This window comes from Pelagibius sp. (genome assembly GCF_028281305.1).
GTDB lineage: Bacteria > Pseudomonadota > Alphaproteobacteria > Kiloniellales > Kiloniellaceae > Pelagibius.
This window is the reverse complement of sequence record NZ_JANQKD010000016.1, coordinates 56,791-112,447: the sequence shown is the minus strand read 5'-3', so window position 1 is coordinate 112,447 and position 55,657 is coordinate 56,791. Positions and strand designations below refer to the sequence as shown.

The following is a 55,657-nucleotide window of genomic DNA, read 5'->3' as shown; positions in this document are numbered from 1 at the left end:
GCGCCGGCCATGATCTGCTGGGCTTCGTGGACGACGGCGCCTTCGATGCAGCCGCCGGAAACGGAGCCTTGCAGCCGCAGCTTGTCGTCAACGATCAACTGGCTCCCGACGGGCCGCGGCGAGGAACCCCAGGTCGAGACGACGGTGGCCAGCGCCACCGTGTGACCCTCGTTGCGCCAGCGCAGGGCCTCGGCAAGAAGGTCTTCGCCGCGCGGTGTCAGGCTTGCTTGCTCTGCCATGAGGTCAATCCTTCTTCGCGGCGCTGGGGCGCATGGCTCAACACCGCGGAGAGCTCGCTGAGGCTCTCGAGGTTGTGGATAGTGCGGAAATCGTCGACGTGATCGATCATTGCCTTGGCTCCCATAGATCTTGGCTCATAGGCCTCGTATCGCAAGAGCGGATTGAGCCAAATAAGGCGGCGGCAGGACTTGTGCAGGCGCTCGATCTCGCCGGAAAGCCCCTCCGCATTGTCGCGGTCCAGACCGTCGGAGATCAGCAGCACCACGGCCCCCTGACCGAGGACGCGCCGGGCCCAGGTGACGTTGAAGTCGTGCAGGCAGGCGCCGATGCGGGTGCCGCCCGACCAGTCGACCACGGATTCCGATACCTTCTCGACCGCGACATCCACGTCCTTGTGGCGAAGGTGGCGGGTGATGTTGGTCAGCCGCGTGCCGAAGACGAAGCTGTGGACGCGGTCGCGGTCGCTGGTGACGGCGTGCATGAAGTGCAGCAGCATGCGCGAATAGCGGCTCATGGACCCGGAGATGTCGCAGAGCACCACCAGCGGCGGGTGGCGCCGGCGCTCCCGCTTCCAGCGCAGCGGGATGGTATCGCCGCCGCTGCGCAGGCCCGCGCGCATGGTGGCACGCAGGTCGGCGCGCTGTCCCTGGCGTGCCGCTTGGTAGCGGCGGGTCGGCACCTCCATGATCGGCAGGCGCATGGCCTGGATCGCGCGCTTGGCCTCGGCCAGTTCCTCGGCGGACATCTTCTCGAAGTCGATCTCCTGCAATACCTCCTTGTTGGAGAAGGTCATCACCGCGTCGATTTCCGTCTGCTCTTCTTCCTCGTGCGGCAGGCCGTCGTCCCGGTCTTTCGGCCGCAGTACATCGGTCAGGCGTCTGCTGAGCTCATCGGCGTTGTCCGGCTGCTGACCGGCCATGGGGGTGATGTCCGGCAGCAGCAGGCTCATGACCCGCTCCAGGATCTGCGGGTTGCGCCAGAACACGTGAAAGGCCTGGTCGAAGAGTTCCTGCTGATCGCGGCGGTTTACGAAGACCGCGTGGAGCGTCCAGTAAAAGTCCTCCCGCCGGGCGAAGCCAACGGTGGTCGCCGCTTCGATGGCGTCCAGGACCTTGCCCGGGCCCACCGGCAGGCCGGCGGCCCGCAGCGTGCGGGCGAAGTAGAGGATGTTGTCGGCCAGACGGCCGCTCTCCCGGTCCGGCTGAGGCTCCAATGTCTCCATGGCCGCAGACTAGCCGATCGGGCAGAGGCCGCCTAGCGGCACATTGGTCCTGGCGAATTAGCGGAACTAATCCCAGAGATAAGAAGAAGTCGTTTGTCGGCAAGGCCTTAAGGCCGCACATGAGGGTCAAGAGGTGAGTAAGGGGATTGGGAATGCAGGTCCCGCGGCTTTGCTGCGGCTCCGGTCCCCGCAGCAGCTTGGAGACAGCCCATGTCCAGTATTCAGCAACAGTTTCAACCCCATCCCCTGGGGCACCGGGGAAGTTTCGAAGGCGCCCTCCCGGGGGCGGGCGACCTCCTGCGCAAGCTGCGCTGGATCGTCGGCAGCATCGCGGTTTTCGCCCTCGTCTTCCTGTTCGTCTTCAGTCTCAGCACGGCGGACCAGGACGGCAACGAGGAGGTCCTGGAGGCGCCGGCGGCGTCCGCCGCGGTCGATTATGACGGGCGCGGAAAGTGGATCGGCTATGCGCCGTAACGCCGAGGCTAGCTCGTGGCGCAAGGGAACCGGCAGCCTGATGGCTGCCGGTTCTTCGCTTTCAGGGCCCTCGGTCGGTCAGGTACCGGTGCCGGCTTCGCCCGGAACGTACTTCCTGATTTCGCCGGACTTCAGGCGCGACCAGTAGGAGGAAAGCTCTTCTTTCACCACCGGGAAGAGAATGTAGAGCCCGATGATGTTGGCGATCGACATGGCGAAGATCGCGGAATCGGAGAAGTCGATCACAGGGCCCAGGTTCATGGAGGCGCCGATGACGACGAAGATGCAGAAGATCACCTTGAAGAGCAGATCCATCGAGCGGCTTTCGCCGAACAGATAGGTCCAGCATTTCACGCCGTAGTAGGACCACGACAGCATGGTCGAGAAGGCGAAGAGGATCACCGCCAGCGCCAGCACATAGGGGAACCAGGAAAAGGCGCTCTCAAAAGCCAGCGAGGTCAGCTCGACGCCGCTCATGCCGCCGCCGGCCGTGTAAGTGCCGGTGATGACAATCACCAATGCCGTCATGGTGCAGATCACGACGGTGTCGATGAAGGGTTCGTGCAAGGCGACCAAGCCCTCGGTCACTGGTTCCTTGGTGCGCACCGCCGAGTGGGCGATGGAGGCCGAACCGATGCCCGCCTCGTTGGAAAAGGCGGCGCGGCGGAAGCCCTGGATCAGCGCGCCGATAGCACCGCCGGCCACGCCTTCGGGGTTGAAGGCGCCGGTGATGATGGCGCCGAAGGCGGCGGGTACCTTGTCGATGTTCATGACGATGATGATGACCGCGGCCGTGCAGTAGATGACGGCCATGAAGGGCACCACCTTCTCCGTCACCTTGGCGATGGACTGGATGCCGCCGATGATGACCACGCCGACGAGCGCCGCGATGATGAGGCCGAAGAGCCAGCCCTTGTCGGCCATGAAACTCGCCTCGCCGCCGGTGACATTGACGAACTGCTGGAACGACTGGTTGGCCTGGAACATGTTGCCGCCGCCCAGCGACCCGGCGATACAGCAGATAGCGAAGAAGACCGCCAGCACCTTACCGAGTCCGCCCATGCCTTTTTCGCCAAGGCCCTTGCTGAGGTAGTACATCGGTCCGCCGGAGACCGTGCCGTCCGGGTACTCGTTGCGGTATTTCACGCCCAGTGTGCACTCCGCGAACTTCAGCGACATGCCGAGAAAACCGGCGAGGATCATCCAGAAGGTGGCTCCCGGACCGCCGATCGAAACGGCGATCGCGACGCCGGCGATGTTGCCGAGGCCGACCGTACCCGACAGCGCCGTCGCCAGGGCCTGGAAGTGCGACACCTCGCCGGCGTCCTTGGGATCGGCATAGTCGCCGCGCACCAGGGCGATGGCGTGATTGAAGGCGCGCACCGAGATGAAGTTGAAGTACACCGTCGCGAAGAGAGCCGCCACCACCAGCCAGACCACGATAATCGGCAGGCTGACGTCGTCGGAAAGTGGGATCGAATAGAAGATCACTCCGGCGATCGCATTGGTGACGGGAGAGATGGTCTGGTTGATCCGCTCGTCCAGATTCATGGGGGCGTCCTGGGCCAGGCTTGCGGTTGCCCAGAACAGCGTGGCGCAGAAGGCCAGGAACGACGTTTTCATAGAAGCCTCGCTTTATCTCGTTGTGCTGCGGTCCCCCTGCAGCGCGCCGTTGCCGTTTTGTGGTTTTGCGGAACGACTGCTTTTTCCGAAGGGCCGGACCCTTGGCATCCGGTCAGCGTCTCGTCATGGAATGACGGTGACCGGGACCGGCGAAATCTGCACCAGGCTTCCTGCGGTGCTGCCGAACAAGAGCGCTTGCAGCTTGCTCAGGCCGCGCCGTCCGATGAAGATCTGGCTGGCCTTCTCCTCGCCCGCCAGGCTGCTCAGGACCTCCGCCGCGTGGCCGTGGCGGACGACGCCCTTGGCCTCGACACCATGGGTCTTCAGCGCCGCGAGGGCCGGCGCGATGACCTCTTTCTCCGCGCGCTCGATTTCCTCTTCGCGGCGCTTGTGGCGCACCTCGTTCTCTTGCGGTGTGTTGAAGGTGTAAGGTGACCACTCGATGACGTAGGCCACCACCAGCCGGGCCTGGCTGTCGTGGGCGCGCTGTGCGGCAAAGTTTGCGGCGCGTGCCCCCCCGTCGCTGCCGTCGATCCCGACGAGCAAGGTATCTGCCATGGTTCCCCCACCCCAGTTTCGGCGGGTCGCGCGGCCAGCGCGCCGCCTTCGTTTATAAGCAGATCTACAGTGTTACGTTTACATGAAACGCTAATAAACGCCAGGGTTAGATTCCTGAGCGCTCTGCAATCTCTGGGACAAAGATGGGACGCATGCGGGATGGGCAGGTCTGCGTTCTGCAGCTCTGCTGCCGGAATCAGGCGATGACGGCGCCCGTCAACTCCGACTTCACTTCCGTCAGCAGGCGTGCGGCCTCGCTGCCCTGGATCTTCGCGATGTCGTCCTGATACTTCAACAGGACGCCCAGGGTGTCGTCGATCGCCTGCGGGTCGAGGGCGACTTTGTCGAGCTGGGTGAGGGCCTCGGCCCAATCCAAAGTCTCGGCGATGCCGGGCAGCTTGAAGAGGTCTTCTTTGCGCAGCGCCTGCACGAAGGAGACGACCTCCGCGGACAGCTTCGCCGGTGCCTGCGGCGCCTTGACCCGCAGGATCTCCAGCTCGCGCTCGGCGTTGGGGTAGTCCACCCAGTGATAGAAGCAGCGCCGTTTCAGTGCATCGTGGATTTCGCGTGTCCTGTTGGAGGTCACGATCACGATGGGTGGCGTTGCTGCGGCGATTGTTCCCAGTTCCGGAATGGTGATCTGGTAGTCGGAGAGAACCTCCAAAAGGAAGGCCTCGAAGGGCTCGTCTGTGCGGTCGAGCTCGTCAATCAGCAGCACCGGCGCACCGCGGTCGTCCGGCCGCAGCGCCTGAAGCAGGGGGCGTTCGATCAGGAAGCGCTCGTCGAAGATATCGCTGGTGAGGCTGGCCCTATCGCCGGCGCCGGCGGCCTCGGCAACGCGGATCTCGACCATCTGGCGCGGATAGTTCCATTCGTAAACCGCGGCGGAAACATCGAGCCCCTCGTAGCATTGCAGGCGCACCAGCCGGCGCCCCAGGGTCTGGGCCAGGACCTTGGCGATCTCGGTCTTGCCGACGCCGGCCTCGCCTTCCAGGAACAGCGGGCGACCCAGCTTCAGTGAGAGAAAGAGAACCGTTGCCAGGCTGCGTTCGCCGACGTAGTTGCCTTGCGCCAGAAGGTCCAGCGTCTCGTCCACGGAGACGGGCACGGAGACGGGAAGGGGGCTCGGCTCGCCCATGGTTCAAGATCTCGCTTCGTGAGTGAAGGGGGGGGTGACCGCGGGCACCCGATGAAGATGCCGGCTACTGTTGTACCCACTCTCCCTGGTCTGTCAAAACCCAAGTCCCCGCCGGCAGCTGCTCGACGATCTCCCGTGCATAGACGGCGCCGACATCCGCGACCGTCGCCCCGGTCTTCTGGGCCTGCTCGGCGTAGATTGCCCGGCGCTTGGCATTCACCTCTTCGACAAAATCGGCCACGTTGGGATCGCGGGCCACCGCCAATCCCGTGTAGCTCTCGCCGACTTGTCCCGCTGCCCGCAGATCGTCCAGCGACTGCGCCGCCGCAGGTCCGCCCGGTGCGGCCAGCAGCAGGGCCGCTGCCGCCAACGCTGCGAAAAGGGAGATCCGGAACCTTGTCATACCGTGGTCCTCAAAGAGTTTTGGAGCGCCGCCTGCCGGGCGGCTCGTCGGGGCGGGGCTTGCCGGTCAGTTGGTCTGGGGCTTGTGGTCTGGGGCTTGCCGGTCAGAAGATATCCGGATTGCTCTGAATGTCCCTGTCGGCCTGTTCCTCGAGCTTTACCCGCACCTCCGCATCGAGCTTGACGTTCAGGTTAATAGTAATGGGCTCCTTGGGGGCCTCCACCTGTACTTTCGGTGTACAGGCGGCGAGAAACAGGCAGGGCCAAACCACTGCATAGGCCAAGGTGCGGCCGGAAACTCTCGTCAAAGCCTGTTCTCCCCTTACGAATCGCGCCTGATGTCTCAACCTTTGACAGCATAGCAGTCTGCCGGATTCTTATCCAACGACCCTATGGTGCAAGGGGTCATACGGCAGCGGGCCGCGGTTTATCCCCGCCGGTATTTTCAGTTGGAGGCGGTCTACTGCCGCAGGCGCCAGGCCCGGCGCAGCGCGTCGTCGGACAGGGAGAAGCCCTGGCGGACGGCCTCGAGGACGCTGGTCAGATTGCTCTCCAGGTTGATGTTGAACTGAAAGGGCTGGCCGTCCAGGACGGCGGGGTTCTGGCCCAGGATAGACAGCAGGACCTGGGCATCGTTGGCCAGCGTCTTGTTCACCGTCACGGAGAGCCGGTCATAGCGAAAGTCCTCCAGCGCCCGGATCGCCAGTTCCACCGTCTCGCCGCCGCCGGAGAGGGCCGAGATAAGTGCCTGGGAGCGAATGGAGAGCCGGCCCGGTGCTTGCGCCTCCAGCTTGCCGTTGTCGATCACCACGCCCGCTTCACCGACGCGGATCGGGATACGGCCAACCAGAATGCCGCTGCCGGAAAGGCCCTCGACCTCGATGAGCGCGAAGAAGGTCGCAAGATCCAGGGTCTCGGTGGCCAGCGCGATGGTGTTTTCCACTGCAGCCGGGTCCAGCCGTGTCGGCTCGATCCGCCAGGCCGCGCCGCCCAGGCGGAAGCTGCCGGCCGAAAGATCGACGCCCGGGTCCGGTTGTTGGTCCAGGCCAAAGCTGAGGTCGATCTCCGTGATCGGGGCGCCGGCATCGATCTCCCCGATGCGCAGACGTTGGTCCGACTTGCTCGCGATCGGCATGAGACTGTCGAGTTCGAGATCCAGGGCCAGCCCCTTGATGCCGACGCCCTGGGTTCGGAACGACAGACCCGCGGTTCTGACTTTCCCTGCGGAGGGAGCGCCGTCCATCGGCCAGTGCAGCGTCGCATCGCCGGTGAGACGGCCTTCCACTTCTTCCAGGTCCGCAAGGGCCGGTGAGATGTCCGACGGCTGCAATCCGTCCGGTGAAAACTGCAAACCGTCAAAGATGACACGCGCGGTGCCGGTGCCCGCATCGTCGTAGCGCCCCGTCAGCTTGGCAAGCGCCGGTCCGTCGGCCAGGCCGATCGTCGCTGTCAGGTCGAAGCCGGCGCCTGCACGCCGCAGCTCACCGTCCACAGCGACGGCTTCCAGGGGAAGGGTCGTCAGATCCGCCGTCAGGCTGGCAATCGAGAAGCGGCCCAGCGCGGGCAGCAGGTCCTGGTCCAGGTCGCTTTCGGCTGTCATCTCTGCAGCCGTCACGCCGTAGGCCGGGATGGCGATCCGGCCGAATTTGGCTGCCGCGGTGGCAGCGTGGCCTCGATCCACCGCGAAGCGCCCGTCGAGGGTAAAGGCGGCGTCCTCCAGACCAACCTCCAGACGCTCGTCGGCCGTGATGAGGTCCAGGACTGCCGAGGGGTCGCGGGCCTGCAGGCGGTAACTGTAGGCGGCGTCCTCTTCGCTCCAGCGGACACGGGCCTGGGTGATCGTCAAAGCCGTCTGCTCCTTGAAGCGCAGAGGCAGCGGGCCGGCGATCTGCTGCACCGCGATGCTGCCGCTGCCGTCCAGGCTGGCTTCGAGCCTGCCGGGCCGGAAGTCGACACGCAGCGGCAGGGCAACGTCCAGCCCGCGGGCCTCGCCTGCGGCAACGGCAAAGCGCTCGGCTGTGAGCGCCGTCGACAGGGTTCCGCTGAAGCGCTTCAGGAGACCGTTGCGCGCCAGTGTGGCCCGGCCCAACGCGACGGCCTCAGCACTGACACCCTGCTCACTGCTGAAACTGAGCGGGAGCGTGACCTGCGCATCCTCGGGCGGCCAGGCGGCCGTCATGGTGGCCGCGGCGGGCCTGGGCTGCGACGCCGAAACGGAAAGCGAGAACCCGGATTGCAGAACCGGCCGATGCTCCCGCAGGACCCCGAGACTTGCCAGGGTCCGTTCGGCAATGCTTTCGATCCGCAGTTCCATGTCGTCGGTCAGGCGCAGGCTCACCCTGCCGCCCTGCAGATCGGCGATCAGCGGAATGTGGGCCGAGATCCCGCCGCTGCCATCCGACAGCGCGACATCGGCCAGAATGAGATCGCCATGCAGCAGGGCGTTGCCGCTCTCCATCAGCGCTGCGAGCGCGTCCCCGGTCGCATCCGGCCAGGAGTTGCTGCGACCTCGCGGCTGCAGGGCTGATCCCGGCACATCCGCGCGCAGATCGGCGATGAAGGTGAGCTGGCCCTGTTCAGGGGCAGGTTCCGGCAGCTCCAGCAGGCCGGCCAGGGCGCCCTGCGTGCCGACCTCGGCGGCGAGAGAGACGGCGAGTTCGCGGGTTGCAGCGCCTCCGGACAGGTCGGCGGCTTCCAGGCCGCCATCCAGGTCCACGACGATGGTTTCGCCTTCGCCGTCAAGCCGGGCGCTTAAGGTCAGACCGCTCAGATCGCCGCGCGCTTCCAGGCGCCCCTGCATGAAGGTCAGCGGTGGCGCGCCCTCTCGGCGGTAGACAAGATCCTCGAAAGCGAGGTTGCTGTTCAGTCTCGGCGTGCCGCCTGCGGGCCGGGCGACGGCCAGTGTGCCGGCGACCTGTCCGATCCCGAAGTCCTGCCAGCGGAACTCGCCCTCGTCGATCTGCGCCCTTGCGGCAAAGTCTCCCGTGCTGCCGAGCCGCCCTTGCAGACTGGCGGCAAGCCGGCCCAGGGGGCTGTCCGCCCGCGCTGCCAGCGTGGCTGCCAGGGTGCCGTCCGCCTGCCGTTCGAGGCCGCCGTCAAGCCAGACTTCCATAGCGCCCTGCGGGGTTATCGCTACAACCCGGCCGCCGCTCAGGGTGACCGGCGGGACGGCTGGTGTGGTGGGTTCCGCGCGCGGCCCCGTGTCCTGAGCGCGGAGCGTATCGATAGCAGCCTGAAGGCTGCCGAAGAGGGGACCCTGGCCGGTGAGATCGATCGAGAGGCCCGGGCCTTCGACGGTCACCGCGGTGACTTCCGCGCCCGTCAGGCTGACATCCAGATCCAGGATGATCCGCTCAGCCGTCAGTTCCTCGGCATCGCCCAGAGCCAGGGGGCCGAGCACCGCCCGGTTGAGGGAAAGCTGCTCGACCTCCAGCGCTGCCACCGCGATGCCGCGGTCCTCCAAGACACTGTGCAGGAGTCCGCCCGCGATCTCATTGCGCAGCCCCAGCACTACCAGGACGACGGCAGCGATGAGCACCGTGAGGCCGAGGGCCGGCCGGCGAGGCCAGGGTCGCTTTGTCTTGGAGGTTGCTTCGCGTTGCGGGTCGGCCATGGGCGAAAGCTACCGCGGGCCGGCGCCGCCGCAAACTCGGAAAAGCGAAGGCCGGGCCCAGCGGGCCCGGCCTTGCACAGACGTCAAGCTGGCGTTCAGCTGGCGGATTCGACCGCCCGCCGCAGCATCACACTGACCAGATGGGCGCGATAGTCAGCCGAGGCATGCATGTCGGCGTTCAGGCCGTCCGCGCCCACGGTGACACCCGAAACCGCATCAGCGGAAAAGCCGCTGCCGAGCGCCGCTTCGGCATCGCCGATCCGGAACACGGACGGCCCGGCGCCGGTGACCGCGACACGGGTGCCCGCCGGGCCGCTGGCGGCCATGACGCCGACAATGGCATAGCGGGAAGCCGGGTTGGCGAACTTGGCATAGCCGGCCTTTTCCGGGATCGGGAAGGAGACCGCGGTGATGATCTCGCCCTCGTCCAGGGCGGTTTCGAACATTCCCGTGAAGAAGTCGTCTGCCGCGATCTGCCGCTTGTCGGTGTGGACCGTGGCGCCGAGCCCGACCACGGCCGCCGGATAGTCGGCAGCCGGATCGTTGTTGGCGATAGACCCGCCGATGGTGCCGCAGTTGCGGACCTGGGCGTCGCCGATCCCCTCGGCCAGCGCAGCCAGCGCCGGGATCTTGGCTTTCACCGTCGCGTCATTGGCCACGGTGGCGTGGGTCGTCATCGCGCCGATGACCAGAGCCCCGCCGTCTTCCTTGATTCCCTTCAGTTCGGCAATGGCGCCGAGGTCAATCAGGTCGGAAGGGCTGGCGAGGCGCTGCTTCAGCGTTGCGATCAGGGTCATGCCGCCGGCGAGAAGTTTGCCGTCCGAAGCGCCGGCCAGGGCGCTTGCGGCTTCGGCGACCGAGCCGGGGCGGTGATGGTTGAAATCGTACATCGTTGTCGTCTCCCCTTACTCGGCGGCCATCTTCTGCTGGTTGGCCAGGCGCCAGACCTTCTCGGGGCTGGCGGGCATATCCATGGAAAGGATGCCGAGCGCATTGGTAATGGCGTTGATGGTGGCGGCCGGGGCGGCAATCGCGCCGGCTTCGCCGCAGCCTTTCACACCCAAGGGATTGTGGGTGCAGGGCGTCTCCGTCATGCCGACGCGGAAAGACGGCAGGTCGTCGGCCCGCGGCATGCAGTAGTCCATGTAGGACCCGGTCAGGAGCTGCCCGCTGTCGCCGTCGTAGACGCAGTTCTCGAGCAGCGCCTGGCCCACGCCCTGGGCAATGCCCCCGTGAACCTGGCCTTCGACCACCATCGGATTGATTATTTTGCCGAAGTCGTCGACAGCGACCCAGTCGACGATTTCCGTCACCCCGGTGGAGGGGTCGATCTCCACCTCGCAGATGTGCACGCCCGAGGGATAGGTGAAGTTCAGAGGGTCGTAGAAGGCGGTCTCGTCGAGGCCGGGCTCCACGCCCTCCGGATAGTTGTGCGGCACATAGGCGGTGAAGGCGACCTCGGCGATGGACTTCTCCTTGTCGGTCCCGGCGACCCGGAAGGTACCGTTCTCGAACTCGACGTCGTCCACCGAAGCTTCCATCAGATGCGCTGCGATCTTGCGCGACTTCTCGATGATCTTGTCGCAGGCGCGCGAGATCGCCGAGCCGCCGACCGCCAGGGATCGCGAGCCGTAGGTGCCCATGCCCATGGGGATCGATCCGGTATCGCCGTGCACGATCTCCACGTTCTCGATAGGCACACCGAGGGTATCGGACACCAACTGCGAGAAGGTGGTTTCATGGCCCTGGCCGTGGCTGTGGGCCCCGGTGAAGACCGAGACCGAGCCTGTCGCGTTGAAGCGGACCTGGGCGGATTCCCAGAGGCCGACGCCGGCGCCGAGGGAGCCCACCACCGCGGAAGGGGCGATGCCGCAGGCCTCGATATAGGCGGAGAAGCCGATGCCCCGGAGCATGCCCTTGGCCTCGGAGGCCGAACGGCGGCCCGCGAAGCCGTCGTAGTCGATCATCTCCAGCGCCTTGTCGAGGGAGGCGCCGTAGTCGCCGATGTCGTACTGCAGCGCCACCGGGGTCTGGTAGGGGAACTGGTCCGGCTGGATGAAGTTCCGGCGCCGGATCTCGGCGGGGTCGAGCCCCATTTCCCGCGCCGCGACCTCGACCAGCCGCTCGACGACGTAGGTGGCCTCGGGCCGCCCGGCGCCGCGGTAGGCGTCGACAGGCGCGGTGTTGGTGAAGACCGCCTTCACGTTGGCAAAGATGACCGGCGTGGTGTACTGGCCGGCCAGCAGCGTCGCGTAGAGGTAGGTCGGCACCGAGGTCGAGAAGCTGGACAGATAGGCGCCCATGTTCGCCGTGGTGTCCACCTTCATGCCCAGGAACTTGCCGTTTTCGTCCATCGCCAGTTCGGCGTGGGTGATGTGGTCGCGCCCGTGGGCATCGGAGGTGAAGCTCTCGGTGCGCTCCGCCGTCCACTTCACCGGCGCCTTTACCTTTTTGGCGGCCCAGGTGCAGACCGTCTCTTCAGCGTAGCAGAAGATCTTGGAGCCGAAGCCGCCGCCGACATCCGGCGCGATCACCCGCAGCTTGTTCTCGTTCAGTCCCAGCACGAAGGCGCAGAGGATGAGCTTGAGCAGGTGCGGGTTCTGGCTGGTGGAGTAGAGCGTGTAGCTGTCGGTCCCCATGTCGTATTCGCCGATCGCCGCCCGCGGCTCCATGGCGTTGGGGATCAGCCGGTTGTTCACGAGATCGACCCTGGTGACATGATGCGCCTTGGCGAAGGCGGCATCGGCCTCGGCCTCGTCGCCCAGGACCCAGTCGTAGCAGAGATTGCCCGGCGCCTCCTCGTGCAGCAGCGCCGCGGAACCGTCGCGGGCCTTGCCGGTCTCTGCAACCGCCGGCAACTCGTCATAGTCGACCTCCACCAGCTCTGCGGCCTGGCGGGCGGCGGCATAGGTCTTGGCGATGACGACCGCCACATGGTCGCCTACGTAACGCACCTTGTCCCGGACCAGCGGGAAGTGCGGCGGTGCCTTGTGCGGCTCGCCGTGGCGGTCGTTGACCACCCAGCCGCAGGGCAGGGAACCGACGTTGTCGGCGGCCATGTCGGCGCCCGTGAAGACGGCGACAACGCCCTCGGCGGCTTCGGCGTCGGCCTTGTTCACGCTCTTGACCGCGGCATGGGCGTGGGGCGAACGCACGAAGTAGGCGTGAAGCTGGCCCGGCCGGTTGATATCGTCGGTGTAGCGGCCCTCGCCGGTCAGGAAACGGAAGTCTTCCTTGCGCTTGACGCTGGCGCCAATTCCGGTGTCTGTCATGGCCCTAACCCCTCATGCTTGCGGCGGCGGATTGGATCGCCTTGACGATGTTGTGGTAGCCGGTGCAGCGGCAGATGTTGCCTTCCAGCCACTCGCGGATCTCGCCCTCGTCCGGGTTGGGGTTCTTTTTCAGCAGATCGACCGCCGACATCACCATTCCAGGTGTGCAGAAGCCGCACTGCAACCCATGGTGTTCGCGGAAGGCTTCCTGCATCGGGTGCAGGCTGCCGTTGCTCGCCAGCCCTTCGATGGTCGTCACCTCGGCGCCGTCGGCCTGCAGCGCCAGCATGCTGCAGCTTTTCACGGACTCGCCGTCGACGTGGACCACGCAGGCGCCGCACTGGCTGGTGTCGCAGCCGACGTGTGTCCCGGTAAGCGAAAGCTGTTCACGCAAGAATTGAACAAGCAGTGTGCGGCCTTCGACCTCGCCCGTCACCGCCTGCCCATTGACTGTCATCGAAACAGTGGGCATGGGGATCTCCCTTCATTGACCTCCGAACGGAATGTCCGGTTATTCTTGTCTGCAACCGCCCGATTGCCAGTCGGTACCCTGCGGCCGCCGTATGTTCTGCGGGGAATCAGTGTGTTGCGGTAGGATTTTCAGGTCAAGGGGCGCGGCTGTCCCGGGCCTGATACTTTGGTCTAGGTCGACCAGAAAACGCTGTTTTGTGACGCCATGATTACGGCGCGAACCTCACTCAGAGTGCAAAGACCGCAAGCAGGATAAGGACAACGACAAGCAGGCCGGTCACCCAGACACCGAGCGAAGCGCCGGCGCCGACATCGGCATCCGGGTCCGCTGTGGCGGCGGCTGCAGCCGGTGCCGGTGACGGCGCGGCGGCGGGCCCGGGAGCAGGCGCCTCGGCCGCTGCCGGCTCTGCCGGTGGCGCCCCGACGGTCTCCGCAAAGCGGGAGAAGAAGTCGTCGGCCATCTTCTTGGCCGTCCCGTCGATGAGGCGGGAGCCGATCTGGGCCAGCTTGCCGCCGACCTTGGCCTCGACATCGTAGTTCAGCAGGGTTCCGGCGCCGTCTTCTTCCAGGCGCACCTTGGCACCCCCCTTGGCAAAGCCGGCTGCGCCGCCCTTGCCCTCGCCGGAAATCGTGTAGCCGTTGGGCGGATCCAGGTCGCTGAGCGTGACCGCCCCTGCAAAGCGCGCGGAGACGGGCCCCACCTTGGCTTTGACCTTGGCCGTAAACTCGGTGTCCGAGGTTTTCTCGATCTCTTCCACGCCCGGAATACAGGCGCGCAGAACCTCGACGTCGTTGAGCGCTTCCCAAACCGCCTGGCGCGGCGCCTCGATACGGTACTGGCCGGTCATCTGCATGATCTTCAGGAACCCTTTTCGAAAGGCCGGCGGCGGAGCGGCTCGCGCCATTGCCCACACAGCACTGCATAAGCGTCAGAGCATTGCCGCTCGACCCCGCGGGTTCAAGCCCTACCTTCGGCCAAGCGGCCATGCGTCAAACGCAGGGAAGAGGGTTACCCGCCGAGGAACAGGCGCCCGACCTGGGGATCCTCCAACAGGCGGTCGCCGGCATCGGCCATGGCAAGCTCGCCGGAGACCAGCACATAGCCGATATCGGCAAACTCCAGGCCCTTCTTGGCGTTCTGCTCCACCATGATGATGGTCTTGCCTTCGCCCTTCTGCAGGTCGTTCAGGATCTCGAAGACCATGTCGATGAAGCGCGGCTCCAGCCCGATGGAGGGCTCGTCCACCAGCAGGACCTCCGGCTCCATGACCAGAGCGCGGGAAATCTCCAGCAGCCGGCGCTCGCCGCCCGAAAGCACCTTGGCCTGGTGCCCGCGCCGCTCGGCCAGGCGCGGATACTTGTCGAAGATCTGCTCCGCCTTCTTTCTCGCCTGGGCGGGGCTGTCCATCAGGTAGCCGCCCATCCAGAGGTTCTCTTCCACCGTCATGGCCGGAAAGACCGACTTGTCCTGCAGGATGTAGGCGACCCCCGCCGTGCGCAGCTTGTCCTTGGGGGAGAGCTTCGTGACATCGCGGCCGCCCACCGTGATGGAGCCGGCGAAGATGTTGGTGAAGCCGAAGATGGAATGCAGCACGGTGGACTTTCCGGCCCCGTTCGGCCCGATCAGGCAGAGCGACTGGCCGCGGCCGACCTGCAGATTGAAGTCATGCAGGATTTCCATCTTGCCGTAGCCGGCCCGCAGACCGTCGATGCTGACATAGGGCTCACCAGTGGCGAGGGCGGCGATGCGCCCCTCGGGAATGCCGGACTCAGTCAGCGCTGCCGCCTGGCGATTCACGTCCTCGACGGAGATGACCGTCTCGACGCCGCCCAGGCCGTAACCGCGGATCCGCTTGGCGTCTTCCTGGTTGCTCTCAGATTGGTTGTTTTCAGGCGCCATCAGTGGGCCCCCAGGTAGGCGTCGATGACCCGCTGGTCGTTCTGGATCTCGCCCGGCGGGCCTTCCGCCAGGAGTTCGCCGTGGGCGAGACAGTAGATGTTTTCCGCCAGGTTCATGATGACGCGCATGTTGTGTTCGATGACGAAGAGGGTGATCCCGAATTCCTCGTTGGCCCGTTTCAGCCGGTCGATCAGGCCGTTGATCAGGGTCGGGTTGATGCCGGCGGTCGGTTCGTCGAGCAGCAGCACCTTGGGCTCGTTCATCAGCGCCATGGCGAACTCCAGCAGCTTCTGCTGCCCGAAAGAAAGGTCGCCCGAGATCAGGCGCCGCTTGGCGTAGAGGCCGACGAACTCCAGCAGTTGCTCGGCCTTGTCCACGAGCTCCGGCTGGAAGGGTGTGAACATCGTGCGCCAGCCGGCCTCCCGGTGGGGCACCGAGATCAGCATGTTTTGCACGCAGTCCATCTTGGAATAGATGCGCGTCTGCTGGAAGGTGCGCAGCAGGCCCAGCCGGGCGATCTGCGGCACGCGGAGCCTGGAAATCTCGCGCCCCTCGAAGCGGATCGAGCCCTCGTCGATGGGGTGATAGCCGACGATGGAGTTGAACAGCGTTGTCTTGCCGGAGCCGTTGGGCCCGATCAGGCCGGTGATCTTGCCGGGCGGGACGCGCAGCGACACGTCGCGGTTGGCCTGGACACCGCCGAAGGCCTTGGAGACGCCGGCGACCTCGATCATGTCGGTCATTCTGCGGCACTCCGTTGTTCGCGGTTTGCGGTGCTGCTGTCCTCGTCGACGCGGATGCCGAAGGCTTCCGGCCACTTTTCCTGCGCCCAGCCGAGCAGGCCCTGCTGGAAGTAGACCACGTTGATAATGATCAGAAGGCCGAGGGCAACCCACTGCCAGCCCAGCAGGTGGGTCCAGGTGACCTCCTTGATCACGTGGAACAGGGTGGCGCCCAGGACCGGGCCCCAGAGCGTGCCCTTGCCGCCCAGAAGGGCCATGAGCACCATGAAGATGCCGAAGGTGACGGTCGGAAAGGCGACCTCAAGCGGTTCGATGAAGCCGCTCATGTTGCCGTAGATGGCGCCGGAGATGCCCAGGAAGAAGGCGGCGATGGACCAGGCGATGATCTTGTAGCGCAGGGTGTGAACCCCCATGGCCTCGGCCTTGGCCTCGTCGTCGCGGATGGCGTTGATCGCCAGCTTGAAACGGGTGGCGTAGAGGATCCGGAGGAACAGAAAGGTGGCGACCGCGCTGCCGAAACAGAGGAAGTAGAACAGGTTGGCGCGAGCGTCGGGCTCGCCGGGGTAGGTGGGCATGGAGATGCCGCTGCCGCCGCCCAGCCAGTCCCAGGCCCCCACCAGTTCGCCCGCCGCAATGGCCACGCCCAGCGTGCCGATGGCGAAGTACGGCCCGCGCAGGCCGAAGACGATCCAGCCGAAGATCACCGCGAAGACCGCGGAGATCACCGCAGAGGCGAGGATGCCGAGCACCAGGCCGAGGTAGTACTGGCCTGGCGTGAAATCGACACGCACCGCGCCGTAGGCCGAGGTGTATTCTCCGACGTTGTAGTAGAGGCCGATCTGAATGACGGCGCAGGCGTACATGCCGGCACCGAAGAAAAAGATGTTGCCCAGCGAGTTGTAGCCCATCTGCCCGCCCATGATGTCCCAGGTCAGGGCGAAGAGAATCATCACCCAGAGGACGGCGATCTGGAAGGTGTAGTTGGGGAACACGAAGGGCGCGGCGATGCCGCCGAGCAGGATCAGTCCGTAGAGAAGAAACTGTCTCTGTTGCGCCGTCATTGCACCACCTGCCTGATCCGGCTCTGCTGGATCTGCCGCCAGACAAGAACGGCGACCAGCAGGCCGACCACCGTGGCCTGCTGGAACTCGGCACCCATGACGAAGCCGCTGTACTGCTCGGCGACGCCGAGCCCGAGGCCGGCGATGATGACGCCCGGCAGATTGCCGAAGCCCGCCGCCGTCACGATGACGAAGGATCGGATGGAGTGGGTGATGCCGTAGAAGGGCTGGATCACCCAGATCATGGCGATCAGCACCCCGGCAGCCCCGCAGATCGCGGCGTTCAGCGAGAAGGTGAAGGCATAGACCCGGTCAGTGTCGATGCCCATGATCTTGGCGGCGCGCGGGTCCTGCGCCGTGGCGCGGATCGCCTGGCCCATGCGGCTGCGCTTCATGAAGATGACCACCGCAATGGCCAGGGCCGCGGCCATCGCGAAGGACACCAGCTTGATGTCAGCGACGGTCAGTTGATTGTCGAGCGCCGAGCGGATTGCGAAGCCGGACTCGGCGATCTTCACCTCAGGGCCGTAGATGAGGTTCAAGGTCTGCTGCACCACAATGGCGATGCCAAAGGTCGCCAGCAGCGACGTGAAGAGGTCGCGGTCGATGACCCGGCGGATGACCAGGACGTAGACCGCCCAGCCGAAGGCGAACATGACGACGACGGCCACCGGCAGCCCGAAGATCGGGTGAATGCCAAGCTCTGCCAGGCTGTAGGCGATGTAGCCGCCCATGATGACGAAGTCGCCCTGGGCCAAGTTCTTGACGTTCATCACGCCCCAGACCAGGGCCAGTCCATAGGCCGCAAGGGCGAAGATGGCGCCGATGAAGAGCCCGTCGAGCAACAGTTGGATGTTGAAGACAGGGGCCAGCCCCAGAAGGGACAGGTTATCGAACATTGCAGATCAACTCAGAGCGATGGCTTGAAGCGGGATGCGGCGCAGCCGGCACCGCCGCCGGCCCTTTCGGCCGGCGGCGGCAGATCCGGGTGAGGAGACGCGCATGACGCGGTCCCCGCCAAGGCACCTCAGAATCCCGCGTCGCGCGGATAGTTCACCGGATGCGAAGCCCACTTCGAGGGGGCCACCACGTTGTACTGTCCTTCCTGGATCTGGCGCAGCACCATCGGCTTGGCGATGTTGTTGCCGGCCTCGGAGAACTTGATGGGACCGTAGAAGGTGTTCATCTCGGTGGCGGCAATGGCATCGCGGACCTTGCCGATTTCGAAGCTGTCGGCCCGCTCGAAGGCGTCCTTCCAGACCATCACGGCTGCTGCCGCCTGGGCAGACTGATACGGCACCGTGGTGTAGCCCTCGAAGGTCTGCTTGAACTCTTCGTGGAACTCCGCGGCGGTCCCGAACAGCGGGTCCTCGTAGGTCAGCGTCTCGGCCCACTGCGTCGAGCAGAGGATGTCGTTGGCACCGGCCCCGAACTTGTCGGTGACCTTGGCGGCCTCGCAGTGGGTCATGGCGATCATCGGGATGTCGATCTTCATCTCGTTGATCTGGCGCACCGCCGTGGCGGCGCCCTTGGAGTGGCCGGAGACGATGAGCAGGTCCGGCTTCAGGGCCTTGGCCTTGGTCAGGGTCGCGGACATGTCCGAGAGGTCGCGCGGCAGCTTGTCGTCGATGACGATCTTCATATCGTACTTCTTGGCGTCGTCCATGACGCCGGCACGCACGTCAAGCGAGAAGGGATCGTTCTCGAAAGCCATGGCGATCTTGATGTCGGAGGGCTTGCGGCCCTCCTTTTCCGCCATCTCGGCGGCCAGATCGATGGCGCTGGCCAGATACTGCTCGGAGGTCGAGAGCACGGCGAAGAGATACTTGTAGCCCTGGGTAAAGAGCGAGCGCGAAGCACCCTCGGCCTCCACCATCGGGATCTTGTACTTCTCGGTCACCGGCGCGATCGCCTTGGTGAGGCCGGAGGAGTACGGGCCCAGCATGAACTGCACACCGTCCTGCTTGATCAGGCGTTCGGCGAGCTGCGCGCCGCGGGCCGGGGTGGATTCATCGTCGTAATAGACGACTTTCAACTTGTAGGACTTGCCGCCGACGGTGACGCCGCCGTTGTCGTTGATCTTCTTGACGGCAATCTCATAGCCGTTCTGTGCGTGGACGCCGTTGGTGGCGTACTTGCCGGTCAGCGAGATTGCCGAGCCGAGCACGATGGTGTCGCCCTCAACCTTGGCGTTTGCCGCGCCGGAGGCGAGCAGCCCGACAGCCGTGCCCGCGGCAAGCAACGCCGAGAAGGCGCGCCTCGTCGTGATTTTCTTCGTCTTTTCAGACGGATAGCCCAGATGCATTTGGTTTTCCTCCCATGGTCCAAGCGTATGCTTGCATCGTTCAAACCCGCGGCTCTGCGGCAGCGGTTGCCATGGGATAATAGAGAGGCCACGGTCAGGCGCAAGTCCCCCCTGGCCGTAGGGATATCTACCGTATTGGCCGTCAGTGCCCTGACGGTGCCCGGTCTGCCTTGGGGGGCGCTACTTGCCGTGGCGCCGGGGAATGGTCAGCGAGCTCGGCTCGTCGTCATCCGCGCTGGGCGGCTTGTCGAAGCTGGCCCAGCCGCACTCGCTCCCGGTCTCCGGCAGCTTCAGTTCGCTTTGGCCGTGGCGGTGCAGGAACGACTTGGCGATGAAGTTTGCCGTGATCGGTGCGGTGAGGAAGAGAAAAATCGTGATCAGCAGTTCGTGGACGGTGAGCGTGCTCTGATCCCAGAGCATGAAGATGATCGAGGCGATCAGGACCGAGCCGACGCCCAGGGTGGTGGCCTTGGTCGGCCCGTGCAGGCGGCTCATGAGATCGGGCAGCTTGGCCAGGCCGTAGGAGCCGACCAGACCGAAGATGCCGCCGAAAACAATCACCGCTGAGAGCAGGAGTTCAACCAGCCAGTCCATGACAGCCTGCCGCTATTCGATGATGTCGCCGCGCAGGATGAACCTGCAGAAGGCGACTGTCGTGATGAAGCCGACCATGGCGAAGAGCAGGGCCGCCTCGAAGTAGACAGCGGTGCCCTGCGCGACGCCGTAGAGCACCAGCAGCGCGATGCCGTTGATGACCATGGTGTCCAGGGCCAGCACACGGTCGGCAACGCTGGGTCCCTTGGCGAGACGGTAGAGATTGAGCAGCAGCCCAAGCGCAAAGCAGGCGAAGCCGAAGAAGAGCGCATAGGTGATCATTCGAAAATCTCCTTCAGTCGTGCTTCGTAGCGCGTCTTGATCTGGGTCACCGTTCCCTCCGGATCGCCGGTATCCAGGCAGTGGACCAACAGCACGCGGCCGTCGGCGGAAAGGTCGGCAGAGACGGTTCCCGGCGTCATGGTGATGGTACCCGCCAGCACGGTGATGGCCTCCGGCGAGTAGATCTCGAGCGGAACGGCGATGAAGTGCTGACGCAGCTTGTTGTTCGGCTTGAAGACGACGATGTAGGCGACCTGGATGTTGGCCAGCACGATGTCCCAGAGCACGATCAGGCCGTACTCCGCGATCATCAGCGGGTTGCGGACGCGCGGGCGGCTCGGCCAGAAAGCCTGTGTGAGAAGGGGCACGGTCACGCCGAGGAACACGCCCAGAACCAGGCCGCCGATCGAAAAGGCGTTCAGCAGCATCATCCAGACGATGGTCAGGGTGACCGTCAGCAGCGGGTGCGGGAGCAGTTTGGCTAGCATCGGCTGGTCTCCTCGCTCATCGCGCCGCTGTCATGTCGGGGCCGAGCACCGCGCGAATGTAGCCGGCAGGCTCGTAGAGGCTCGCCGCCGTCGCCTCGAGATAGCCCGTGACCGGGCCGGCAAAGATCGCCACGGCAACCATGGCGGCGAGCATGGCCCCTGCGGCAGCCATCGGCAGGGCGGGAAGCGGTGGCGTGGTCTCGCCTTCCTCCGGACCCGGGATCGAGGCGCTCTTCCAGAACACGACGCTGCCGGCCCGTGCAAAGCCGACGATGGCGATCAGGGAGGTGATGAGGATCACGGCCCAGATGGTTGTCATGGAGTCCGACGCGCGGGCGCTGTCCAGGACCAGAAGCTTGCCAAGGAAGCCGGTCATCGGCGGCATGCCGGCCATGGCGATCGCAGCCAGGAAGAAGAGACCCGCCAGCAGGCCGGTCTGGGCAAAGCGCGGCGCGGTGATCAGGCGGTCCCCGGCGCCGCCGCGGCGCATGCTGATCTGGTCGGCGAGCAGGAACAGGGCCGCGGTCGCGAAGGTCGAGTGGATCAGATAGAACAGGGCCGCCACGGTTGCGGCCGGCGTGAAGATGGAGATCGCCGTCAGCAGGGTGCCCATGGAGGCGACCACGGAGAAGCAGACCAGCCGCGTCAAGGCTTTGGCGCCGAGCACGCCGACGGTGCCGATCACCAGCGTCACAAGGGCGGCGGGCAGCAACCAGTCGGCGGCGATCCAGGCGGTTTCGCCCGCGGACTCGCCGAAGACCAGCGTGAACACCCGCAGGATCGAATAAGCGCCGACCTTGGTCATGATGGCGAAGAGGGCGGCCACGGGCGCTGGGGCATTGGCATAGGTCCCGGGCAGCCAGAAATGGATCGGCACCAGGGCGGCCTTGACGGCAAAGACCACCAGCAGCAGCAGCCCGCCGGCGCGCAGCAGTGCCTCGTCACCCGGGGCGATATGCTGCACCTTGACGGCCAGGTCGGCCATGTTGAGCGTGCCGGTAACGCCGTAGATGATGCCGACGGCAATAAGGAAGAGGGTAGATCCGGCGAGGTTTACGACCACGTACTGAACGCCGGCGCGCGTCCGCGCTGCGCCGCCGCCGTGCAGCATCAGGCCGTAGGAGGCGATCAGCAGCACCTCGAAGAAAACGAAGAGATTGAAGATATCACCGGTCAGGAAGGCGCCGGTGATGCCCATCAGCTGGAACTGGAGCAGCGCGTGGAAGTGGCGGCCCCGCGTGTCCCAGCCGGAGCTGATGGCATAGCCCGCCACCACCACGGCCAGGATGCCGGTGAGCAGCACCATCAGGGCTGAGAGACGGTCGAGCACCAGCACGATGCCGAAGGGCGCCGGCCAGTTGCCGAGTTCGTAGACCTGCGGCGGCCCGCCGGCGGCCTCGTCCAGCAGCATCAGCGCGATGCCCAGCAACGCGACCGCACCGGCCATCGAGAAAACCCGCTGCAGCAGCAGGTCGTGGCGCATCGCCAGAACGATGAAGGGGGCCAGCAAGGCCGGCAGTATGACCGGCAGAATGATCAGGTGATTCATGCGGAGGCCCCTCCGCCGCCGGCTGGGCGTCCATCGCCGGCGTCTTCGGGCTCCGCGTCGACATTGGTATCGACGGCATCGGAACCGGCCTCGAGGTAGGCTCGCAGCGCCAGCACCACGACGACGGCGGTCATGCCGAAGGAGATCACGATGGCGGTCAGCACCAGGGCCTGCGGCAGCGGATCGGTGTAGCTGGTCACGCCGTCGGTGATCACCGGTGGCTGGTCGATGACCAGCCGCCCGGTGGCGAAGAGAAAGAGATTGACGGCATAGGACAGCAGGGCGAGCCCGACGATGACCGGGAAGGTCCGCCCGCGTAGCACCAGGTAGACTCCTGCCGCGGTCACGGAGCCAACGCCGCTGGCAACCAGGAACTCCATCTAGACGCTCTCCTTCGCGGCCACGCCGGCCTTGCTGGCGTCACCGCTGCTTCCGGCCTCGTCATCCGGTACCGGGCTGAAATCCATCGGCTCGGCGCTGACCGGCTCTTCAGTGCGCCGCGCCAGGCGCGAGAGATTGGCCAGTGCCAGCATCACCGAGCCGACGACGGTCAGGAACACGCCGACGTCGAAGCTCATGGCGGTTGCCAGTTCGAACTCCTCCAGGATCGGCAGCTTCACATAGGTGAAGTCACTGGTGAGGAAGGGACGGCTGGCCAGCCAGGCGCCGACACCGGTGAGCCCGGCAATGAGGACGCCCCAGGCGATCATGGCGTGATAGTCGATCCTCATGCGCCGCTCGGCCCAGCCGAAGCCGCTGGCCATGTACTGCATGAGAAAGGCGATGGCGACGACCAGGCCCGCGATGAACCCGCCGCCGGGCTCGTTATGGCCGCGCAGGAAGATGTAGATACCGACCAGCAGCGAGAGCGGCAGCATCACCCGGGTCGCGACGACCATCATCAGCGGATGGCGGTCCTGGGCGCGCTCCTGGTCCGGGATCCAGGAATTCAGCCGCTTGGCGGCGGGGCCGTGGAGGGCGCCGTCGATCAGCGCGTAAATGGCCAGCGCCGCGATGCCGAGAACGATGATCTCCCCGAAGGTGTCAAAGCCGCGGAAGTCGACGAGGATGACGTTCACCACATTGGTGCCGCCGCCGCCCGGCTTGGACTCGGCCAGATGGAAGTCCGAGATCGAGGAGAAGTCCCGGGTCATCACCATGAAGATCAGCGACCCGATGCCAAGGCCGCTGAGGCCGGCCAGCAGACCGTCGCGGGCGCGCCGTGAGACCGAGCTTTCGCGCGGTGTCTCCTTGGGCAGGAAGTTGAGGGCCAGCAGCAGCAGGATCACGGTGACCACTTCGACGGAGATCTGCGTCAGCGCAAGGTCGGGGGCCGAGAGATAGACGAAGGCGATCGAGACGATGAGCCCGATCACGCCGACGAGGACGAGGGTCAGCAGGCGGTTGCGGTGGAAGAAGACAATGGAGATGCAGGCGCCGATCAGCAGCAGCCAGCCGAGCACCGGAACGAAGGGGGCCTCGGTCATACCGCGCGTGCCGGCCAGATGCTCGCCGCCGGCAAAGGCGGCGGTACCGACCACCAGGGTGGTCGCGATGAAGAAGGCCATGTAGCGGCGCAGCGAGCCGTTGTGCAGCCCGTCGATCACCAGGTTGCTGAAGGCGGCCAGTCCGTTCACCGTGGCATCGAACATGGTCTTTGCCTCCGGCCGCGGCAGGGCCAGGCGCAGCCGGTTGAAGGCGGCATGGCGCAGCAGCAGGAAGATGCCGACAAAGACCGCAATCGCGCTCATGCCCAGGGCCAGGTTGAAGCCGTGCCAGAGCGCCAGATAGAAGTCGGGCAGGGGCGCGCCGGTGACGGCGCCCGAGACCACGGTCACCAGGGGCTGGGCCACGATCCCCGGGAGCAAACCGATCACGATGACCAGGACGACCAGCAGGGCCGGCGGCAGATACATCCCTGCCGGCGGGTCGTGGGGATGATGCGGGTAGTCGTCGCGCTGCGGCCCGAAGAAGACGTGGAAGACGTAGCGGAAAGAGTAGGCGACCGAGAAGACCGCGCCCAGGGTCGCGAGCGCCGGCAGGATCCAGGGATTGCCGGCCCAGGGCGTGAGGGCCGCCTCGTGCAGCATCATCTCCTTGGAGATGAAGCCGTTGAACGGCGGAATCCCGGCCATGGAAAAGGCCGCGAGAGTGGCAATCGTGGCGGTGATCGGCATCAGCGCCGCCAGACCGCCCAGGCGCTTCGCATCGCGGGTGCCGGTTTCGTGGTCGACGATCCCGGCGGTCATGAAGAGCGCGCACTTGAAGGTGGCGTGGTTGAGAATGTGAAAGACGCCGGCGATGGCCGCCATGGGCGTGCCGAAGCCGAACAGCATGGTCACCAGCCCGAGGTGGCTCACGGTCGAGTGGGCCAGCAGGCCTTTGAGATCGTCCTTGAAGAGCGCGATCCAGGCGCCGACCACCATGGTGACGAGGCCCGTGGTGGCGACGATATAGAACCAGGCATCGGTGCCCGCCAGCACCGGCCACATGCGCGCCATCAGGAAGATGCCCGCCTTCACCATGGTGGCGGAGTGCAGGTAGGCGCTGACCGGGGCCGGCGCCGCCATGGCGTGGGGCAGCCAGAAGTGGAAGGGGAACTGTGCCGACTTGGTGAAGCAGCCGCCAAGGATCAGCAGCAGGGCCGGGATGTACAGGGGCGAGGCCTTGATCTCCTCGCCGTGCTGCAGAATGACGGTGAGATCGTAGGAGCCGACGATGCTGCCGAGGATCAGCATGCCGGCGATCATCGACAGGCCGCCCATGCCGGTGACGGCCAGGGCCATGCGTGCGCCCTGCCGGCCCTCCGGCAGATGCTTCCAATAGCCGATCAGCAGGAAGGACGAGAGGCTCGTCAGCTCCCAGAAGATCAGCAGCAGCAGGACGTTGTCGGAAAGCACGATGCCCACCATCGCGCCCTGGAAGAGCAGCAGATAGGCATAGAACTGCCCCATCGGATCTTCTTTGGCGAGGTAGTACCGCGCGTAGGTGATGATCAGCAGCCCGATGAAGAGGATCAGTCCGGCAAAGAAGAATCCGAGGCCGTCGAGGAAGAACGTCACGTTCAGGCCGAGCGCCGGCAGCCATTCCCAGCGCACCTGCAGCACCTCGCCGGCGAAGACGGCCGGGGCCTGGACCAGCAGCAGGATCAGCGCCGTCAGCGTGACGGCACCGGTCGTCAGCGCACAGGCGTCACGGCCGGCACGAATCAGGAGGCCGGGCAGCAGGGCGCCCAGGAATGGCAGGAGGACGATCCAAGCCAGTGTCATGCCGCGCCTGTCTTTCTGAGGACGGTCCTTCCGGGAGTGATCTTTCCGGGAGCGGTCGTTCTGGGGAGTGTTCGTGGCACCTGTGGAGACGAGCCCTGCGTCAAAGCGTTTCTGCGGTCTTTTGTTTCAGTCCGAGGCCCCGGGAAACCATCCCCGGCACGCCCGGACCGTTATGAATTCGCGCCTAGTCACGGTTCTGCCCCGATCAAGGCAACCCGGTCAAGGCAAACAGCAAGCCAGACAGACAGGAAACCCGCCGCCCTCCGTCCCGCCTGGCCCTTGAGCCTCGCAGGGTGGGTGAGCGGGGTGACCGCGACAGAGATGATGGAGTGTGCCCCGGAGCGCCGCCTGTTCGACCTTGTTTTCTCGGAGATGTCCCTTGGTGTCTCGGTTTTCAAGTGAAAGCGGTGCGTTAGCCGTCTGATTTCCGTACGACTCCGATTCGCTACGCCCCTGCAAGCCCCGGGCCGGCAGCGGAGCCTTTGCCGCGGGGCTTGCAGGGGCGGCGCCAATCGGGCATCGCTAGGAGCCTTATCACCAACTGCCGCGTGTCGCTGCTGCGCGTCGCCCCCGGACCCTCAGGAATCCAAAGCATGCCCCCAAGACCCATCATCATCGATACAGATCCCGGACAGGACGATGCCATCGCCATCCTGCTTGCCCTTGCCTCCGAGGAGTTCGAGGTGCTCGGCATTACGACGGTTGCGGGCAACGTGCCGCTGCGCCTGACGGAAGCCAACGCCCGCCGGATCTGCGAATTGGCGGGGCGTCCGGAGATGAAGGTTTTTGCCGGCTGCGCGCGCCCCTTGGTCAGATCGCTGGTCACCGCCGAAGAGGTTCACGGCAAGACCGGTCTCGACGGATCCAACCTGCCGGATCCCACGATGCCGCTGCAGGACGGTCATGCCGTCGACTGGCTTGTCGATACGCTGCGCGCGGCCCCACCGCAGTCCGTCACGCTGTGCACCCTGGGTCCGCTGACCAACATTGCCGCCGCCATGATCAAGGCACCTGATATCGTCGGCCACATCGAGCAGCTCGTGATGATGGGCGGCGGATTCTTCGAAGGCGGCAACGTGACGCCGACCGCCGAGTTCAACATCTACGTCGATCCGCATGCGGCACAGGTTGTCTTCAGTTCTGATCTAAAGCTCGTGATGCATCCTCTTGATGTAACGCACAAAGCGCTGATGAAGCGTGAGTGGATCGACTCTCTGCGCGCTCTGGGCACGAGGACCGGTGTGGCGGCAGCGGGCATGCTGGATTTCTATGAGCGCTTCGATATGGAGAAGTACGGCGAGGACGGCGGGCCGCTGCACGATCCCTGCGTTCTGGCCTATCTCCTGCAGCCGGACCTGTTCCAGGGCCGCGACTGCAACGTGCAGGTCGAAACCGGCTCCGAACTCACCATGGGCATGACCGTCGTGGATTGGTGGGGTGTCACCGACGGGCGGCGCAACTGCCATGTGATCAACGGGATCGACGCGGCCGGCTTCTACGATCTTATCCGCGAGCGGCTCGCGCGGCTGCCCTAGCGTCTTGCGCTTCCCCTTCGCAGCCGATGATTGAGGGCCCGATCCCGGCTGAAGCGCCGCGCTTCATCGGCAGCGAGATCTATCGCCGCTCGACCTATGGCGGGCGCCATCCCCTGGCCATCCCGCGCGTATCCACCTGTATCGACCTCTGCCGGGCTCTGGGTTGGCTGCCGGACACGGTCTACATCGACAGCCCGCGCGCCACGCCAGTGCAACTGGCGCGGTTTCACGACCCGGCCTACATCGCCGCGGTCCAGCGCGCCGAACGCCAGCAGCGTCTGAGCGAAGACGAGCAGCGGCGCTTCAACCTCGGGCGCAACGGCAATCCCATCTATGCGGAGGTCTTCCGGCGCCCGGCGACGGCCTGCGGCGCCTCGATCCTGGCAGGCGAACGCCTGGCGGACCCGGGTGTGATCCACAGCCCTGCCGGCGGCACCCACCATGGCCGGGCCGACCATGCGAGCGGCTTCTGTTACTTCAATGACCCGGTGCTGGGAATTCTGGCGATGCTGGATGCCGGCCTCACGCGGATCGTCTATCTCGACATCGACGCCCATCATGGCGACGGCGTGCAGGACGCCTTTCATGACGACCCGCGCGTCTTCACGCTTTCGATCCACGAGGATGCGCGCTGGCCCATGAAAGGGGGTGGCCCCGACCAGACCCCCGCTGCCGGAAGTGTCGACGACCGTGCCGGCGGCCTGGCCCGCAATCTGCCGGTGCCGGCCGGCTTCAACGATAGCGAGATGGCGTTCCTGATGGAGGAGGCGGTGTTGCCGCTGATCACCGCCTTCGTTCCCGAAGCCGTGGTTCTGCAATGCGGCGCCGACGGGCTGGAGGAGGATCCTCTCAGCAAGCTCTCTCTGTCCAACGGGGCGCTCTGGCGTGTCGTCGCTCAGGTCCGCGATCTTGCGCCGCGCCTGCTGATCCTTGGGGGCGGGGGTTACAATCCCTGGTCCGTCGGGCGTGCCTGGGCGGGGGTCTGGGCGACCCTCAACGGCTTTCCCGTTCCGGAGCGCCTGCCGACCGCGGCGGAAGCGGTCTTGCGGGGTCTGGACTGGCGCCACAGCAAGGGCCGCAATCCGCCGGAGCACTGGTTCACCACGCTGGCCGACCGGCCGCGGGAAGGCCCGCTGCGCCCGGAGATCCGGGGTCTTGCGGCGCGGATCCTGACCGCCTGAGGGAGTGCCGCCTTGTATCCTGAGATGACTCCGAATGGACCTTGTCCTGCCCGACGCGGGCAGCTAATGCTTGCGCCATGACAACGCCGCTGCGGGTTTTCGCCTTGATCGCTGCCGTGCTGGTGCTGGCCGCTGCACCAGGGGCCGGCCCTGCGCATGCGCAGGCCAACCTCGTGACCTTCGACAGGGACGAGATTGCGATCGAAACCGCTGCGGGCGGGCGTCACGTTTTCGAAGTGGAGATGGCGGTATCGCCGGATCAGCGCTCTCAGGGGCTGATGTTCAGGCACAGTATGGCCGCGATGGCGGGCATGCTGTTTCTCTTTGAACGGCCGGAACCCCGGGCCATGTGGATGAAGAATACGCTTATCCCTCTGGATATGCTCTTCATCGACGAGGGCGGTGTGATCGTACGCATTCAAGAGCGCACGGTGCCCTTCTCTTTGCAGGCCATTTCGTCCGGCCAGGACGTCATCGCGGTGTTGGAGTTGAACGCGGGGACGTCTTCGCGTCTTTCAATCAAACCCGGTGACCGGGTCATTCATTCAGCGTTCGAATCAGGTTCCTGAGAGCACCGACCTCAACTCAGCATGCCCAGTTTCCTGAAGCGCCAACTTAGGCCTCCGGGTCAGCGGCAACCTGGTCCATGGCGCGCCAGCCTTCACCGGCAGCCACCAGGCAGCTCATGCCCTGCGGAGTCGTCACGATGATGGACCAGGTCGTACCATTACCGGTGCTGAGCACCTCAACCAGTCCGCCGTTGTGGGTGACGCCCAAAGCGACCGGCGCTTCCTTGTACTTCTGCTGAAGAATTTTCAGAACAGAGTCACGCTGATCACATTGAGGCTGCGCCGCCGCCGAAGTGCTGGTGCTAACGAGGGCGAGCCCGGCGCTAAGCGCTAAGATCTTCCACATGGTTGGCCTCATCTTTCATTGCACGTTTGGCGAATCCCCTTCGCCGATCCCACAAGTTTTCCACGTGCGGATGAAGATGGCCTTAACGCTTGCTTAACGGAGCGTTAACGGCATTAGCTAACTTTCGTCTACGAACACTAAGCGCTTTGTTTGCGTGCAAGCATCAGCCCATCGCCAATCGGAATCAGCGAGCAATGCACGCGCGAATCGCCGGAAACCTTCGTGTTGATCGCGCGAATCGCCAGGGTGTCGGAGTCAGTTCGGTCGAGGTCAAGCACGTCGCCGCCCCAAAGAACGTTGTCAATGGCGATCAGTCCGCCTGGCCTCAGGAGCTGCAGCGACAGCTCGTAGTAAGAATCGTAGTTCGACTTGTCGGCGTCGATGAAAGCGAAGTCGTAGGTCCCGGCTTCGCCGTTTGCCAACAGCGCTTCCAGCGTCTCGACAGCCGGTGCGAGCCGGAGATCGATTTTCTTGTCCACCCCAGCCTCCTGCCAATAGCGCTTCGCAACGGCCGCGGTTTCCGCGTTGACGTCGCAGGCCACGATCCGGCCCTCCGGCGGCAATGCCAAGGCCACGGCCAGCGCCGAATAGCCGGTGAAGGTACCAACCTCGATGCAGCGCTTTGCCCCCAACAGCCGCACCAGCAGGGCCATGAACTGTCCCTGCTCGGGGGCGATCTGCATGATCGACAGCGGCAGGGTTGCGGTTTCCTCGCGCAGGCGGCGCATCACCGCCGGCTCGTTGAGGGAGTGCGCCAGGAGGTAGTCGTAGAGGGCGTCGCTCAGATCGATGGTGCGGTTGGCCATGAGGTTTCGCTTTCGGGTTAGAGGACCTTGCCTTCGAAGGGATGGCGGCCCTCGCGGTCTTCGATTTCGACGACCCAGACATCCGGGTCGCGGGCGACGGCCCGTTCGATGTAGGCATCGGCGTCGCTTTCTTCGACCAGTTCGCCGCCGAGCGCGGGCATCCAAGCAAGTACGCCGTCGAGGTCGCGGGTCTGATTGAGCACCCGGCAGCCGGCCTCAAGCTGGTTGATCTTCAGGATCAGCGTGCCGCTGTTCTTCTCGCCGCGGCGAACGACGGTGGCCGGCATCCCTTCGGCGAAGCAGCGCCGCAGATGGGCCTTGATCCAGACCTCGCTGGGCAGGCGTCCGTCGGCTTGCCAGTCGGAAGGGCTCATCGGCTGTTCCGAGACCACAGCAACGCCGTCTGGCGCCTGGGCTTCGAAGCTGGGCGAACAAAAGAGTCCCCCTCCCCCCTCGTGGGGGAGGGTTGGGGTGGGGGGGACTGCCTCGGCCTGATCGGAGCATTGCCACCGGCGTGGCACCCCCCTCCTAAATCCTCCCCCGCAAGGGGGGAGGACTTGTGTGTCGCGTTCACAGGAGACTCCGTGATCTCTTGAGATCGTGATTTCAGTCTGTAAACCCGGCGATCCTAGATCTGCTCCTTGGTCTTGAGGAAGCGGAGATCCGGGTTGTCCTCCGCGGCGCGGTCCAGATGCCAGGCGTTGCGCGCGAGGAAGACCGGTGCGCCGGTATGGTCCTCGCCCATGGCGCCCTGGTTGGCGTCGACGAAACGCTTCAGCTTCAGCGGCTCGTCGGCCTCTACCCAGCGCGCGGTGTGCAGAGTGGTGGGCTCGAAGTGGACAGGCACCTCGTACTCGGTGCGGATGCGGTCGGCCAGCACGTCGAACTGCAGCGGGCCGACGACGCCGACGATCCAGTCGGCGCCGATGTTGGGTTTGAAGACCCGGGCCGCGCCTTCCTCGGCCAATTGCTGCAGCGCGCGGCCCAGGTGTTTTGCGCGCAGCGGATCCTTAGGCCGGACGGTCTGCAGGTACTCCGGCGCGAAGGAGGGGATGCCGGTGAACTTCAGCTCCTCGCCTTCGGTCAGCGCATCGCCGATGCCGAGGTTGCCGTGGTTGGGGATGCCGATGATGTCGCCGGGCCAGGCCTCTTCCGCCAGCTCCCGGTCGCGCGCCAGGAACAGCACCGGGTTGTGGATGTTGAGGGTCTTGCCGCTGCGCGAATGCTTCAGCTTGGCGCCGCGCTTGAAGTGGCCGGAGCAGAGCCGGAGAAAGGCGATGCGGTCGCGGTGGTTGGGGTCCATGTTCGCCTGGATCTTGAAGACGAAGCCACTGATCTTCTTTTCCGTCGGTTCGACCTCGCGGCCCACTGCCGGCTGCGGGCGCGGGGCAGGGGCCATGTCGGCCACGCCCTGCAGAAGCTCGCGGACCCCGAAGTTGTTGAGCGCCGAGCCGAAGTAGACCGGCGTCATGGTGCCCTGGCGATAGGCTTCCAGGTCGAAGGCGGGGCAGAGTTCGCGCACCATCTCCACCTCTTCGCGGAGCTGGGCAACCGCGTCGGCCGGCAGCATCGCGTCCAGCTTGGGGTCGTCCAGGCCGTCGCAGGCCTCGCCCTCGGCGCCCTTCTTGTCGCGGCTGCGCTCCACCAGCAGCAGGCGGTCGCGCAGCAGGTCATAGCAGCCGAGGAAGGAGCGCCCCATGCCAATGGGCCAGGTCGCCGGCGTCACGTCCAGCGCCAGGCGCTGCTCCACCTCGTCGATCAGCTCGAAGGGGTCGCGCGCCTCGCGGTCCAGCTTGTTGACGAAGGTGATGATGGGCATGTCCCTGAGACGGCAGACCTCGAAGAGCTTCAGGGTCTGGGCCTCGATGCCTTTCGCCGCGTCGATGACCATGACCGCGGAATCGACCGCCGTCAGGGTGCGGTAGGTGTCTTCGGAAAAGTCTTCGTGGCCCGGCGTGTCCAGCAGGTTGAAGGTCTTGCCGGCATAGTCGTAGGTCATGACGGAGGAGGCGACGGAGATGCCGCGCTCGCGCTCCACCTTCATCCAGTCCGAATGGGCGCGGCGCTGCTCGCCGCGCGCCTTCACGGCGCCGGCCATCTGAATCGCACCGCCGAACAGCAGCAGCTTCTCCGTCAGCGTGGTCTTGCCCGCGTCGGGGTGCGAGATGATCGCAAAGGTGCGCCGCCGCGCGACGGCATCGGAAAGGTCTGTCATGCTCGAAATCTAGCTTCCTGCGGTGCCGGCCGAAGGCCCGGGCATCGCGACAACGGCGCGCCTTATAGCCGGGCAAGCCCGAATTGTCGATGCCCTGACCGCCAGGCGCTGCGGGCCGGCGCCGACGCCGGGGGGCCACTTTATGCCCCAGGTTTCCTCGGGTCTGGCGGTTGCCGGGCGCAGGTTTCGGTGCCAGTCTTTCGGCGCCGCGACTCCGCGCGCATTTCCGCCGCCGCCCAGGAAAAGCCCATACCCGTGCTGACCGTCGAGCTTGATCTAGAGCGCGTCAATGCGGCCCAGCGCGGCTATCTGGACCAGCGCACCCGCGCCGGCACACAACGGGCCAACCGTGTCAGGGTGATGCGCGACATCCTGCGGCACGCGGCGGGGCGCTTCGGGGAGCGGCAGCTTGCGGCGGTGCCGCGCGGCGGTCCCCTGTTGGAGGACGGCCGCCAGGAGACCCTGGACGCGGCGCTGTTCGGCCCCCTGGCCCGGCAGGGCTGGCCCAGGCGGGCCGCCGCGGTGCTGCACGGCCTGCACCTGCCGGCCGCACCCCTGTTGCCCGCGACGGCCTGCTGCAAGGGCGGCCCCGGCCTCTCCACGCTCGATCCCGCGAGCTATCGGACCCGGCTTGACGACGGCCCGGCCCAGGCCCGGGAACTGGGCGACACCACGGCACTGGCGGTCTATCTGCACCCCCTGAAGCAGCTCCGGATCCTCTGGATCGGGGCGGAGAGCGACCATCAGCTCGCCGTTGCCCGGCTGCGGCGGGAAACCCGCCTCTGGACCGACTGGCGCCCGGTCAGCCCCGACTATGCGGATTGGTTGGAGAAGGCCTGCAAGGCTGCCCAGGCCTCCTAACTCCGACGCACCCTTCCTGTCAGGATCTTGACAAGAGAGCCGATTTGTTGTTGAATTCGACAACAAGCGGAACCACCTGCGGGTCACCACCCGAGACATCCAACCTCGCCTGCGAGCAAGGAAAGGGCGTGCTCATGTCCGAAAGCAAGGCATCTGCCGAGGCAGCCAAGGCGCGCAAGCGCCCCCAGGCCCAGGCCTTCAAGAGCGGCGACCCCGATATCGAGGCGCTGCGTGCGACCGCCCGCGGCGTGGCGCGGCTGGAGGTGGCCGACGCGGTGGCCGAGGCACTGGCCGCCTACGAGGGCAGCCTGCGCGACCTGCAGAAGGCAAGCGGCCTCGACCCCGCCTTCGTTTCCAAGCTGGCCAGCGGCAAGGTGAACAAGCAGGGCGCCACCGTGGCCTCCCTGGCGCAGATCGCGCTGGCCATGAACAAGTCCCTGAAGATCACGATTGAGTAGGGCTGGTCGCAGCCGACACCCCGGGACTGGTCCATGATCGCCGCCTGGCTCGCCTTTCTCTCCAACATCATGCTGGCGGTGGCGGCGCTTTACGTCACCGGCCAGGCCCTGCGCGGCTGGTACAAGGAGATCCAGGCGGAGAAACTGCCCGAAGGTCCGGAGAAGGAGGCGATGATCAACGACGCCAAGACCTTCTACGCTCTCGCCAGCCTCTCCAAGGTCTGGGTCCTCTTGCTGATCTTCGTCGGCACGCTGCTGCGCCTCGCCGTCGGTCTCTTCCAGGGGCCCTGGACTTAAGGCTGCGAACAGGCTGAGGCCGGTGGCCCATCCTTCGAGGCTCCGCTGCGCTCCGCACCTCAGGATGAGGTGGGTGTTTGGCCCTCAGCACGGCCTCATGCTGAGGAGGGCCGGCAGGCCCGTCTCGAAGCATGCGATCTTTCCTTGGATCGGCAGGAGGGACTTGGTCTCGACATGAGCGTCCCTATGTATCCAAGGTGACGGGACCGAGGTCTGGCGAGCGGGTCCGTGCCTTTCCCCAAAAAAGCTGACCGCTTCTAGAACGAGGAGCAGACGATGACGGAAACACTCACCGCCTGGGCGCCGCGCGTTCTTTCCGTGGCCCGCATCATGGCCGCGCTGATCTTCATGGCGCACGGCACGCAGAAACTCCTGAACTTCCCGATGCGGACCAGCGAGGGGCCGGGGCCGGAACTGCTCTCCATGCTGGGCATCGCCGGCATTATCGAACTGATCGGCGGCGCGCTCCTGGCGCTCGGCCTGTTCACCCGCCCGGTTGCCTTCCTCTGCTCCGGCCTGATGGCGGCGGCCTATTTCATCGCCCATGCACCGCGGAGCTTCTTCCCGACGCTCAACGGCGGCGACGCGGCCATAATGTTCTGCTTTTTCTTCCTCTACCTGGTCTTCGCCGGCGGCGGCTCCTGGTCGCTCGATGCGATGCGGTCGAAGCCGTCAGCGCCGTAACGCCGCGCGGATAGCCGCCAGCGACTTCACCTGCCGCCCCTCGGCATCGAAATTGTCAGGCGCCAGCCAGGTCTCGAAGGCGGCCTTGGCGTCGGGCCACTCCTTGTCGAGGAGGGAGTACCAGGCGGTGTCGCGGTTGCGGCCCTTGACGACGGTGGCCTGGCGGAACACGCCTTCGAAGGTGAAGCCCAACCGTTCCGCCGCGCGGCGAGAAGCGGCGTTCAGCGCGTTGCACTTCCACTCGTAGCGGCGGTAGCCCAATTCGTCGAAGACCCGGGCCATCATCAGGAACATGACCTCGGTGGCTGCCGGGGTGGCCTGCAGGGCCGGGGCGTAGTGGATATGCCCGACCTCGATGCTGCCGATGGCCGGCGCGATGCGCAGATAGCTGGCGACCCCCAGGGCTCTGCCGCTGGCCCTGTCGATGACCGCATGGAACAGCGGGTCGTCATCCAGGCAGGTCGCCTGCATCCACGCTTTCAGCTCGGCCAATGTGGCAAAGGGGCCGTAGGGCAGGTAGGTCCAGCTCCGCCCCGCCGGGTCGGCGGTGTAGGCGGTGAAGAGGTCGTCGGCATGAGCCTCCGGGTCGAGTGGCTCGACCCGGCAGAAACGGCCTTCAAGGGCACTTCGGGGCGGCACCGGGCGGGGCGTCCAGCCGGGCAGGGGCTCGCCTAAGGGCAAATCGGCGGACGCGTTAGGGGAAGAGGTGGTATCAGGCATCTGGGTGTGCTTTGGCATTGTTGGGCAGCCCCCGCTCATGCCCCGATGCGGTCTTTCGGGCAAGGGCCAGATGGGGACAGAGCAGGAGACCACTTGCGCTGCGGCCGCTTAGGGTCTGCGCCGGAAGTCCGCAAAGCTTTCGGTCAGCCAGTCGCGCAGCGCCGCCACCACCGGCCGGTTCTGGTCGCCGGCCCGGCAGACGAAGAAGAGCGACCGCTCCAGCGGGAGGGTCACGTCGCTTACCTGGATCAGACGCCCGGCCGCCAGGTCGTCGGCGGCCAGCAGGCGCCGCACCAGGGCCACCGCTTGGCCGTCCAGGGCCGCCGCGATCAGGACCCCGCTGTCGATGTAGCGGTCCCCCGGTAAAGCCCCGTTGAGGGACTTCGCACCGGCTTTTTCGAGCCATCGATCCCAGCCCGGGTTGTAGTCGTCGTGCACCAGCGGGAAGGTGATCAGGTCGTGCGGCGAAAGCGGAAGACTGGCGCCGTCCATCAGGCCCGGTGCCGCGACCGCCACCAGCTCCTCCTCCGTCAGCCGGGTTTCGTGCAGGCTGGTCCATCCGCCTGTGCCGAAGCGCAGGGCGCAGTCGACCGGCTGTTCGTGAAGATCGACCGGCGCGTCGTTGGTGTCGAGCAGCACCGCGATCTCCGGGTGGCGGCGGCGGAAGGCCGGCAGCCGCGGCACCAGCCACTTCAGGGCCAGGGAGGTGGTCAGCGACAGCGTGATCGTTGTGTCGGCGCGGCGCCGCGCCAGGTCGGCAACGCCGCCGCGCAGAGCGGCGAAGGCGGCGCGGGAGGCCTGGAACAGCACCGCGCCGTCGCCGGTCAGGGCCGCGCCCTTTGCCGTTCGATGAAAGAGCGGGGTGTCGAGCTGCTGCTCCAGGGCCCGGATCTGCCGGCTCACGGCGCCGTGGGTGACGGCCAGTTCGTCCGCCGCGCGGCTGAAGCTGCCGTGGCGGGCCACGGCGTCGAAGGCCTGGATCGCGCGCAGCGACGGGAGTCTCATGGCTGGCACCGGTGTTACATAAACTCACAGAGTATTGAGCTTATATCGTTTGCGCCAAGGCTCAAGCGGGCCTTTTTATTGGGATGTGCCAGGGGGGTAGACGGTGCTGACGGCAGAGACCTTTACCCTTGATCTCACAGAAGAACTGGCGGTGGGACGGCCGCGCCAGGGCCGCCCCCAGGACCGCCCCAGGGCCGCAGGATCGCCACAGGAAGGAAAACCATGCTGAAGCGCCACAATCCGACGACGGTCCGCCCGGTCAAGCCGCCTTTCGACACGATCTTTGCGCATGTGGTCGAAATCCAGTCGCCGCAGAGGCTGTACTTCATCGCCGGGCAGATCGGCTTGAATCCGCAAGGGGCAACGCCCGCGTCCTTCGACGCGCAGTGTCATGAGACCATGAACAGCGTGGAAGCGATCCTCTCCTCCTTCGATCTCTCGGTGAACAACATCCTCCGCGTCGTCTACTACGTCACCGATCCGGCCCATCTGCCGGCCCTGACGAAGATCCGCCAGGACCGCTGGGGGGGCTTCGAGGCCCCGGCGGTCACCACCCTCGTGGTCGCCGCCCTGGCCCGCCCGGAACTGCTGGTCGAGATCGAAGTGACCGCCGGCTGCTAGCCCGTGCCTTAGACCGGGTCGGCGTGCGGCGCCGAGGCCAGTTTCAGGAAGATTCGATCCTCCCGGCGGATGAAGCGTTCCGCCTCTGCGAAGCGGTAGTTCTCCCGGCCCAGAGGATCGGCGGCCAGGCGGGCGCGATAGGCCTCGTAGGCCGCCAGACTCTCGATTGTGTAAACGCCGTAGGCGGTGGTGGCCGAGCCTTCGTGCGGCGCGAAGTAGCCGATCAGCTCCGCACCGCAGCGCGGGATCGCCTGGCCCCAGGTCCGGGCGTAGGTCTCAAAGGCTTCTCTCTTGAAGGGGTCGATCTCGTAGCGGATGAAACAGGTGATCATCGGCGTCCTCTCCGGGTGGCGATGAGATGAGCGTGAGGACGCCACTTCACCACGGGTCGCGCGCGTGATGATTCGCCTGATGTCGAAGTATGAGTGCCTTCCAAATCGGCTCATCGCGCCGCCGCCCGCCTTCCCGGGAGGGCTTGTCAGGGGCGGGGCGCGGCCCTAGTCTCTGCTCAGTCTCAACGGGGTGCCCTGCAACGGGCTGAGAGACCGGACTGCGCTTTGCCGTCCGGACAACCCGATGAACCTGACCCGGGTAATGCCGGCGGAGGGATTTGAGCCACCGGCCCTTCGAAGCCCAACGATTTCAAGGCCCAGCGATCCTCAAAACCATCCGCCCCATAGCTTTATGGAGCGATGTCATGCGCCTTTTCTCCTTCGTCGCCGTTCTGGCAGCCATGGTGCCTCTGCTTGCCGGCGGAGCCGCCGCCGAAGAGGAAAAGCGGCTCACCGTCTATACATACGATGCCTTCACCTCAGACTGGGGGCCGGGCCCGCGCATCAAGGAGGCCTTCGAGGCCGAGTGCGGCTGCGTGCTGGACTTCGTCGCCATCGACACCTCGGGCGGCGTGCTGAGCCGCCTGCGCCTGGAGGGGGAGAGCAGCAAGGCCGACGTCATTCTGGGCCTCGATCTCAACCTGATGGCCGAGGCCAAGGCGACCGGTCTGCTGGCGCCGCATGGGGTGGCAGCGGAGGGTCTCACCCTGCCGGTCGACTGGAGCGACGAGACCTTTCTGCCCTTCGATTACGGTTACTTCGCGTTCGTCTACGACACCGAGGCGCTGGCGCAGCCGCCGCGTAGCCTGAAGGAGCTGGTGGAGGCACCGGACGATCTGAAGATCATTCTCCAGGACCCGCGCACCTCGACGCCCGGATTGGGTATCATGCTCTGGGTCCGCGCCGTCTATGGCGAGGACGCGCCAGAGGCCTGGGCGAAGCTCGCGCGCAAGACCGTCACCACGACCAAGGGCTGGAGCGAGGCCTACGGCCTGTTCCTCGAGGGCGAGGCGCCGCTGGTGCTGAGCTACACCACCTCGCCCGCCTATCACATGATCGCCGAGCAGACCGAGCGCTATCAGGCGGCGGCCTTTGAGGAGGGCCATTACATGCAGGTGGAGGTGGCGGCGATCCCCAAGGCCGCGCCGCAGCCCGAGCTCGCGGGCCAGTTCCTCGCCTTTATGGTCAGCCCCGGTTTTCAGACCGCCATTCCCACCGGGAACTGGATGTATCCGGTGGTCGACCTGCCCGACGGCCTGCCGCCCGAGTTCGACAAGCTGGTCGACCCGGCCCGCCCGCTGCTGTTCAGTCCGGAAGAGGTGAGCGAAAACCGCCAGGCCTGGGTCGACGAGTGGCTGCAGGCGGTCAGCCGCTAAGCGTGGCGGAAGTCATGTGATGCCGTGGTGGCTCCCGGCGGGCCTGGCGCTCAGCCTGGTGGCCCTGCTGGCCGGCGGCGCGCTGCTCGCCCTCGGCTTCGCGGCCGGCGGCTTCGATCTCGCGGAGACCCTCGGCCAGCCCTACCTCTGGCGGGTCGTCTGGTTCACCCTCTGGCAGGCCGCGCTGTCGACCCTGCTGTCGGTGGGCTTTGCCATTCCGCTGGCCCGGGCGCTGGCACGCCGCGACTTTCCGGGGCGCGGCCTTTTGCTGCGGCTGTTCAGCCTCTCCCTCGTGGTGCCGGTGATCGTCGCTATTTTCGGCATCGCCGCCGTGCACGGACGGCGCGGCTGGGTCAACGACGGCCTGGAACTGCTGGGCTTTCAGGGCCTGCACTATCTCTACGGGCTGGGCGGCATCCTGATCGGCCATTGCTTTTTCAATCTGCCCTTCGTCGCCCGGGTGCTCCTGCAGGCGCTGGACTCGGTTCCGCCCGAAAGCTGGCGCGTGGCCAGCCAGTACGGCCTGCGCTCGCGCGACATCTTCCGGCTGATCGAATGGCCGGCCCTGCGCAGCGTCCTGCCGGGTATCGCGGGCCTTGTGTTCATGCTCTGCTTCACCTCCTTTGCCGTGGTGCTCACCCTCGGCGGCGGACCGCGGGCGACGACCCTGGAGGTGGCGGTCTACCAGGCCCTGCGCTTCGACTTCGACCTCGGGCGGGCGGTCACCCTGGCCGTCGTCCAGCTCGTCTTCTGCGGCGGCATCGTCTTCTGCCTGCTGCGGCTGTCGGTTCCCGGCAACCTGACCCTTACCGAGGGGCGCGTCTACGAGCGGCCGGACCGGGCCGATCCCCTGGGGCGCTGGCTCGACGGCCTGCTCATTACCCTGGGCACGCTCTTCGTCGTGCTGCCCTTGGCCGCAGTGGCGCTGGCGGGTTTCAACGCGACGGCGTCGGCGGTGCTGAGCGACCCGCGGCTGTGGCGTGCCCTCGGCCAGTCGCTCACCATCGCCCTTACCTCCGGCGGTCTCGCCCTGGTGTTGGGGGGCGCGGTCCTGGTCAGCAGCCGCATCCTGCGCCACCGCTTGCAGCGGAGCCGGGCGGCGGCGCGCCTGGAGCTCTCCGCCTCGCTGATCCTCGTGGTGCCGCCCTTCGTTCTGGCCACGGGGCTCTTCGTCCTGCTGCGGCCTTTCACCGACGTCTTCGCCCTCGGCCTGCCGCTGGTGGTGCTGGTCAACGCCCTGATGGCACTGCCCTTTGTGGTGCGCTTTCTCGGCGGCCCGATGATGGACGAGGCCCAGCGCCACGACCGCCTGTGCCAGAGCCTCGGCATCGCCGGCTGGAGCCGGCTGCGCCTGATCGAATGGCCAAATCTGCGGCGTCCGGCTGCCCTGGCTCTTGCAGTGGCGGCGACGCTCTCCATGGGCGACCTCGGGGTCATCGCCCTGTTTGGCAGCGAGGACTTCGCCACCCTGCCGTTGCTGCTCTACCGCGCTATGGGCAGCTTCCGCATGGCCGAGGCTGCGGTGATCGCGGCATTTCTGTCGCTCGTCTGCCTGCTGGTCTTCTTCGCCATCGATACCCTGCTTGGCCGGGCCAGCATCCGGCTGCCTGGCCGGAGTGTCCGTCATGCATGAGGGGCCCTTGCGGGAAAGCGGGCTGGGAGGGCCGGTCAGGGATCCCATCCTGTCCGTAAGCGCGCTGACGTTCCGCTACGAGGACATGACCATGGTGTTCGACCTGGCGGTTGGGCGCGGCGACTGCCTGGCGCTGCTGGGGCCGAGCGGCGGCGGCAAGTCGACGCTCCTGAACCTGATCGCCGGCTTCGAGACGCCGCTGTCCGGCCGCTTGGAGATCGACGGCCGGGACGTGACGGCGGTGGAACCCGCCGGACGGCCCGTCACGAGTTTGTTCCAGGAACACAACCTCTTCGCCCATCTCACTGTGGATCAGAACGTCGGTCTCGGCCTCGATCCCGGCCTGCGGCTGGATGCGGCGCAGCGCCGGGCCGTCGAGGAGGCGCTGCAGAGCGTCGGGCTGGCCGGCCTCGGCGGGCGCCGCCCGGCCCAGCTTTCCGGTGGCCAGCGCCAGCGCGTGGCTCTGGCCCGCAGCCTCGTGCGTCGCCGCCCGCTGCTGCTGCTCGACGAACCCTTCTCGGCCCTCGACCCGGGCTTGCGCCTGGAAATGCTGGATCTGGTCGACCGTTTGCGGCGCGACCACGGGCTGACGGTGGTGATGGTCAGCCACAATCCCGAAGACGCCCATCGCATCGCACCCAGTACCGCTTTTTTGTGCGACGGCCGCATTGCCGTGCAGGGCAGCACGGCGGACCTGCTCGCCGACCCACCACTGTCGGCCCTGGCCGCATTTCTGGGGCAGGGGCGGCGGGATGGGTAGCCGGCCCGAAACCGCGGACGGCCCGTCCGGCTGATCCGAGTCGGGCGGCGTCCTCCGCTTCCAGCGGCGGCCCAAATGCTCTAGGTTACGAAGCCCGGAGGATCTGCTGGCCCGGAGTCTGGCGCTGGCCGGCGTGACGCCCCGAGAGCAAGCAACAAGAACGATCGCCTGCGAGCGGTCGAGCCAGGTGGTATGGGGTCGGCGCAATCGAGCCGCAGAGCAGTGTCCGCTGAACGCAGACCGTCAAGAGCGTACCGCGCTCTACGGGACGGGGTGCTCGTCTGCTGCCTGTTGGCAGCGACCTTTGGCGGCCCGGCTCTGGCGCAATCGCCTGCGAGCCAGTTGGGCCCAGGTCAGCGGGGCGCAGAGCAGTTCACAGGAGAGCAGGCGAGCGGGGCGCTGGAAGAGGCGGATCTTCGCACTGCGGTTGCCGAACTGGAAAGTCTTGCGCGCTTCTACGGCAACATCGCAGCACGGGACAGCAACAGCTTCGCCAGCACCCGCTGGGCGGAACTGCAGGGCAATTACCGCGCCCTTGCCGAGCGGCTGAGAGCACTGCTCGATGCCGGGCGGCTGCGCATCGCCGACCTGCCGGATGGCGCTTTGCGGGTTTCACCCGACGGTCTGGTCGAAATCGACGTGCGTCTGGATGGGCAGTGGCTGCCGAGCCTGGTGCGTTTCTCCCGGCTGCGCGAGCAGGGCGGAGCGAGCAACAGCGACCAGTTGCTGCCGATCATGATCGAGGCGCTGGCCCAGGCCGAGCCCTCGGCGGACTGGCGCTGGTTCGACGACCACGTGCGCCGTTCCGGTACCTTGGCGCCTGTCGCTCAGCAGACCGCCAGCCGCGCCGACTTGGCGCGCTACTTTTTTCTGAAGGACAGCTACCTGAGCCTTTCCATGCAGCGCATCGCCGAGGGGGATCCGGGCCTGCGCCACGCCTGGGCACGCCGCCAGATGCGCGCCTTCACCGAGGTGCGCAGCCTGCGGCGCGGTTTCGCCGGGCGCTTCGGGTCCGGGCCTGCCGAATTGCTGCGTCAGGACTGGTCCAACTATGTGGCTTTGGTGGACGGCTTTGCCGTGACCCGGGGCTGGTTGATGCTGGATCCGACGCTGCGCCTGACCCAGGCCGCGGAGCCGCCGCCGCCGGGAACCATCCGCCAGGCCGCCGATGAGATCGTCTCTGCCCAGCAGAGTTCCATCATGGCGCTGCGCGACGGTCAGCGGTCGCCCGGCATCTCGTCCACGCCTCTCGCCGGGGCTGCCGGAGAGAGCGCGATGATCGGCCCGAGCCTTGCGGCCCTGGTGGAGGGTGCCGACCGGCTCGCAGCCCAGCAGGCGCTGGGCGGCGAGGTCGCCGCATCGATCCCCTTGCAGGCCCTGATGCTTCGCCCGGAGATCCGTTCCTCGCAGTCCGACTCTGCCGAGTTCAGGGCTTTTGCTGCGCGCCTGAAGGAGGTGCTGGAACAGCCCGATCCCAGCGTGGAGCTTGCCCGGCGCGAGGAGGCGCTGGAGGCGGCTGAGGAACAGCTCCGCGCTCTGGAAGCGCGGGTCAACGAACTGGAGCCGGTCGAGGAGGAGGTGGCGACCTTGCAGGAGCGGGTTGAGGTCCTGCGGGGAGCCGAAGAACAGGTCGCTGTCCTGGAAGAGGAGGTCGCGGGCCTGCGGGAGGCCGAGCAACAGGTTGCAGAGCTGCAGGAGCAGGTCGGCGCCTTGGACGAAGCACAGGACGAGGTGGCGGCCCTGCGTGCCCAGGTCGAGAACCTCGATACGGCGCTGGACGTGCGTGACGAACAAACCGCGATGCTTCAGGAACAGCTGGCCGAGGCCCAGCGCGATCCGGCATCTGCCATTGCGCCGGCGGTGACCCGCATCGAACAGCGCCAGCTCTACATGATGGCGGCCATTGGGGTGATGTTCATCCTGACGGTCATCGTCTGGCTGTGGCGGCGCGACCGCCAGGTGGTGATCTATGAAGAGCGGCCGGCGCCGCGGCAGGTCGCACCGCCGCCCAAGCTGCTGACCGGGCCGATGTCGGGTGCACCGGTGTCGGGTGCACCGGTGTCGGGTGCACCGGTGTCGGGTGAACAGGTGTCGGGTGCAGCGGCATCGGGGCGTAGCCCCCTGGCGGAGGCGCCCTCGCCGCCCGATGTTATCGATGTCGGCCCCGAGGAGGGGCACGGCGACGATGTCGAGGTGGCTGCCCCAGCGAATGGTGCAGACGTTGGTCCCCCTGAAGCCCGACTGGCAGGGGCGGGGGAGGATCACCTGCGCATGGCGGCCGCCGCCGTTCAGGCAGCCGCCTTGGGCGATGAGGAGCGGATCGCCGACCACCCCATTGTCAGGGCTCTGCGCAAAGGCAACCTGCCGCTCTTCGAACTGCTCTTCGCCGAGCTCACCGAGCTGCGCAGCCCGCAACTGCAGCGGATCGTCTACGGTGGCGGGGGTGAGGACCTGGCGATCGCCTGCCGCGCGGTGGGCGTCGACAAGCTGCTGTTCGGGGCGATCTTCCTGCTCACCGATCACCTGCGCGGCGGTGATGCGGACACGGATCCGGAGCGTGTGGCAGCGATCCTCAGTGTCTATGACCGCACGGCACCGGAAACGGCAAAGCGTGCACTCTTGAAATGGCAGCGCAACTGGGGGACGGAAACCGTGGACGAACCCTCTCTTGCGGACTGACGCACTGCGGCCGCTCTTCATCCGATGATCCGACCGTTCTCCTCCAAGGTGCGGCGCTGGGCCCTCTGGGCGTTGCTGATCGTCGTATTTGCACCCCTGGCGCTCACGGTGATCTACCGCTTCGTACCGCCGCCGATCACCCCGCTGATGGTCATCCGTCTGATCGAGGGGCAGGGGCTGAAAAGGGACTGGGTGTCCTGGGACGAGATCAGCCCGCATCTGAGGCGCGCCGCCGTGGCGGCGGAAGACAACCTGTTCTGCGAGCACGACGGTTTCGATTGGAGTTCGCTGGAGAGTGCCGTCAAAGCCTACGCCGAGGGACGCCGCGCCGGAGGCGGCAGCACCATTTCGATGCAGACGGCAAAAAACCTCTTTCTCTGGCCGAAACGCTCCGTCTTCCGCAAAGCCCTGGAACTGCCTCTGACCACGTCCCTGGAAGTGCTCTGGCCGAAGCAGCGCATTCTCGAGGTCTATCTGAACATTGCCGAGTGGGGTCCCGGTGTCTATGGGGCCGAGGCTGCAGCGCGTGCCAGTTTCGGTGTCGGTGCCAAGGACCTCAGCCTTCGCCAGGCCTCGCAGTTGGCTGCCGTTCTACCCAGTCCCCTCAAGTGGCGCGCTCACCCGCCGGGGGACTATGTCGCCGGGCGAGCGGCGACGATCCGCAAGAGGGTGGGTCAATTGGGTCCTTTGCTGGACTGCGTCGCCGGCTGATTTGCTTTGGACGCTTTGCCGAGCTGACGTCAGTCGAAAACGTCCTAGCAGCCCCCCGGCTGTTGCAGCAGGCCCCAGCCGAAGGTGCTGTCGCGCCCGGGCGAGCCAAGGTCGCGGGCGGTGTTGGTCAGGCGCTGTCGCATCGCTTCGGCGGAAACGTCCGGCTCGAGGGCGAGCACGACGGCTGCCGAAGCCGCGACGAAGGGCGCGGCAAAGGAGGTGCCGCTGCTGTAGCGGCCGCCGCGGCCGCTGCGCGCGCTCCAGACATCGACGCCAGGTGCGGCAAGATCGATGTAGTCGCCTCGGTTGGCTTCGGTGTAGGGCTGCAGCGCCGCATCGACGGCCGTTACCGCCATGACCGGTGCGTAGCCGGCGGGAAAGACCGGGGCCGCATTCGGCCCCTCGTTGCCGGCGGCGGCGATCAGGATCATGCCGCTGCCGTGGGCCCGCTCCATCGTCAGCCGCAGTACCTGGTTGCTTGGCCCGGACAGGCTGAGATTGACGATGCGCACGCCTTGCTGCCCGAGCCAGTCAATTGCCCGTGCAATGGCATCGGTGGTGCCGACAACGCGATCGTTGTCCCTTAAACCGAAAATCGCCGCCGCGTAGAGACGGGCGGAGGGAACAAGGCCGGCGGTGTTGGAACTGGGATCGCCGACAATCAGAGAGGCGATCGCCGTGCCGTGGTCGGGCGGTGCGGGTTTGAGGCCTGAGGTCAGGAAGTTCTTTGCGAGAACGCGGCTGTCCTTCAGGGCCGGATGCCCGCCGTCGACCACGGTATCGATGAGACCGACGTCAACCTCAAGCCGGCATTCCTGCAGCGGCTCTGTCCAGCCGATCAGGTCCTTGGCATAGTGCCGCGGCTCCGCCGCGGCCTGTGGACCGTACAGCGTGTTGGCATCGAAAAGCGTGGTGGGGAAGGTCTGGCGCAGGGAATCCAGGGCGGTCGGCACGTCCTGTCCGCCGGGAATACCGAGCCGCATGAGGGCAAACCCCAGCACCGGCAGTTCCTGAAGGGAACGCACGGCATACCCCAGGCTTGTCAACTGCTGCGCCAGGGCGGTGGCGTCCTGCAGGGTGCCGGTAATGGCCAGAACCTCGTCATCTTCCTGATCGGGGCTGGCGGCCTGGGTCGGCGGCGGGACAGGCAGGCCCGGCAGTGTCGGCGGGCCCGGGCGCTCGGTCGCGGTTCCCGGTGTCTGCGGCGCCGGACGCTCCGGCTGGCGCGGTCGGTCGGCCTGCTGTGGCCGGTCGGTCGGTTGCCGGGTGCCTGGCCTGCGGTCGGGATCGATGGTGTCGCGTTGCGGATCGATGGGAATGTTGGCGGAATCCGACTGCGGCCGCGCGGGCGGACAGATCTGCAGCGGGCGGCGCTGGGCGCTGGTCCAATTCCCGCTGCGGTCCTCGATGCCCAGTTCGTACCAGCTGCCCGGCACCAGTTGCCTGTTGCGCGGCACGGTCGCCAGAATGCTGCGGTCGGTCCAGCGGGTGATGGGCAGTTCGACGCGGTGGGCGGAATCTCTCATGATCAGCGACTTGCCGCCGGCGCGCCCGAAGTTGCTGCCGCGCACGACGATGCGGTCGCCCGGCTCGACACAACTGACCACGCCAATCCCGGTGATCCGCGGGGCGGCGCCCTGGTCGCTGGCCGGCACCTGGGCGGCTGCCGGATCGGCAAGACCGATCATCAGGGCAACCACCCCGGCAATCCGCCCTACACTGGCGATCCGCCCTACACTGGCGATCCACAGGACGCCCTGCACAGGTCAGTTCCTTTCAGCGAAGGTCACCACGTCGCCGCGGGCTCTCAGCGCCGCAAGCGCGGCTTCGATCTCGGCAGAGCCGCCGTCGGTCGCCTGCAGGCTCAAGTCGTAGATTCCAAGAGCGCTGGGGCCCCCGGCAATCGACGTGCCGGCAGCCTGCAGGACCTCGCGGATCTGCTGCTCCGTGGCGTCAGGCGCAAAGGTCACCTGCAGAACCGCCGGACGGAATCCTTTTGCCGTATCGACCTCGCCGTCCGGCCCTCCGGTCACGATGACGCCCGCCTGAATGACAACGGCCAGACAGGCCGCAACGGCCAGTGGGCGCCACCAGGAAGCGATGGAGACGACCTTGCCGGTTTCGGCCGGCGCCGGCGCCTGCTGCTCGCTGAGGCTGATCTCCCGCCGCAGGCGCTTCAGTCCCAGCTCGCCGGGGCTGTTCTCGATGCTCTCTTCTTTCACCTGCTGGCGCATGGCCGCAAGCAGGGCGACTTCGTCGCGCGCATGCGCATTGCTTTCCAGGTAGGCCTCGACCGCCTGCTGCTCCTCGACACTCAGGGTCCCGTTTACATACCACGGGAGGAGGAGGTCCAGGTCCTCGTCTCGTTTTCCGTTCTCAGCCATCACAACAGTCCCATCTCTTTGAGCCCCGCGAGGCACTTCATCAGTGCCTTCTTCGCGTGAAACATTCTTGTCTTCACCGTGCCCTCGGGGCAGCCCACGATGGAGGCTATCTCGCCGTAGGGGAGGTCTTCGAAGAACGCCAGATGAACCACGCTGCGGTGTGCCTCTGAGAGTTGATCGACACAGTGACGCACTTGCTCGGCATTCTGGGCTGCGGAGAGCGTTTCTGCGGGATCCGGGGAGTCGTCTTCTGCGATTTCCGGATCCAACTCCACGCTCTCACCTGGCTTGCGTCGGCGTATCCGGTCGATTGCCTTGTGGTGAGCGATACCAAGCACCCATGTGCTCACCGCGGATCGTCCTTCAAAGCGCCCGGCGCTGCGCCAGACCTCGAACATGACCTCGTTCAGTACGTCGGCGGCATCGAAGGAATCGTTCAATTTTGACCGGATAAAGCGGTAAACGCGACCTTCGTACTGCCGGTAAAAGTCGTCCAAGGCGGTTTGGTCGCCGTTGGCCATGCGACGAAGCAGCTCTCGATCGTCTTGTGTCAAGAGAAGTCCTCACGGCAAGCGGCGACCCGGGTCCGAGGACGCCTAAGGTTTGTAGATCTCTCTGACCGAACTGGACCCGATGACAGCGCCCTTAGCATCAATTGCGCTGATCTTCCAGAGATAGCGGCGATCGCCCGGCAACTGGGCGAGGGTGAAATCGGCCAGACGGGCCTCGGTTTCGCTGCCCTGCACGAAGATCCCGGCCAGCGGAACCTGGTCGTCCGTCTGCCCGGTCTCGGGTGACGGATCAAGGGGGATTTCACTGCGCACTGCCTGAGTATCGACGGGGGCCGCCGGGCCTGCCGGCGCTGTGAAGAGCTCCAGGTGATAGGTCGCCGCGCCGGCGAGCGCGGTCCAGGCAAAGCGCGTCTTCTCGGTCAGCGCTTCGCCGGGGCGCGGCCCGGAGAGCAGGATTTCCCGCAGCGGATCGACGGCAACCGTCGCGCTGGGCGGCGTCACGTAGTACTGCAGTATGGGCTGCCGGAAATCGGTTTCCGGATTGGTGATCCGAAAGCGCACCAGATTGGTGCCTTCCGTTGCGGTGGGCAGGCGCGGCGAGGTGACGACAGTCCGTCCGCTCGCGGCGATGCCCTGGCGTACCAGGGTCAGCGGCCGAAAGACCGGCGTACCGGCTGTCGAACTGCCGCTGGCCACTTCCCAGACCCCGGTCAGCAGACTGGCGCCGGTCGTGTTGATCTCGGCTACGGCCCGCAGGTCACCGTTCTTGGGCAGCACCTGGGTGCGCGAATCGTCGAAGAAGGACAGCGATACGCGCTGAACCGAGAATTCGGCCGATCCGGGCCCGGCGGGGACCACCAGGACCTCGCCATCTTCCGACCCGGTCTCGACGCTGTCTTCAAAGCTGCGCCGTATAACGATGGGGCTTTCCTGCTTTATGGCCCGATAGACGAGCGACTGCGGGATGCTGACGGTTTCCCGGAAAAGAAACGTCTCGGGCGTTTGCTCGCCTTCGGTCGTCTGCTCCAGGCGGCGCCCTATGGTGGCGACCACCGAACCGTTGATCAGCAACTCCGCGCGCTGCGATCCGATGGTGCCGGGGGACGGCAGCATGCTGACGATGCTGCGGCCAACACGCCAGGTGACGGCGATGCTGCTCGCGCCCGTCGCTGCCACCTGCGCCTTGTTCGGCGACGGTTGGACGGTATCCACCGCGGCCGCGGCCGGCAGGGCTGAAAGCATCAGAGCCGCCGCTGTGGCGGTCCGTGCGAGGATGAGGCGGGTTGCTCGTGGGCACATGATTTTATTCCTTGCCTAACGATCCGTTGCGCAGCAAAGCGTCGGGCCACCGGGCCTTGGCTGCGGTTCTCCCGTTGGTCGCGACGGCCGGAGCCCGGGTTCAACGGCGGGTAACGGTGTTCGACAGGGCGTTACGGCTTGTAGATCTCCCGCATAGCGCTGGCCCCCAGCACCGCGCCGTCCTCGCCGATTGCGGTCACGATCCAGCGGTAGCGCCGTTGCGCCGGCAGGTGGGCCAGTGTGAAGTCCTTCAGCCGTGTTTCGGTGACCGCGCCAGGCAGCACAATCCCTGTGAGAGGTCCCGCCGCCGGCGCAGGTTGAGGGTCCGGGCCCGGGTCCAGCGGCAGGCTGGCGACGACCTCGTCCTGGGACGGCGGTTCGTCCCGGACGGGAAGGGCTGGAAAGAACTCCAGCTTATAGGCTTTGGCGCCGGGCACGGCCTGCCAGGCGAAGCGCGTCGTCAGGGTCAGCGGAATTCCCGGGCTGGGGCTGGTCATCAGCAGCAGCCGCGGTTCCTGGCGCTCAGGCAGGGGGCTCTCCGGCGTTACGTAGTACTGCAGTTCGGGTTCATCGAAGACGGTCGCGGGGTCGGTGATGTTGAGCCGCACGAGGTTGGTGCCCTCAAAGCGCGTCGGCAGGGGCGGACTGGTGATGAACACCCGCCGGCCGCCGGCGACGTTCTGGCGCACCAGGGCGAGCGGGCGGAAGACAGGCGCCCCCGACGTTGTGGTTGCCGGTGCGATCTCCCACTGCCCGACGATCAGGCCGGATCCGGTGGTGTTGATCTCTGCAATCGCGCGCAGCCGGCTGCCCTTAGCGAGCACCCGCACGCGTGAGCGGTCATCGAAGGTGAGATCGAGCCGCCGTATGGAGAAGGGCTCCGAGCCCGGCCCTCCGGGAAACAGTGCTGCTGTGCCGGTATCTGAAAAAGGACCGGTGTTGTCAGAGAAGGTCCGCGATACCAGGATCGGAGCGCCGGATTTGGCAGCGCGGAATGCCAAGGCCTGCGGTATCAGCAGGGTCTCCACGAAAGTTGCGGACTGGATACCGCCACCACCGGGGAAAGCACGCGAGAAAGTCCCGCCAAGTGTGCCTGCACCAACGCCTGCAACAGAAAGCTGGGCATTCGGTGAGGAAAGGGTGCCGGCCGGCGTTGCCGTTCGGTTGACGCGCCAGATGATGGTCACGCTGGACGTACCTTGCAATCCGATCGCCGCTTGGTTCGGCGTCGGATCAACGGTGATGATCACCTGTGCCTGGGCTGTCGATGCCCCCCAGGTCACGCAGAGAACGGTGACCAGCAAGGCAACAAAAGCAACAATCGATCTCATCATAACCCGCACCCTCAATAACTCACCGGCAGCGACAGCCGGAGCGTGGTGAAGGCCTGATACTGCACATCGTCCTCCGGGCTGACGAAGTCGTCATTCCGCGTTTCCTGGATGAAGCCGTTGAAGGCCAGGGCAATGCCCAACGTGTTGACGTCGGGCTGCCGCAGGGTCCAGACAACTTCGCCGCTCAGGCTGCTGGTGTCCGGTGTGTCGCCGTCGCCGGTCCGAACGTTCATATTGTAGGAGAAGCTGGCCGCCAGGGTGTCGGGGATCACTGTGATATCCGTTGCAATTCCCAGGTTGATGGTCCTGTTGGCCTTACCGCTATCCGTGTCTTCAAAGACGTCGTATTGGACGCTGGGCGACAGGGTCAGCCAGTCGTCGATCAGGAAGTAGCCGCTCAGACCGGTCGTGTTGTTGATGCTGTCGTTGCTGACGTTGATCTCGTCGTCGAAGGTGTAGATCGTGTGCGACAGGTTCCAACTCCAGGTCTCGTAGTTGGACCCGGTGTTGAGGGTGAGCGACTTGCTAATGTTGTTGGCGTCATCTTCCGGGAAGTCCACCGACCGCTCGACCCTGTTGATGTCGGTGACCGAAGCGGTCACGCCGAAGAAGGGTTGCCCGAACCACGGCAGGCTGCCGTCTTCTGAGGGCTCCACATAGGGTGTGTAGGTCCCGTTGAAGTAACCGTTGAGAATGCGGTCGGTTGCCAGGAAATCCAGATCGTCGACGTTGTTCAACTGATGGTCGACGCGAAGCTGCGCAGCGAACTGGTCCCAGAAGAAGTCCGTAAAGACTGAGGTCGTCTCCCGGTCCGCCTGGATGGACGGATTGGCGAGGCTCTGGAAGAAGGTGTCGACCTGCTCGCGCTGGGCGCTAACCGTCCAGTTCACGACACTGCCGTCCAAGGTTGTGCCGCGCAGCGGTTCGACGGAGGCGAGGACGGAGTAGGCGTTTGCCGTCTCCGCATCGAAGCCGACGTCCTTGCCATCGAAGTCAAAGCTGGCCTCGGCAAACTCGCCGCGCAGGCGCAGGCTTTCGTCGAACCAGAGGGTATCGGCGGCGACGGACCAGCCGTCGCCTTCGTTGATAACCTCCTCGGTGCCGATGCCGAAGCCGCCGTCACTGCCTTCGCCGCTGTAGTAGACGCCGGTCAGCAGGATGTTGTCCTGCAGCGCCTCGATCGGCCGGACGGAGATGGATGCCCCTTCGATGCGCTCCTCGTCGTGGCTGATCCCCAGGACATGGCGCGTACCGACAATGGATTCGGTGCGCAGAACGAAACCGGTCGCACTGAGACGGTCGTCCGCGGTGCCGGCCCGGATCGAGACGCCGCGGCGGTTGAAGGCCGACATGATCAGGCTTTCGATGCCGGTGTCGTGGTTGCCGGCGGTAAGTCCGGCGAAGAAGTCCTCGTTCTGAAAGTCGCCGTCGATGCGGTACTCGCCCAGATCCAGGTTGCGGTCGTTCAGGCCCAGCTCAAGCTGCGAGTTGTAGATGTAGTTGCTTTGTACAGAGACGCGCCAGTTCTCGTCGCCGGCGGAGGCTTCCAGGTTGCCGCCGCTTTCACCGGTCACGTGCTGCGGGGGCGTGTCGAGGCCGCCGTCCAGCACCCGGCCGTTGACCTCGCCGGCCAGGTCCGCGTTGACGGAGAAGTCGCGCACCAGATCGGAGAAGCGGACTTCAACGACCCAGACGCCGCGCTCCAGGATGCTGCCGTCCTCGCCCCGCTCTATCAGGCGCACCGTGTGCTGGCCCGTGCTGAGGGCTTCGGGCGGGCTGATCGTGATCTGGCCGGGCCCTGTGGTGGCGAAGGCGGTCATGTCGATATCGTCGATCTCGACCGCCAGACGGTCGTATACACCCGCGTCCAGGTCGGGCGGCAGCGAGATGACAAAAGGATCATTCCGGCCGCGGGCCTCGCCTTCGGCGCGCTGCAACTCCGGCACCCAGTCCTGAGCCCAGGACACGGACGCACCAAACAGAAATCCGGCCGCCAGCATAGCGCTGCCCAGCACCGGACCCCACAAGGTCCGCGGGTGAAAAGCACTCTGACCGGCCCTGCACCGGCCGCACACACCAAAACCGGGCGTGGCTCCCTTGTTGCCACGTCTTCCCTTACGCATGGCCCCTGCCTTTCGCCCCACCCCCCCGGCGGTCGAATAGAGGCGACTCTCCCACGCCCCCTAATATCCTGAAAGTTGCGAGAAAGAAAGGCGCAGCGTGAACCACCAGCCCTTTTTTGCCTCATTTTCTGTGGTTTTGTTGCGTGCGGCGCCCCAGAACCTGGGAGACTTTCCGGCCTAAAGCAGTGCCGGAGGCCGCTTCTGCAACCAGCAGGGGAGCCCTGGGCTTGAAGGTTTCGGCGCGGTCAGTCCGCGCGGCAGCGTCGACCGCATGGTCCTCTAGCCGGTCGAGAAGGCAGCACCGCCGGTTCGCTAGGGCGTTGGGCCGGCGGTCTTTTCACCCGGTGCTGGGGAGTGCGTGCGCTGGGCGCGAATCATGTGGCCCGCCAGCAGAGCCAGGGGAAGCCAGATAGTGATCCATTCCCGGCCGAGGTTCTGCACCAGTGTGCGGGTGTCGAACAGCGCCGCCACAAACCCGAAGACCAGGAGCACGAGGTAGATCGGCTTACCTTCGCGCGCGACCCTCAGGGCACCCGCGGCGCCAGCGGCGAAGAGCGCTCCAAGCAGAAGCGTGGCCGGCACGCCGCCGTAAAGATGATTGGCGAGCAATAGATTGTGTGGCGAGCGGGATAGCCCATGTTTACCTTCGAAGCTGATCTCCACCAGGCTGCCATGACCGAACCAGGGCCGCTCGGCGATAGCCTGAAGCGCTTGTTGCCAGAGGGCGATGTGTCCGCTGGATCCCCTGGCGAAGAGCTCAGAAACCGGTCTGAAATCGACGGAAAGGCCGACCAGAATGGCGGCCCCCAGGAGGCCGACGACGGCGATCGCAAGGCGGCGGTGCGCCAGGGCAAATGCGCTGCACAAAGCCGCGGCCAACGCCAGGAGCGGACCACGGCTGGACGCCATCAAGATGAACGCCGCACAGAGCGCCATGATGACCAGCCACAAAACGCGTTCGCCTTTGCCGCTTGCCTGGGGAAGCAAGGCTAATCCCGCCACCAGGAAGATGAAACCGAAAAGAGTTGACCCGATGACCGGCTGTGCCGCACGGCCGAATCCAGCCAGTCTCCAGTGATCCTTGTCGAGGGCGGGCAACTGAATGAGGAACACCAAGATCAGACTGGCACCGCCGACCAGGCAGAACCATCGGAACAGCCGGCTTTCGAAGGCATCCTCGTTGACCGCCAGGAGCACCGTGACCGCGAAGAACAGGAAGACGAGCAGGCCGACGCGCAGCAGATCCGCCATTGCTAGCCAGCCAAGACCGTTGCTCCAGGCTGCCGACAGGAAGAAGTAAGCGATGTAGACTGCTGCAATTTGCACGATCCTGGCATTCCAGAGCCAACGCGGTTGATTGGCGTGGAGGTAGAGTAGAAACACCGGCAGGGCCAGAAAGTAGAGCAGGCTGCGGTGTCCACGAGTCTCAAGAACGAAACTCGCGCATAGGATGACGACATAAACTGCAGTGACGACGTGGTCGCGGATCAGCGCAGCATGGACTCGTTTGGCCGCTGTGCCGAGGCTACTGGCGTCGATGTCTCTTGTTGCCAAGGATAGGTCTCTGAAGGCTGTTCCCCGAAGCTGCGCTCTAGGATGTAGTTCGCTACGAGATCGGACGCAAACATCGAATGGGCGGCGGCCCAGCCGGCCTTTGCGATTGCGCGGCGCTGGTCATTGTTGCGCGCGAAGTGGCGCAGCTTGTCTACGATCTCATCCAGGCTGCTGAAAAAGACGACCTGCTCTTCGCCAAACAGGTCCTGAAAGCCAGTGGTTCGAGAGACAAAGGTGAGCAGGCCATTGCCCAGCAATTGGCTCATGCGGTCGGAAGCGTAGAGATAGACGTCGTCAGGTCGGCTGATGCTGATTCCCATTCGCGCGTTCGTCAGAGCGGCTAGGTATCCGGCACCGAAGACCGGCGGCTTGCCGGGATTGCAGCGGATGTCGGCGCGCAGCTGGGGCACTCGGCTGACCGCCTGTTCGACGACGTCGACGCGGTGGTCTCTCACGCCGACGGCGAAGAAGACATCGTAGTCCTGGTCGCTGTGGGCGAAGGCGCGCCCGGTATCTATGGCGAGATCGACCGGATTGGGGATGAAGTGGACCTTTGCCGCTTTCTCGGCCAAAAGGCCGTGGATAGGCGCCGCGGTGGTCACGAAGATCCCATCGGCAACATCGGCGCGTCGCGCCAGTCGGCTGCGGTTTGCGGCATCCGTTAGAGCGTCGACATTGCGGTAGGCGATACGCAAATCCGGGTTCTCGTACCGGATTTCGGCGAGCGTCGCGTTCTGAATCAGTTCGCAGTGGCCAAGCAGGAGCAGGTCCGGCCGAAAGTTCCGACAGCTTGCGATCAGTTTGCGGTTGGCCGCCATGCCACCCGTTATGGTAGAGAGAATAGGGGTTGATGCACGCGCTACTTCACGGTCGTTGAAGACATTTACATTGCAGCCGAGCCTGATGAAGCCGTGCAACAGCTTGGGCATGATCATGTAAAAATCAGCGCCAAAGTCTCGCCCAAAGACGTTGCCGACGATAAGAACCTTGAGCCCTTCGTGTCCTCTCGCACTCATGAATTCGCTGTCCCACCCCGTGCAAGCTCCCAAACAGAGGCACAACTTGAGATTAAGTGCATTGAACTGCCCACTGCAAGCTGGCTCACGGTGGCCCCCAAGCGCGGCCCAAGACGCCCGGTCCTGACACCCAAGACGTGTTGCGCCCGATACCCTCGACGTGGCGGTTGCTTCTTCTGCTTTGCCATTGCGAAAGCCTGCAAGACTGCTTAGCTTGCCGGCGGTCCGGGGCGTAGCTCAGCCTGGTAGAGTGCCTGCTTTGGGAGCAGGATGTCGGAGGTTCGAATCCTCTCGCCCCGACCACAAGCCGACGACCGTCGCCGCCGCTTCCGGTCAGGCTTTCTCGAGCAGAAAGGCCACCGAGTTGGGCCGCATCCGCAGGTAACGCAGGCGCTCCGCCGGCAGATCGGCGTCGGGCGGCGCGACCGGCTCGTCGAAGTCGACGACCCTGAGACCGCTCTCGGCGATGGCCCGCCAATAGGCCGAGAGCGGCCGGTGATAGCTGGTGAAGACCGAGGTGAAGTGGTTCCACGGCGGGTCCTCGACAGCGGCTTCGTCGAAGTAACTCCAGGACCAGCGGTAGGTCACCTCACCGGAGTCACTGCCGACGTCGTCCAGCGGAAAGCAGGGGTGCAGAAAGACCAGGGCCGCGCGACCGCCCGGCCGCAGGACCCGGGCAATGGATCGCAACGCGGCGCGGTGGTCCGCCACATCGTGCAGCACATAGTTGGAGACGACGCGGTCCTGGCTCGCATCGGCAATCCGGGAGAGGCCGGCGCAGTCATCCTCCATCAAGGTCATCCCAAGCCCTTGCGCGGACGCCAATCGGCGCGCCAAGGCAATCATTTCTCCGGAAAGATCCACCCCCGTAACCCGCGCGCCCTTGCGGGCCAGCTGGCGGGCGAGGTAGCCGGTGCCGCAGCCGGCGTCGAGCACGTCCAGCCCGCCGATGCTGCCGAGGAAGCGCCAGAGCACCGGGTCGCTGTTCAGGCGGCGGTTGAGGTCGCCGTCGTCGCCGACCTGACGATGCCAGTCCTCGGCCTTCTGGTCCCAAAGCTCGCGGTCGCTGAGGGCGGTCTTGCGCTTGGTGGGCATGGGGTCGCCTCTTTGCGGGTGATGCGGAGCGAGCAGTTAATGGCGGGTGTTGCGAAACGATTCAAGAGCGATATCCTGCTGTGCAGAAGCCGCACTCAAGCAACAGGACAGGCACCGGGAAAGGATGCCCATGGGCGAACTGAAAGAGGTGGCGGCTTATCGCGAACGGGTGAAGGCCGATCTGGGATTACCGGCCGAGACGATCATTGAAGCCTTTCATTTCGGTGATTCGCCGGGCTTTGCGGATGAACTTGCCGAGCTCGTCGTTTCGGGCCCCAAGCGGGCGACCGTCGGTTGGGTTGCGGAGGCGGAACTTGACGGCGACACTCTGCCGGAAGTCGGTGCCC

At 65.7% G+C, this 55,657-nt stretch carries 55 protein-coding genes, 1 tRNA gene and 1 riboswitch (2 of these 57 running past the window's edge); of the genes, 17 read left to right on the top strand and 39 right to left on the bottom strand.

Features of this window, described 5'->3' with window-relative positions:
* A protein-coding gene (locus Q0982_RS04510; RefSeq protein ID WP_322096947.1) for an XdhC family protein crosses the window boundary here: on the bottom strand, positions 1-239 show its 5' portion. Its footprint begins 103 nt before the window's first position; only the first 239 of its 342 coding nucleotides appear in the window; it begins with the start codon at positions 237-239; its stop codon lies off the left edge, out of view.
* Entirely contained in the window at positions 218-1,462 is a 1,245-nt protein-coding gene (locus Q0982_RS04505; protein ID WP_299392199.1) for a VWA domain-containing protein, read from the bottom strand. The genes Q0982_RS04510 and Q0982_RS04505 overlap by 22 nt, the downstream gene beginning before the upstream one ends.
* Positions 1,463-1,672: 210 nt before the next feature.
* On the opposite strand from Q0982_RS04505, the gene Q0982_RS04500 reads away from it, so the two are divergent.
* On the top strand, positions 1,673-1,936 hold the full coding sequence (locus Q0982_RS04500; RefSeq protein ID WP_299392196.1) for a hypothetical protein: 264 nt from the start codon (positions 1,673-1,675) through the stop codon (positions 1,934-1,936).
* A gap of 78 nt (positions 1,937-2,014) precedes the next feature.
* Here Q0982_RS04500 and Q0982_RS04495 read toward each other — a convergent pair whose 3' ends face one another.
* From Q0982_RS04495 to Q0982_RS04395, 21 genes are all read right to left on the bottom strand, one after another.
* On the bottom strand, positions 2,015-3,559 hold the full coding sequence (locus Q0982_RS04495) for a sodium:alanine symporter family protein (protein ID WP_299392193.1): 1,545 nt from the start codon (positions 3,557-3,559) through the stop codon (positions 2,015-2,017).
* A gap of 123 nt (positions 3,560-3,682) precedes the next feature.
* Positions 3,683-4,117, bottom strand: a complete 435-nt coding sequence (locus tag Q0982_RS04490; RefSeq protein ID WP_299392190.1) for a universal stress protein — start codon at positions 4,115-4,117, stop codon at positions 3,683-3,685.
* Positions 4,118-4,313: 196 nt separating this feature from the next.
* Positions 4,314-5,255, bottom strand: a complete 942-nt coding sequence (locus tag Q0982_RS04485; RefSeq protein ID WP_299392189.1) for a MoxR family ATPase — start codon at positions 5,253-5,255, stop codon at positions 4,314-4,316.
* Between the two features lie 64 nt (positions 5,256-5,319).
* On the bottom strand, positions 5,320-5,658 hold the full coding sequence (locus Q0982_RS04480) for a DUF1318 domain-containing protein (RefSeq protein ID WP_299392187.1): 339 nt from the start codon (positions 5,656-5,658) through the stop codon (positions 5,320-5,322).
* Positions 5,659-5,761: 103 nt separating this feature from the next.
* Complete coding sequence (locus Q0982_RS04475) at positions 5,762-5,965, bottom strand: YnbE family lipoprotein (protein ID WP_299392185.1); 204 nt, start codon at positions 5,963-5,965, stop codon at positions 5,762-5,764.
* A 152-nt stretch (positions 5,966-6,117) separates the two neighbouring features.
* Positions 6,118-9,270 carry a YdbH domain-containing protein gene (locus Q0982_RS04470; RefSeq protein WP_299392183.1) on the bottom strand — a complete coding sequence of 1,051 codons (3,153 nt, stop codon included), beginning with the start codon at positions 9,268-9,270 and terminating at the stop codon, positions 6,118-6,120.
* A gap of 95 nt (positions 9,271-9,365) precedes the next feature.
* Complete coding sequence (locus tag Q0982_RS04465; protein ID WP_299392181.1) at positions 9,366-10,160, bottom strand: xanthine dehydrogenase family protein subunit M; 795 nt, start codon at positions 10,158-10,160, stop codon at positions 9,366-9,368.
* A gap of 15 nt (positions 10,161-10,175) precedes the next feature.
* Positions 10,176-12,542: a xanthine dehydrogenase family protein molybdopterin-binding subunit gene (locus tag Q0982_RS04460; protein WP_299392179.1), complete on the bottom strand. Its 2,367-nt coding sequence runs from the start codon at positions 12,540-12,542 to the stop codon at positions 10,176-10,178.
* A gap of 4 nt (positions 12,543-12,546) precedes the next feature.
* Complete coding sequence (locus Q0982_RS04455) at positions 12,547-13,014, bottom strand: (2Fe-2S)-binding protein (RefSeq protein ID WP_299392177.1); 468 nt, start codon at positions 13,012-13,014, stop codon at positions 12,547-12,549.
* A 226-nt stretch (positions 13,015-13,240) separates the two neighbouring features.
* Entirely contained in the window at positions 13,241-13,867 is a 627-nt protein-coding gene (locus tag Q0982_RS04450) for a carbon monoxide dehydrogenase subunit G (RefSeq protein WP_299392174.1), read from the bottom strand.
* Between the two features lie 155 nt (positions 13,868-14,022).
* Positions 14,023-14,913 carry an ABC transporter ATP-binding protein gene (locus Q0982_RS04445; protein ID WP_299392171.1) on the bottom strand — a complete coding sequence of 297 codons (891 nt, stop codon included), beginning with the start codon at positions 14,911-14,913 and terminating at the stop codon, positions 14,023-14,025.
* Positions 14,913-15,656, bottom strand: a complete 744-nt coding sequence (locus tag Q0982_RS04440) for an ABC transporter ATP-binding protein (protein ID WP_299392169.1) — start codon at positions 15,654-15,656, stop codon at positions 14,913-14,915. The genes Q0982_RS04445 and Q0982_RS04440 overlap by 1 nt, the downstream gene beginning before the upstream one ends.
* Positions 15,653-16,717, bottom strand: a complete 1,065-nt coding sequence (locus tag Q0982_RS04435; RefSeq protein WP_299392166.1) for a branched-chain amino acid ABC transporter permease — start codon at positions 16,715-16,717, stop codon at positions 15,653-15,655. Before Q0982_RS04435 ends, Q0982_RS04440 begins: the two co-directional genes overlap by 4 nt.
* Positions 16,714-17,616 (bottom strand): branched-chain amino acid ABC transporter permease, encoded by a 903-nt coding sequence (locus Q0982_RS04430; RefSeq protein WP_299392164.1) that lies wholly within the window; start codon positions 17,614-17,616, stop codon positions 16,714-16,716. Before Q0982_RS04430 ends, Q0982_RS04435 begins: the two co-directional genes overlap by 4 nt.
* A gap of 128 nt (positions 17,617-17,744) precedes the next feature.
* Positions 17,745-19,022, bottom strand: coding sequence for an amino acid ABC transporter substrate-binding protein (locus Q0982_RS04425; protein ID WP_299392161.1), 1,278 nt, complete (start codon positions 19,020-19,022; stop codon positions 17,745-17,747).
* 180 nt (positions 19,023-19,202) lie between these two features.
* Positions 19,203-19,616: a Na+/H+ antiporter subunit G gene (locus Q0982_RS04420; RefSeq protein ID WP_299392159.1), complete on the bottom strand. Its 414-nt coding sequence runs from the start codon at positions 19,614-19,616 to the stop codon at positions 19,203-19,205.
* Positions 19,617-19,628: 12 nt separating this feature from the next.
* Positions 19,629-19,898 (bottom strand): K+/H+ antiporter subunit F, encoded by a 270-nt coding sequence (locus Q0982_RS04415; protein ID WP_299392156.1) that lies wholly within the window; start codon positions 19,896-19,898, stop codon positions 19,629-19,631.
* Entirely contained in the window at positions 19,895-20,386 is a 492-nt protein-coding gene (locus Q0982_RS04410; protein ID WP_299392153.1) for a Na+/H+ antiporter subunit E, read from the bottom strand. The genes Q0982_RS04415 and Q0982_RS04410 overlap by 4 nt, the downstream gene beginning before the upstream one ends.
* A gap of 16 nt (positions 20,387-20,402) precedes the next feature.
* Complete coding sequence (locus tag Q0982_RS04405) at positions 20,403-21,935, bottom strand: monovalent cation/H+ antiporter subunit D (RefSeq protein ID WP_299392152.1); 1,533 nt, start codon at positions 21,933-21,935, stop codon at positions 20,403-20,405.
* Entirely contained in the window at positions 21,932-22,315 is a 384-nt protein-coding gene (locus Q0982_RS04400) for a Na+/H+ antiporter subunit C (protein ID WP_299392149.1), read from the bottom strand. The genes Q0982_RS04405 and Q0982_RS04400 overlap by 4 nt, the downstream gene beginning before the upstream one ends.
* Positions 22,316-25,204: a monovalent cation/H+ antiporter subunit A gene (locus Q0982_RS04395; RefSeq protein ID WP_299392145.1), complete on the bottom strand. Its 2,889-nt coding sequence runs from the start codon at positions 25,202-25,204 to the stop codon at positions 22,316-22,318.
* A 593-nt stretch (positions 25,205-25,797) separates the two neighbouring features.
* On the opposite strand from Q0982_RS04395, the gene Q0982_RS04390 reads away from it, so the two are divergent.
* The 3 genes from Q0982_RS04390 to Q0982_RS04380 all read left to right on the top strand — a co-directional run bounded on the left by Q0982_RS04390 (position 25,798) and on the right by Q0982_RS04380 (position 28,489).
* Entirely contained in the window at positions 25,798-26,739 is a 942-nt protein-coding gene (locus Q0982_RS04390; RefSeq protein ID WP_299392143.1) for a nucleoside hydrolase, read from the top strand.
* 26 nt (positions 26,740-26,765) lie between these two features.
* Positions 26,766-27,920, top strand: a complete 1,155-nt coding sequence (locus tag Q0982_RS04385) for an acetoin utilization protein AcuC (RefSeq protein ID WP_299392140.1) — start codon at positions 26,766-26,768, stop codon at positions 27,918-27,920.
* Positions 27,921-27,997: 77 nt separating this feature from the next.
* Positions 27,998-28,489 carry a DUF192 domain-containing protein gene (locus Q0982_RS04380; protein ID WP_299392137.1) on the top strand — a complete coding sequence of 164 codons (492 nt, stop codon included), beginning with the start codon at positions 27,998-28,000 and terminating at the stop codon, positions 28,487-28,489.
* A gap of 46 nt (positions 28,490-28,535) precedes the next feature.
* Here Q0982_RS04380 and Q0982_RS04375 read toward each other — a convergent pair whose 3' ends face one another.
* The 4 genes from Q0982_RS04375 to Q0982_RS04360 all read right to left on the bottom strand — a co-directional run bounded on the left by Q0982_RS04375 (position 28,536) and on the right by Q0982_RS04360 (position 31,856).
* On the bottom strand, positions 28,536-28,835 hold the full coding sequence (locus Q0982_RS04375) for a hypothetical protein (RefSeq protein ID WP_299392135.1): 300 nt from the start codon (positions 28,833-28,835) through the stop codon (positions 28,536-28,538).
* A gap of 137 nt (positions 28,836-28,972) precedes the next feature.
* The gene (locus Q0982_RS04370; RefSeq protein WP_299392132.1) at positions 28,973-29,641 is read right to left on the bottom strand and encodes a class I SAM-dependent methyltransferase; all 669 of its coding nucleotides are present in this window, start codon (positions 29,639-29,641) and stop codon (positions 28,973-28,975) included.
* A gap of 17 nt (positions 29,642-29,658) precedes the next feature.
* Positions 29,659-30,015, bottom strand: a complete 357-nt coding sequence (locus tag Q0982_RS04365; protein WP_299392131.1) for a DUF1491 family protein — start codon at positions 30,013-30,015, stop codon at positions 29,659-29,661.
* A gap of 254 nt (positions 30,016-30,269) precedes the next feature.
* Complete coding sequence (locus Q0982_RS04360) at positions 30,270-31,856, bottom strand: peptide chain release factor 3 (protein WP_299392128.1); 1,587 nt, start codon at positions 31,854-31,856, stop codon at positions 30,270-30,272.
* Positions 31,857-32,045: 189 nt separating this feature from the next.
* On the opposite strand from Q0982_RS04360, the gene Q0982_RS04355 reads away from it, so the two are divergent.
* The 4 genes from Q0982_RS04355 to Q0982_RS04340 all read left to right on the top strand — a co-directional run bounded on the left by Q0982_RS04355 (position 32,046) and on the right by Q0982_RS04340 (position 34,156).
* Positions 32,046-32,717, top strand: coding sequence for a hypothetical protein (locus Q0982_RS04355; RefSeq protein WP_299392126.1), 672 nt, complete (start codon positions 32,046-32,048; stop codon positions 32,715-32,717).
* Between the two features lie 134 nt (positions 32,718-32,851).
* Positions 32,852-33,175 (top strand): hypothetical protein, encoded by a 324-nt coding sequence (locus Q0982_RS04350; protein ID WP_299392124.1) that lies wholly within the window; start codon positions 32,852-32,854, stop codon positions 33,173-33,175.
* A gap of 33 nt (positions 33,176-33,208) precedes the next feature.
* Positions 33,209-33,472, top strand: coding sequence for a hypothetical protein (locus tag Q0982_RS04345; RefSeq protein WP_299392122.1), 264 nt, complete (start codon positions 33,209-33,211; stop codon positions 33,470-33,472).
* Between the two features lie 276 nt (positions 33,473-33,748).
* Positions 33,749-34,156, top strand: a complete 408-nt coding sequence (locus Q0982_RS04340; RefSeq protein ID WP_299392119.1) for a DoxX family protein — start codon at positions 33,749-33,751, stop codon at positions 34,154-34,156.
* Here the strand turns inward: Q0982_RS04340 and Q0982_RS04335 are convergent.
* Both Q0982_RS04335 and gcvA read right to left on the bottom strand, forming a co-directional pair.
* Positions 34,145-34,795: a GNAT family protein gene (locus tag Q0982_RS04335; RefSeq protein ID WP_322096946.1), complete on the bottom strand. Its 651-nt coding sequence runs from the start codon at positions 34,793-34,795 to the stop codon at positions 34,145-34,147. The genes Q0982_RS04340 and Q0982_RS04335 overlap by 12 nt on opposite strands.
* Positions 34,796-34,984: 189 nt before the next feature.
* Entirely contained in the window at positions 34,985-35,881 is an 897-nt protein-coding gene (gene gcvA, locus Q0982_RS04330; RefSeq protein ID WP_299392114.1) for a transcriptional regulator GcvA, read from the bottom strand.
* A 222-nt stretch (positions 35,882-36,103) separates the two neighbouring features.
* On the opposite strand from gcvA, the gene Q0982_RS04325 reads away from it, so the two are divergent.
* On the top strand, positions 36,104-36,502 hold the full coding sequence (locus tag Q0982_RS04325; RefSeq protein WP_299392111.1) for a RidA family protein: 399 nt from the start codon (positions 36,104-36,106) through the stop codon (positions 36,500-36,502).
* Between the two features lie 8 nt (positions 36,503-36,510).
* On the opposite strand, the gene Q0982_RS04320 is transcribed toward Q0982_RS04325, so the two are convergent.
* Positions 36,511-36,834: an NIPSNAP family protein gene (locus tag Q0982_RS04320; protein ID WP_299392110.1), complete on the bottom strand. Its 324-nt coding sequence runs from the start codon at positions 36,832-36,834 to the stop codon at positions 36,511-36,513.
* 176 nt (positions 36,835-37,010) lie between these two features.
* A riboswitch (TPP riboswitch) is annotated at positions 37,011-37,129 on the top strand.
* Positions 37,130-37,199: 70 nt separating this feature from the next.
* On the opposite strand from Q0982_RS04320, the gene thiB reads away from it, so the two are divergent.
* The 5 genes from thiB (at position 37,200) to mtgA (ending at position 43,993) form a co-directional block, all read left to right on the top strand.
* Positions 37,200-38,210, top strand: a complete 1,011-nt coding sequence (thiB, locus tag Q0982_RS04315) for a thiamine ABC transporter substrate binding subunit (protein WP_299392107.1) — start codon at positions 37,200-37,202, stop codon at positions 38,208-38,210.
* A gap of 19 nt (positions 38,211-38,229) precedes the next feature.
* Positions 38,230-39,843, top strand: a complete 1,614-nt coding sequence (gene thiP, locus Q0982_RS04310) for a thiamine/thiamine pyrophosphate ABC transporter permease (RefSeq protein WP_299392105.1) — start codon at positions 38,230-38,232, stop codon at positions 39,841-39,843.
* Positions 39,836-40,603, top strand: coding sequence for a thiamine ABC transporter ATP-binding protein (gene thiQ, locus Q0982_RS04305; protein WP_299392103.1), 768 nt, complete (start codon positions 39,836-39,838; stop codon positions 40,601-40,603). Before thiP ends, thiQ begins: the two co-directional genes overlap by 8 nt.
* Before the next feature lie 342 nt (positions 40,604-40,945).
* The gene (locus Q0982_RS04300; RefSeq protein WP_299392101.1) at positions 40,946-43,282 is read left to right on the top strand and encodes a DUF2336 domain-containing protein; all 2,337 of its coding nucleotides are present in this window, start codon (positions 40,946-40,948) and stop codon (positions 43,280-43,282) included.
* A gap of 24 nt (positions 43,283-43,306) precedes the next feature.
* A complete protein-coding gene (gene mtgA, locus Q0982_RS04295; RefSeq protein ID WP_299392098.1) occupies positions 43,307-43,993 on the top strand; it encodes a monofunctional biosynthetic peptidoglycan transglycosylase in 687 nt (228 codons plus the stop codon).
* A gap of 44 nt (positions 43,994-44,037) precedes the next feature.
* Here the strand turns inward: mtgA and Q0982_RS04290 are convergent, their stop codons facing one another.
* The 5 genes from Q0982_RS04290 to Q0982_RS04270 form a co-directional block, all read right to left on the bottom strand.
* Positions 44,038-45,756, bottom strand: a complete 1,719-nt coding sequence (locus tag Q0982_RS04290) for a S8 family serine peptidase (protein ID WP_299392096.1) — start codon at positions 45,754-45,756, stop codon at positions 44,038-44,040.
* Between the two features lie 3 nt (positions 45,757-45,759).
* Positions 45,760-46,377, bottom strand: a complete 618-nt coding sequence (locus Q0982_RS04285) for a hypothetical protein (protein ID WP_299392094.1) — start codon at positions 46,375-46,377, stop codon at positions 45,760-45,762.
* Entirely contained in the window at positions 46,377-46,931 is a 555-nt protein-coding gene (locus Q0982_RS04280) for an RNA polymerase sigma factor (protein WP_299392092.1), read from the bottom strand. The genes Q0982_RS04285 and Q0982_RS04280 overlap by 1 nt, the downstream gene beginning before the upstream one ends.
* A gap of 42 nt (positions 46,932-46,973) precedes the next feature.
* The gene (locus tag Q0982_RS04275) at positions 46,974-48,188 is read right to left on the bottom strand and encodes a hypothetical protein (protein WP_299392089.1); all 1,215 of its coding nucleotides are present in this window, start codon (positions 48,186-48,188) and stop codon (positions 46,974-46,976) included.
* Positions 48,189-48,319: 131 nt separating this feature from the next.
* Complete coding sequence (locus Q0982_RS04270) at positions 48,320-49,018, bottom strand: hypothetical protein (RefSeq protein WP_299392087.1); 699 nt, start codon at positions 49,016-49,018, stop codon at positions 48,320-48,322.
* A 37-nt stretch (positions 49,019-49,055) separates the two neighbouring features.
* On the opposite strand from Q0982_RS04270, the gene Q0982_RS04265 reads away from it, so the two are divergent.
* Complete coding sequence (locus Q0982_RS04265; RefSeq protein WP_299392084.1) at positions 49,056-49,571, top strand: hypothetical protein; 516 nt, start codon at positions 49,056-49,058, stop codon at positions 49,569-49,571.
* On the opposite strand, the gene Q0982_RS04260 is transcribed toward Q0982_RS04265, so the two are convergent.
* The 3 genes from Q0982_RS04260 to Q0982_RS04250 form a co-directional block, all read right to left on the bottom strand.
* Entirely contained in the window at positions 49,534-51,537 is a 2,004-nt protein-coding gene (locus Q0982_RS04260; protein WP_299392082.1) for a hypothetical protein, read from the bottom strand. The genes Q0982_RS04265 and Q0982_RS04260 overlap by 38 nt on opposite strands.
* Before the next feature lie 420 nt (positions 51,538-51,957).
* Complete coding sequence (locus tag Q0982_RS04255; RefSeq protein WP_299392079.1) at positions 51,958-53,199, bottom strand: O-antigen ligase; 1,242 nt, start codon at positions 53,197-53,199, stop codon at positions 51,958-51,960.
* Complete coding sequence (locus Q0982_RS04250; RefSeq protein WP_299392077.1) at positions 53,133-54,215, bottom strand: glycosyltransferase; 1,083 nt, start codon at positions 54,213-54,215, stop codon at positions 53,133-53,135. The genes Q0982_RS04255 and Q0982_RS04250 overlap by 67 nt, the downstream gene beginning before the upstream one ends.
* A gap of 226 nt (positions 54,216-54,441) precedes the next feature.
* Between Q0982_RS04250 and Q0982_RS04245 the strand changes: the two genes are divergently transcribed.
* Positions 54,442-54,518, top strand: a tRNA-Pro gene (locus Q0982_RS04245).
* Positions 54,519-54,548: 30 nt separating this feature from the next.
* Here the strand turns inward: Q0982_RS04245 and Q0982_RS04240 are convergent.
* Positions 54,549-55,310, bottom strand: a complete 762-nt coding sequence (locus tag Q0982_RS04240) for a class I SAM-dependent methyltransferase (RefSeq protein ID WP_299392074.1) — start codon at positions 55,308-55,310, stop codon at positions 54,549-54,551.
* A 130-nt stretch (positions 55,311-55,440) separates the two neighbouring features.
* Here Q0982_RS04240 and Q0982_RS04235 point away from each other — a divergent pair, with 130 nt between their 5' ends.
* Positions 55,441-55,657: the 5' end (the start) of an ASCH domain-containing protein gene (locus Q0982_RS04235; protein ID WP_299392073.1), read on the top strand. Its footprint extends 254 nt past the window's final position; only the first 217 of its 471 coding nucleotides appear in the window; its start codon is at positions 55,441-55,443; the stop codon falls past the right edge of the window.

Coding starts and splice junctions, on each gene's coding strand:
- Q0982_RS04505 (WP_299392199.1), bottom strand. CDS start 1,462: ATGGAGACATTGGAGCCTCAGCCGGACCGGGAGAGCGGCCGTCTGGCC.
- Q0982_RS04500 (WP_299392196.1), top strand. CDS start 1,673: ATGTCCAGTATTCAGCAACAGTTTCAACCCCATCCCCTGGGGCACCGG.
- Q0982_RS04495 (WP_299392193.1), bottom strand. CDS start 3,559: ATGAAAACGTCGTTCCTGGCCTTCTGCGCCACGCTGTTCTGGGCAACC.
- Q0982_RS04490 (WP_299392190.1), bottom strand. CDS start 4,117: ATGGCAGATACCTTGCTCGTCGGGATCGACGGCAGCGACGGGGGGGCA.
- Q0982_RS04485 (WP_299392189.1), bottom strand. CDS start 5,255: ATGGGCGAGCCGAGCCCCCTTCCCGTCTCCGTGCCCGTCTCCGTGGAC.
- Q0982_RS04480 (WP_299392187.1), bottom strand. CDS start 5,658: ATGACAAGGTTCCGGATCTCCCTTTTCGCAGCGTTGGCGGCAGCGGCC.
- Q0982_RS04470 (WP_299392183.1), bottom strand. CDS start 9,270: ATGGCCGACCCGCAACGCGAAGCAACCTCCAAGACAAAGCGACCCTGG.
- Q0982_RS04465 (WP_299392181.1), bottom strand. CDS start 10,160: ATGTACGATTTCAACCATCACCGCCCCGGCTCGGTCGCCGAAGCCGCA.
- Q0982_RS04460 (WP_299392179.1), bottom strand. CDS start 12,542: ATGACAGACACCGGAATTGGCGCCAGCGTCAAGCGCAAGGAAGACTTC.
- Q0982_RS04455 (WP_299392177.1), bottom strand. CDS start 13,014: ATGCCCACTGTTTCGATGACAGTCAATGGGCAGGCGGTGACGGGCGAG.
- Q0982_RS04450 (WP_299392174.1), bottom strand. CDS start 13,867: ATGCAGATGACCGGCCAGTACCGTATCGAGGCGCCGCGCCAGGCGGTT.
- Q0982_RS04445 (WP_299392171.1), bottom strand. CDS start 14,913: ATGGCGCCTGAAAACAACCAATCTGAGAGCAACCAGGAAGACGCCAAG.
- Q0982_RS04440 (WP_299392169.1), bottom strand. CDS start 15,656: ATGACCGACATGATCGAGGTCGCCGGCGTCTCCAAGGCCTTCGGCGGT.
- Q0982_RS04435 (WP_299392166.1), bottom strand. CDS start 16,717: ATGACGGCGCAACAGAGACAGTTTCTTCTCTACGGACTGATCCTGCTC.
- Q0982_RS04430 (WP_299392164.1), bottom strand. CDS start 17,616: ATGTTCGATAACCTGTCCCTTCTGGGGCTGGCCCCTGTCTTCAACATC.
- Q0982_RS04425 (WP_299392161.1), bottom strand. CDS start 19,022: ATGCATCTGGGCTATCCGTCTGAAAAGACGAAGAAAATCACGACGAGG.
- Q0982_RS04420 (WP_299392159.1), bottom strand. CDS start 19,616: ATGGACTGGCTGGTTGAACTCCTGCTCTCAGCGGTGATTGTTTTCGGC.
- Q0982_RS04415 (WP_299392156.1), bottom strand. CDS start 19,898: ATGATCACCTATGCGCTCTTCTTCGGCTTCGCCTGCTTTGCGCTTGGG.
- Q0982_RS04410 (WP_299392153.1), bottom strand. CDS start 20,386: ATGCTAGCCAAACTGCTCCCGCACCCGCTGCTGACGGTCACCCTGACC.
- Q0982_RS04405 (WP_299392152.1), bottom strand. CDS start 21,935: ATGAATCACCTGATCATTCTGCCGGTCATACTGCCGGCCTTGCTGGCC.
- Q0982_RS04400 (WP_299392149.1), bottom strand. CDS start 22,315: ATGGAGTTCCTGGTTGCCAGCGGCGTTGGCTCCGTGACCGCGGCAGGA.
- Q0982_RS04395 (WP_299392145.1), bottom strand. CDS start 25,204: ATGACACTGGCTTGGATCGTCCTCCTGCCATTCCTGGGCGCCCTGCTG.
- Q0982_RS04390 (WP_299392143.1), top strand. CDS start 25,798: ATGCCCCCAAGACCCATCATCATCGATACAGATCCCGGACAGGACGAT.
- Q0982_RS04385 (WP_299392140.1), top strand. CDS start 26,766: ATGATTGAGGGCCCGATCCCGGCTGAAGCGCCGCGCTTCATCGGCAGC.
- Q0982_RS04380 (WP_299392137.1), top strand. CDS start 27,998: ATGACAACGCCGCTGCGGGTTTTCGCCTTGATCGCTGCCGTGCTGGTG.
- Q0982_RS04375 (WP_299392135.1), bottom strand. CDS start 28,835: ATGTGGAAGATCTTAGCGCTTAGCGCCGGGCTCGCCCTCGTTAGCACC.
- Q0982_RS04370 (WP_299392132.1), bottom strand. CDS start 29,641: ATGGCCAACCGCACCATCGATCTGAGCGACGCCCTCTACGACTACCTC.
- Q0982_RS04365 (WP_299392131.1), bottom strand. CDS start 30,015: ATGAGCCCTTCCGACTGGCAAGCCGACGGACGCCTGCCCAGCGAGGTC.
- Q0982_RS04360 (WP_299392128.1), bottom strand. CDS start 31,856: ATGACAGACCTTTCCGATGCCGTCGCGCGGCGGCGCACCTTTGCGATC.
- Q0982_RS04350 (WP_299392124.1), top strand. CDS start 32,852: ATGTCCGAAAGCAAGGCATCTGCCGAGGCAGCCAAGGCGCGCAAGCGC.
- Q0982_RS04345 (WP_299392122.1), top strand. CDS start 33,209: ATGATCGCCGCCTGGCTCGCCTTTCTCTCCAACATCATGCTGGCGGTG.
- Q0982_RS04340 (WP_299392119.1), top strand. CDS start 33,749: ATGACGGAAACACTCACCGCCTGGGCGCCGCGCGTTCTTTCCGTGGCC.
- gcvA (WP_299392114.1), bottom strand. CDS start 35,881: ATGAGACTCCCGTCGCTGCGCGCGATCCAGGCCTTCGACGCCGTGGCC.
- Q0982_RS04325 (WP_299392111.1), top strand. CDS start 36,104: ATGCTGAAGCGCCACAATCCGACGACGGTCCGCCCGGTCAAGCCGCCT.
- Q0982_RS04320 (WP_299392110.1), bottom strand. CDS start 36,834: ATGATCACCTGTTTCATCCGCTACGAGATCGACCCCTTCAAGAGAGAA.
- thiB (WP_299392107.1), top strand. CDS start 37,200: ATGCGCCTTTTCTCCTTCGTCGCCGTTCTGGCAGCCATGGTGCCTCTG.
- thiP (WP_299392105.1), top strand. CDS start 38,230: ATGCCGTGGTGGCTCCCGGCGGGCCTGGCGCTCAGCCTGGTGGCCCTG.
- thiQ (WP_299392103.1), top strand. CDS start 39,836: ATGCATGAGGGGCCCTTGCGGGAAAGCGGGCTGGGAGGGCCGGTCAGG.
- mtgA (WP_299392098.1), top strand. CDS start 43,307: ATGATCCGACCGTTCTCCTCCAAGGTGCGGCGCTGGGCCCTCTGGGCG.
- Q0982_RS04285 (WP_299392094.1), bottom strand. CDS start 46,377: ATGGCTGAGAACGGAAAACGAGACGAGGACCTGGACCTCCTCCTCCCG.
- Q0982_RS04275 (WP_299392089.1), bottom strand. CDS start 48,188: ATGTGCCCACGAGCAACCCGCCTCATCCTCGCACGGACCGCCACAGCG.
- Q0982_RS04265 (WP_299392084.1), top strand. CDS start 49,056: ATGGAGAAGGGCTCCGAGCCCGGCCCTCCGGGAAACAGTGCTGCTGTG.
- Q0982_RS04250 (WP_299392077.1), bottom strand. CDS start 54,215: ATGAGTGCGAGAGGACACGAAGGGCTCAAGGTTCTTATCGTCGGCAAC.
- Q0982_RS04240 (WP_299392074.1), bottom strand. CDS start 55,310: ATGCCCACCAAGCGCAAGACCGCCCTCAGCGACCGCGAGCTTTGGGAC.